This window comes from Sinorhizobium sp. M4_45 (assembly GCF_002885915.1).
GTDB lineage: Bacteria > Pseudomonadota > Alphaproteobacteria > Rhizobiales > Rhizobiaceae > Sinorhizobium > Sinorhizobium meliloti_A.
Genome location: NZ_NWVE01000007.1, coordinates 1 through 55,577, shown reverse-complemented (window position 1 = coordinate 55,577; position 55,577 = coordinate 1). Strand labels below are relative to the sequence as shown.

54 protein-coding genes and 1 pseudogene (1 of these 55 running past the window's edge) are annotated in these 55,577 nt (G+C 63.4%); 25 read left to right on the top strand and 30 right to left on the bottom strand.

The window, feature by feature from the left end; all coding sequences use genetic code 11:
• From CN933_RS19370 to hutF, 4 genes are all read right to left on the bottom strand, one after another.
• Positions 1-666: the 5' portion of a quaternary amine ABC transporter ATP-binding protein gene (locus CN933_RS19370; RefSeq protein WP_018096878.1), read on the bottom strand. Its footprint begins 162 nt before the window's first position; only the first 666 of its 828 coding nucleotides appear in the window; the start codon lies at positions 664-666; the stop codon falls past the left edge of the window.
• Positions 659-1,516 (bottom strand): ABC transporter permease, encoded by an 858-nt coding sequence (locus CN933_RS19365; RefSeq protein ID WP_018096879.1) that lies wholly within the window; start codon positions 1,514-1,516, stop codon positions 659-661. The genes CN933_RS19370 and CN933_RS19365 overlap by 8 nt, the downstream gene beginning before the upstream one ends.
• Positions 1,517-1,653: 137 nt before the next feature.
• On the bottom strand, positions 1,654-2,688 hold the full coding sequence (locus CN933_RS19360) for an ABC transporter substrate-binding protein (RefSeq protein WP_102762208.1): 1,035 nt from the start codon (positions 2,686-2,688) through the stop codon (positions 1,654-1,656).
• A 34-nt stretch (positions 2,689-2,722) separates the two neighbouring features.
• Positions 2,723-4,108 (bottom strand): formimidoylglutamate deiminase, encoded by a 1,386-nt coding sequence (hutF, locus tag CN933_RS19355; RefSeq protein ID WP_018096881.1) that lies wholly within the window; start codon positions 4,106-4,108, stop codon positions 2,723-2,725.
• 128 nt (positions 4,109-4,236) lie between these two features.
• Between hutF and hutC the strand changes: the two genes are divergently transcribed.
• Complete coding sequence (gene hutC / locus CN933_RS19350) at positions 4,237-4,980, top strand: histidine utilization transcriptional repressor HutC (protein ID WP_018096882.1); 744 nt, start codon at positions 4,237-4,239, stop codon at positions 4,978-4,980.
• Between the two features lie 30 nt (positions 4,981-5,010).
• Positions 5,011-7,941, top strand: coding sequence for an aminotransferase (locus CN933_RS19345; protein ID WP_018096883.1), 2,931 nt, complete (start codon positions 5,011-5,013; stop codon positions 7,939-7,941).
• A gap of 96 nt (positions 7,942-8,037) precedes the next feature.
• Here CN933_RS19345 and CN933_RS19340 read toward each other — a convergent pair whose 3' ends face one another.
• Positions 8,038-9,048: an amino acid ABC transporter substrate-binding protein gene (locus CN933_RS19340; RefSeq protein WP_018096884.1), complete on the bottom strand. Its 1,011-nt coding sequence runs from the start codon at positions 9,046-9,048 to the stop codon at positions 8,038-8,040.
• Positions 9,049-9,147: 99 nt separating this feature from the next.
• Complete coding sequence (locus CN933_RS19335; protein WP_102762225.1) at positions 9,148-12,201, bottom strand: aminotransferase class III-fold pyridoxal phosphate-dependent enzyme; 3,054 nt, start codon at positions 12,199-12,201, stop codon at positions 9,148-9,150.
• Positions 12,202-12,244: 43 nt separating this feature from the next.
• Between CN933_RS19335 and CN933_RS19330 the strand changes: the two genes are divergently transcribed.
• Entirely contained in the window at positions 12,245-12,787 is a 543-nt protein-coding gene (locus CN933_RS19330) for an Lrp/AsnC family transcriptional regulator (protein WP_018096886.1), read from the top strand.
• Between the two features lie 52 nt (positions 12,788-12,839).
• Here the strand turns inward: CN933_RS19330 and CN933_RS19325 are convergent, their stop codons facing one another.
• A complete protein-coding gene (locus CN933_RS19325; RefSeq protein ID WP_018096887.1) occupies positions 12,840-13,781 on the bottom strand; it encodes an AraC family transcriptional regulator in 942 nt (313 codons plus the stop codon).
• A 252-nt stretch (positions 13,782-14,033) separates the two neighbouring features.
• Between CN933_RS19325 and CN933_RS19320 the strand changes: the two genes are divergently transcribed.
• On the top strand, positions 14,034-15,077 hold the full coding sequence (locus tag CN933_RS19320; RefSeq protein ID WP_018096888.1) for an NAD(P)-dependent alcohol dehydrogenase: 1,044 nt from the start codon (positions 14,034-14,036) through the stop codon (positions 15,075-15,077).
• A 73-nt stretch (positions 15,078-15,150) separates the two neighbouring features.
• Here CN933_RS19320 and CN933_RS19315 read toward each other — a convergent pair whose 3' ends face one another.
• Both CN933_RS19315 and CN933_RS19310 read right to left on the bottom strand, forming a co-directional pair.
• A complete protein-coding gene (locus tag CN933_RS19315; RefSeq protein WP_010970133.1) occupies positions 15,151-15,615 on the bottom strand; it encodes an Lrp/AsnC ligand binding domain-containing protein in 465 nt (154 codons plus the stop codon).
• Positions 15,616-15,638: 23 nt separating this feature from the next.
• A complete protein-coding gene (locus CN933_RS19310) occupies positions 15,639-16,802 on the bottom strand; it encodes a M20 aminoacylase family protein (protein WP_018096889.1) in 1,164 nt (387 codons plus the stop codon).
• A gap of 249 nt (positions 16,803-17,051) precedes the next feature.
• Between CN933_RS19310 and CN933_RS19305 the strand changes: the two genes are divergently transcribed.
• The 4 genes and pseudogenes from CN933_RS19305 to CN933_RS31885 all read left to right on the top strand — a co-directional run.
• Positions 17,052-18,134 carry a D-alanyl-D-alanine carboxypeptidase family protein gene (locus CN933_RS19305; protein WP_018096890.1) on the top strand — a complete coding sequence of 361 codons (1,083 nt, stop codon included), beginning with the start codon at positions 17,052-17,054 and terminating at the stop codon, positions 18,132-18,134.
• Positions 18,135-18,146: 12 nt separating this feature from the next.
• Positions 18,147-19,292, top strand: a complete 1,146-nt coding sequence (locus CN933_RS19300; protein WP_102762207.1) for a CobW family GTP-binding protein — start codon at positions 18,147-18,149, stop codon at positions 19,290-19,292.
• Between the two features lie 64 nt (positions 19,293-19,356).
• A complete protein-coding gene (vapB, locus tag CN933_RS19295; RefSeq protein ID WP_018096892.1) occupies positions 19,357-19,590 on the top strand; it encodes a type II toxin-antitoxin system VapB family antitoxin in 234 nt (77 codons plus the stop codon).
• A 10-nt stretch (positions 19,591-19,600) separates the two neighbouring features.
• Positions 19,601-19,690: pseudogene (locus tag CN933_RS31885) on the top strand (VapC toxin family PIN domain ribonuclease); the annotation flags it as partial.
• 33 nt (positions 19,691-19,723) lie between these two features.
• Here the strand turns inward: CN933_RS31885 and CN933_RS19285 are convergent.
• The 5 genes from CN933_RS19285 to CN933_RS19265 all read right to left on the bottom strand — a co-directional run bounded on the left by CN933_RS19285 (position 19,724) and on the right by CN933_RS19265 (position 23,735).
• Positions 19,724-19,960 (bottom strand): sulfurtransferase TusA family protein, encoded by a 237-nt coding sequence (locus tag CN933_RS19285; RefSeq protein ID WP_018096893.1) that lies wholly within the window; start codon positions 19,958-19,960, stop codon positions 19,724-19,726.
• The gene (locus CN933_RS19280) at positions 19,960-21,402 is read right to left on the bottom strand and encodes a L,D-transpeptidase family protein (protein WP_018096894.1); all 1,443 of its coding nucleotides are present in this window, start codon (positions 21,400-21,402) and stop codon (positions 19,960-19,962) included. The genes CN933_RS19285 and CN933_RS19280 overlap by 1 nt, the downstream gene beginning before the upstream one ends.
• A 243-nt stretch (positions 21,403-21,645) precedes the next feature.
• The gene (locus tag CN933_RS19275) at positions 21,646-22,599 is read right to left on the bottom strand and encodes an acetyl-CoA carboxylase carboxyltransferase subunit alpha (protein WP_003527479.1); all 954 of its coding nucleotides are present in this window, start codon (positions 22,597-22,599) and stop codon (positions 21,646-21,648) included.
• 63 nt (positions 22,600-22,662) lie between these two features.
• Complete coding sequence (gene xerD, locus CN933_RS19270; RefSeq protein WP_018096895.1) at positions 22,663-23,589, bottom strand: site-specific tyrosine recombinase XerD; 927 nt, start codon at positions 23,587-23,589, stop codon at positions 22,663-22,665.
• Positions 23,586-23,735 (bottom strand): hypothetical protein, encoded by a 150-nt coding sequence (locus tag CN933_RS19265; protein ID WP_018096896.1) that lies wholly within the window; start codon positions 23,733-23,735, stop codon positions 23,586-23,588. The genes xerD and CN933_RS19265 overlap by 4 nt, the downstream gene beginning before the upstream one ends.
• Positions 23,736-23,969: 234 nt before the next feature.
• Between CN933_RS19265 and CN933_RS19260 the strand changes: the two genes are divergently transcribed.
• The 3 genes from CN933_RS19260 to CN933_RS19250 are packed head-to-tail and all read left to right on the top strand — an operon-like array spanning position 23,970 to position 26,987.
• The gene (locus CN933_RS19260; RefSeq protein ID WP_003527461.1) at positions 23,970-24,548 is read left to right on the top strand and encodes a shikimate kinase; all 579 of its coding nucleotides are present in this window, start codon (positions 23,970-23,972) and stop codon (positions 24,546-24,548) included.
• A gap of 4 nt (positions 24,549-24,552) precedes the next feature.
• Positions 24,553-25,686 (top strand): 3-dehydroquinate synthase, encoded by a 1,134-nt coding sequence (aroB, locus tag CN933_RS19255; RefSeq protein WP_018096897.1) that lies wholly within the window; start codon positions 24,553-24,555, stop codon positions 25,684-25,686.
• Entirely contained in the window at positions 25,683-26,987 is a 1,305-nt protein-coding gene (locus CN933_RS19250) for an HlyC/CorC family transporter (protein WP_018096898.1), read from the top strand. Before aroB ends, CN933_RS19250 begins: the two co-directional genes overlap by 4 nt.
• Positions 26,988-27,047: 60 nt before the next feature.
• Here the strand turns inward: CN933_RS19250 and CN933_RS19245 are convergent, their stop codons facing one another.
• The gene (locus CN933_RS19245) at positions 27,048-27,329 is read right to left on the bottom strand and encodes a BolA family protein (protein ID WP_018096899.1); all 282 of its coding nucleotides are present in this window, start codon (positions 27,327-27,329) and stop codon (positions 27,048-27,050) included.
• 139 nt (positions 27,330-27,468) lie between these two features.
• On the opposite strand from CN933_RS19245, the gene CN933_RS19240 reads away from it, so the two are divergent.
• The 4 genes from CN933_RS19240 (at position 27,469) to CN933_RS19225 (ending at position 32,153) form a co-directional block, all read left to right on the top strand.
• The gene (locus CN933_RS19240) at positions 27,469-28,104 is read left to right on the top strand and encodes a J domain-containing protein (RefSeq protein WP_018096900.1); all 636 of its coding nucleotides are present in this window, start codon (positions 27,469-27,471) and stop codon (positions 28,102-28,104) included.
• 75 nt (positions 28,105-28,179) lie between these two features.
• Positions 28,180-29,175 (top strand): cobaltochelatase subunit CobS, encoded by a 996-nt coding sequence (cobS, locus tag CN933_RS19235; RefSeq protein WP_003527456.1) that lies wholly within the window; start codon positions 28,180-28,182, stop codon positions 29,173-29,175.
• Positions 29,176-29,224: 49 nt separating this feature from the next.
• Positions 29,225-31,120, top strand: a complete 1,896-nt coding sequence (gene cobT, locus CN933_RS19230) for a cobaltochelatase subunit CobT (RefSeq protein ID WP_018096901.1) — start codon at positions 29,225-29,227, stop codon at positions 31,118-31,120.
• A gap of 40 nt (positions 31,121-31,160) precedes the next feature.
• Positions 31,161-32,153 carry an esterase-like activity of phytase family protein gene (locus CN933_RS19225; RefSeq protein ID WP_018096902.1) on the top strand — a complete coding sequence of 331 codons (993 nt, stop codon included), beginning with the start codon at positions 31,161-31,163 and terminating at the stop codon, positions 32,151-32,153.
• A 73-nt stretch (positions 32,154-32,226) separates the two neighbouring features.
• On the opposite strand, the gene CN933_RS19220 is transcribed toward CN933_RS19225, so the two are convergent.
• Both CN933_RS19220 and rpmB read right to left on the bottom strand, forming a co-directional pair.
• On the bottom strand, positions 32,227-32,865 hold the full coding sequence (locus tag CN933_RS19220; RefSeq protein ID WP_018096903.1) for a VUT family protein: 639 nt from the start codon (positions 32,863-32,865) through the stop codon (positions 32,227-32,229).
• Positions 32,866-33,000: 135 nt separating this feature from the next.
• On the bottom strand, positions 33,001-33,291 hold the full coding sequence (gene rpmB / locus CN933_RS19215) for a 50S ribosomal protein L28 (protein WP_003527451.1): 291 nt from the start codon (positions 33,289-33,291) through the stop codon (positions 33,001-33,003).
• A 411-nt stretch (positions 33,292-33,702) separates the two neighbouring features.
• On the opposite strand from rpmB, the gene CN933_RS19210 reads away from it, so the two are divergent.
• Both CN933_RS19210 and yddG read left to right on the top strand, forming a co-directional pair.
• A complete protein-coding gene (locus CN933_RS19210) occupies positions 33,703-34,494 on the top strand; it encodes a DUF3108 domain-containing protein (RefSeq protein ID WP_018096904.1) in 792 nt (263 codons plus the stop codon).
• Between the two features lie 215 nt (positions 34,495-34,709).
• Positions 34,710-35,597 (top strand): aromatic amino acid exporter YddG, encoded by an 888-nt coding sequence (gene yddG, locus CN933_RS19205; RefSeq protein ID WP_018096905.1) that lies wholly within the window; start codon positions 34,710-34,712, stop codon positions 35,595-35,597.
• A 3-nt stretch (positions 35,598-35,600) separates the two neighbouring features.
• On the opposite strand, the gene CN933_RS19200 is transcribed toward yddG, so the two are convergent.
• Positions 35,601-36,041 (bottom strand): cupin domain-containing protein, encoded by a 441-nt coding sequence (locus CN933_RS19200; RefSeq protein WP_018096906.1) that lies wholly within the window; start codon positions 36,039-36,041, stop codon positions 35,601-35,603.
• Positions 36,042-36,812 carry a hydroxyacylglutathione hydrolase gene (gloB, locus tag CN933_RS19195; protein WP_018096907.1) on the bottom strand — a complete coding sequence of 257 codons (771 nt, stop codon included), beginning with the start codon at positions 36,810-36,812 and terminating at the stop codon, positions 36,042-36,044. It lies immediately after the preceding gene.
• Between the two features lie 101 nt (positions 36,813-36,913).
• Between gloB and CN933_RS19190 the strand changes: the two genes are divergently transcribed.
• The 3 genes from CN933_RS19190 (at position 36,914) to CN933_RS19180 (ending at position 39,829) form a co-directional block, all read left to right on the top strand.
• Entirely contained in the window at positions 36,914-37,678 is a 765-nt protein-coding gene (locus tag CN933_RS19190) for a class I SAM-dependent methyltransferase (protein ID WP_010970111.1), read from the top strand.
• 121 nt (positions 37,679-37,799) lie between these two features.
• Positions 37,800-38,906 carry a histidinol-phosphate transaminase gene (gene hisC / locus CN933_RS19185; protein ID WP_018096908.1) on the top strand — a complete coding sequence of 369 codons (1,107 nt, stop codon included), beginning with the start codon at positions 37,800-37,802 and terminating at the stop codon, positions 38,904-38,906.
• Positions 38,903-39,829 (top strand): prephenate/arogenate dehydrogenase family protein, encoded by a 927-nt coding sequence (locus CN933_RS19180; RefSeq protein WP_018096909.1) that lies wholly within the window; start codon positions 38,903-38,905, stop codon positions 39,827-39,829. Before hisC ends, CN933_RS19180 begins: the two co-directional genes overlap by 4 nt.
• A gap of 33 nt (positions 39,830-39,862) precedes the next feature.
• On the opposite strand, the gene CN933_RS19175 is transcribed toward CN933_RS19180, so the two are convergent.
• Positions 39,863-40,876 (bottom strand): DUF2125 domain-containing protein, encoded by a 1,014-nt coding sequence (locus CN933_RS19175; protein ID WP_018096910.1) that lies wholly within the window; start codon positions 40,874-40,876, stop codon positions 39,863-39,865.
• 304 nt (positions 40,877-41,180) lie between these two features.
• Between CN933_RS19175 and CN933_RS19170 the strand changes: the two genes are divergently transcribed.
• A complete protein-coding gene (locus tag CN933_RS19170; protein ID WP_018096911.1) occupies positions 41,181-41,735 on the top strand; it encodes a gamma-glutamylcyclotransferase in 555 nt (184 codons plus the stop codon).
• Between the two features lie 7 nt (positions 41,736-41,742).
• Here CN933_RS19170 and CN933_RS19165 read toward each other — a convergent pair whose 3' ends face one another.
• From CN933_RS19165 to ftsE, 4 genes are all read right to left on the bottom strand, one after another.
• Complete coding sequence (locus CN933_RS19165) at positions 41,743-42,525, bottom strand: lysophospholipid acyltransferase family protein (RefSeq protein WP_018096912.1); 783 nt, start codon at positions 42,523-42,525, stop codon at positions 41,743-41,745.
• A gap of 102 nt (positions 42,526-42,627) precedes the next feature.
• Positions 42,628-43,326: a YdcF family protein gene (locus CN933_RS19160; RefSeq protein WP_018096913.1), complete on the bottom strand. Its 699-nt coding sequence runs from the start codon at positions 43,324-43,326 to the stop codon at positions 42,628-42,630.
• Between the two features lie 105 nt (positions 43,327-43,431).
• Entirely contained in the window at positions 43,432-44,448 is a 1,017-nt protein-coding gene (locus CN933_RS19155; protein ID WP_102762206.1) for a cell division protein FtsX, read from the bottom strand.
• Entirely contained in the window at positions 44,441-45,064 is a 624-nt protein-coding gene (gene ftsE / locus CN933_RS19150; protein ID WP_234704940.1) for a cell division ATP-binding protein FtsE, read from the bottom strand. Before ftsE ends, CN933_RS19155 begins: the two co-directional genes overlap by 8 nt.
• A gap of 426 nt (positions 45,065-45,490) precedes the next feature.
• On the opposite strand from ftsE, the gene CN933_RS19145 reads away from it, so the two are divergent.
• The 3 genes from CN933_RS19145 to CN933_RS19135 all read left to right on the top strand — a co-directional run bounded on the left by CN933_RS19145 (position 45,491) and on the right by CN933_RS19135 (position 47,093).
• Positions 45,491-45,901 (top strand): hypothetical protein, encoded by a 411-nt coding sequence (locus CN933_RS19145; protein WP_018096916.1) that lies wholly within the window; start codon positions 45,491-45,493, stop codon positions 45,899-45,901.
• A 63-nt stretch (positions 45,902-45,964) separates the two neighbouring features.
• A complete protein-coding gene (gene hpt, locus CN933_RS19140; protein ID WP_018096917.1) occupies positions 45,965-46,510 on the top strand; it encodes a hypoxanthine phosphoribosyltransferase in 546 nt (181 codons plus the stop codon).
• 223 nt (positions 46,511-46,733) lie between these two features.
• On the top strand, positions 46,734-47,093 hold the full coding sequence (locus CN933_RS19135; RefSeq protein WP_026168803.1) for a response regulator: 360 nt from the start codon (positions 46,734-46,736) through the stop codon (positions 47,091-47,093).
• Positions 47,094-47,173: 80 nt separating this feature from the next.
• Here the strand turns inward: CN933_RS19135 and CN933_RS19130 are convergent, their stop codons facing one another.
• From CN933_RS19130 to argH, 4 genes are all read right to left on the bottom strand, one after another.
• Positions 47,174-49,819 (bottom strand): TIGR02302 family protein, encoded by a 2,646-nt coding sequence (locus tag CN933_RS19130; protein ID WP_018096919.1) that lies wholly within the window; start codon positions 49,817-49,819, stop codon positions 47,174-47,176.
• Between the two features lie 140 nt (positions 49,820-49,959).
• Positions 49,960-51,228, bottom strand: a complete 1,269-nt coding sequence (gene lysA / locus CN933_RS19125) for a diaminopimelate decarboxylase (protein ID WP_018096920.1) — start codon at positions 51,226-51,228, stop codon at positions 49,960-49,962.
• Between the two features lie 14 nt (positions 51,229-51,242).
• Positions 51,243-51,443 (bottom strand): LPS translocon maturation chaperone LptM, encoded by a 201-nt coding sequence (gene lptM, locus CN933_RS19120; protein ID WP_018096921.1) that lies wholly within the window; start codon positions 51,441-51,443, stop codon positions 51,243-51,245.
• A gap of 195 nt (positions 51,444-51,638) precedes the next feature.
• The gene (gene argH, locus CN933_RS19115) at positions 51,639-53,042 is read right to left on the bottom strand and encodes an argininosuccinate lyase (protein ID WP_018096922.1); all 1,404 of its coding nucleotides are present in this window, start codon (positions 53,040-53,042) and stop codon (positions 51,639-51,641) included.
• A gap of 25 nt (positions 53,043-53,067) precedes the next feature.
• Here argH and tlpA point away from each other — a divergent pair, with 25 nt between their 5' ends.
• On the top strand, positions 53,068-53,742 hold the full coding sequence (gene tlpA, locus CN933_RS19110; RefSeq protein ID WP_018096923.1) for a thiol:disulfide interchange protein TlpA: 675 nt from the start codon (positions 53,068-53,070) through the stop codon (positions 53,740-53,742).
• A 37-nt stretch (positions 53,743-53,779) separates the two neighbouring features.
• Here the strand turns inward: tlpA and CN933_RS19105 are convergent, their stop codons facing one another.
• On the bottom strand, positions 53,780-54,652 hold the full coding sequence (locus CN933_RS19105) for a 3-hydroxybutyryl-CoA dehydrogenase (protein ID WP_010970098.1): 873 nt from the start codon (positions 54,650-54,652) through the stop codon (positions 53,780-53,782).
• 143 nt (positions 54,653-54,795) lie between these two features.
• A partial coding sequence (locus CN933_RS19100; protein ID WP_102762205.1) for an electron transfer flavoprotein subunit alpha/FixB family protein occupies positions 54,796-55,577 on the bottom strand: 782 nt, incomplete at its 5' end.

The window sequence follows — 55,577 nt, the reverse complement described above, 5'->3', positions numbered from 1 at the left end:
ATGGGTGATGAAGACGATGGTCTTTGCAAGATTCTGCTGGAGTTGCAGCAATTGGTCCTGCATGTCGCCGCGGATCAGCGGGTCGAGGGCACTGAAAGCCTCGTCCATCAGGATCACATCGGTGTCGGCGGCGAGCGCTCGTGCAAGGCCGACGCGCTGCTTCATGCCGCCCGAGAGCTGATGGGGAAATTTCGCGTCGTAGCCGGACAGGCCGACCGTTTCGATCCATTTTATGCCGATTTCGCGGGCATCGTCCTTCGACACGCCGCGCACGCGCTGTCCGTAGACGACATTCTGGAGCACGGTCCGGTGCGGCATCAGGGCAAAGCTCTGAAAGACCATGCTGACGCGCCGCATGCGGAAGGCACGCAGCGCCTTCGCACCCAGGTCGAGGATGTTGTCGCCGTCGAAAAGGACCTCGCCGCTCGTTGGTTCTATCAGCCGGTTGAGGTGGCGCACCAGCGTCGACTTGCCCGATCCGGAAAGCCCCATGATCACGAAGATCTTTCCGGCGCCGATCTTCAGGCTGACATCGTTGAGGCCCACGCTGCAGCCGGACCTCGCCAGGATATCGGCCTTATCGAGACCGTCCTTGAGCATGGCGAGCGCCTTCTTGGCGTCATGCCCGAATATCTTGTAGACGTTCCGGATCTCTATATCAGCCATTGCGGGCGTCCTCCGTCCGGGGCTTGCCGAAGCCTTGCGTGATGCGGTCGAGCACGATCGCGAGAATGACGATGCCGATGCCGGCCTCGAGGCCCTTGCCGACGTCGAGCGTCTGAATGCCGTTGAGCACCTGTTCGCCGAGGCCGCGCGCGCCGATCATCGAGGCGACGACGACCATCGACAGCGCCATCATGATCGTCTGGTTGAGGCCGGCCATGATCGTCGGCGTCGCAAGGGGCAGTTCGACGCCGAAGAGGATCTGTCGCGGACTGCCGCCGAACGCCGTCGCAGCTTCGACGACTTCCGCGTCGACCTGGCGGATGCCGAGATCGGTGAGCCGGATCAGCGGCGGGACGGCGTAGATGATGGTCGCGAGGATAGCGGGCACCTTGCCGAGCCCGAAGAGCATCAGCGCCGGGATGAGATAGACGAAGCTCGGCATGGTCTGCATGACATCGAGCACCGGCAGAGTGATGTTGCGGACGGTGCGGCTCTTCGCGACGAGAATCCCCATGGGCACGCCGATCACTACCGAGACGATGGTCGCCATCAGCATCAGCGCGAGCGTCTGCATCGTCAGGTCCCAGAGTCCGAGGACGCCGACGGCGACCAGCAACGCGCCCACCGCCAGCGTCAGCGACCAGCGCCGCGAGCTCCGCCAGGCAAGCGCCATGAAGGCGAGAATGACGAGCCACCAGGGCAGGCCGCGCAGGATCCATTCAATGAACAGAACCGCCTTCAGGATGACGGCGCTGATCGCCTTGAAGACCCAGCCGTAATTGGTGACGAGCGCCTGGATGAAATCGTTCACCGGCGCGCGGATCGAGAGATTGAGAGAGTCCGGAAACATCGGATATCGTTCCTTGTTCAGGGCGGCGGCGCGAAGCCAAGACCCTCCTGGCCCGGGGAAGCAGCCCTTTCCCTACCGTCGCAACGCGCCCCGCCTGGTGGCGGGGCGCTGGCGACTGCCGGCCGGAAAGGCCGCTTTTACTTGAGACCGGCTTCGATCTTGCCGCGCGCCTCTTCCGAGACCCACTTGCTCCAGACGTCGCCCTTGGTTTTCAGGAATTCGGCGGCAGCCGCCGTGGCGTCGACCTTGTTGTCGGCCATATAGGCGAGGCTGGCGTTGACCTCCTCGAGCGGGAATGTTGCCTTTTCCAGAATCTCGACGATTTCCGGCGCTTCCGAAGCGAAGGTGCTGTTCACGCCATAGGCCACGTCGACGGAAGGGAAGGCGCAGCCTTCGTCACGTTTGCCGTTGGCGCTGCTCAGTTCTTTCCAGCAGGCTTCGTTATAGGCCGGCTCTTCGAGCTGGATCAGCTTGAATTTCCCCATGATCGCGGTCGGCGACCAGTAATAGAAGAGGATAGGCTCACCCTGGAGATAGGCGGAGGTGATCGCCGCATCCAGCGCCGTTCCCGTCCCCGGCCGGAAGTTCACATAGGCCTCATCGAGCTTGTAGGCCTCGAGCTTGGCGGTGCTCACGCCCTCGCAGGTCCAACCGGAGGGGCAGTTGAGGAACCGGCCTTTGGATGGCTCCTCCGGATCGGCGAAAATCTCGGCGATCTTCGGATCGGTAAGCTGTGATACGCTTTTCAGGTCCGGCGCCTTGGCTTCGATATTGCGAGCGGGATCGCCGTGGACGACATAGTCGGGCACGAACCAGCCTTCGCTGGCACCTACGAAGGGCTTGCCGACGGCCACCACCTTCTTTTCTTCGACCGCCTTGTTCCAGACGTCCGAACGGCCGAGCCATTCCTCGGCGAAAATCTGCACGTCGTTGTTGGCGGTTGCCTGTTCGAGAGTCACGGAATTGCCGGGGATCGAGTCGACCTGGCAGTCGTATCCCTTGGCAAGAATCGTCTTCATGACCTCGGTGATGAAGGCGCCGCTTTCCCAGTCGATGCCGGCGAAGGTCACGGTCTTGCCGTCGCCGCAATAGGAAGCATTGGCGCCGCTGGCGGAAGCCGCCAGCATCAGGCCGGCGGCAGCGAAGGTGAGTCTCATTGTGCTGATCGACATGCGCATTCCCCCATTTTTAATCGCGATTCGATTGCTATTTGAGCTTGTTCAGAACGCACGCGAAGGCGCGATCGATGTCTTCCTCCCGGTCATGCCGTCCGTCGCGGATCTTCCATTCGCCAGCGATCATGACGTCGCGAACCGTATCCCCGCCGAGTGCGAAGAGCCAGCGGTCGAGAATCTGGTTGCCGCTTGCCGCGGCGATATAGGGATTGGATCCGTCGAGAACGACGAAGTCGGCCATCGCGCCGACGCGGATGCCCGGCTCTTCCATTCCGGCGGCATGTCCGGCCGCTTGGGCGCCGCCGGCAAGCGCCGCATCGAAGATTGTCCTGCCGACGGAGGCGCCGGGCGCGGCGAGCCGGTTGCGCCTGCGGTCGCGCAGGCGCTGCCCGTATTCGAGGAGCCGAAGCTCTTCCGCGACGCTCGTCGCGACATGGCTGTCGGTTCCGACCCCGAAACGTCCGCCTGCGGCAAGAAAATCGACCGCGGGAAAAATTCCGTCGCCGAGATTGGCCTCGGTCGCGGGGCAAAGGCCGGCGACCGCGCCCGACCGGGCGAGCCGGTTCGTCTCGTCGGGCGTCATGTGCGTCGCGTGGATCGCGCACCAGCGCTCGTCCACCGGCATGTTGTCGAGAAGCCATTCGACCGGGCGCCGGCCGCTCCAGGCCAGGCAATCCTCCACTTCGCGGGGCTGCTCGGCGACATGGATGTGGATGGGGCCGGTGAGGGGCGATGATTCCAGGATCGCGCGCATTTCCTCCGGCGTCGCCGCCCGCAACGAATGGATCGCATAGCCAAGCCTCGCGCCTGTCGCATTGCAAGCGGGCGAGAGACGATCGAGCAGCGCGAGGAAGCCGTCGGGATCATTGAGGAAGGGACGCTGCCCCGCGCTCGGCGCAGCTCCGCCGAAATTGGCATGGGCGTAGAAGACCGGCAGATGGGTTAGGGCGATACCGCTCGTCTGCGCGGCCCTTAGTATCCGCAGCGACATTTCCGCCGGGTCCGCGTAAGGCGTGCCGTCGAGCTGATGGTGGAGGTAGTGGAATTCGACGACACGGCCGAAGCCGCCTTTCAGCATTTCCACATAGAGCTTGGCGGCGATTGCCTCGAGATCGTCCGGGTCGACCAGGCCGACGGTGCGATACATCTCCTCGCGCCAGGTCCAGAAGCTGTCGTCGCCTGTTCCGGCCACTTCCGCAAGGCCGGCCATCGCACGCTGGAAGGCGTGGGAATGCAGGTTCGCCATCGCCGGCACGACGGGTCCGGACAGATGCTCGTCGCCCGGTGCCTTCGATTGCCCTGCTTCCACCGCGAGAATGCGTCCCGCCGCGTCGACGGAGATCGCGACGTCCTTGGACCAACCGGTCGGCAGCAGCGCCTGTTCGGCAAACAGTCGATGAGCGGACAAAGCTGTCATGAGCGCCGTTCCTGTGCGTGGTTGTATATGGAACTATAGATATTTTCTTGTGGCGCGCAAGCTGGAAATAAAGGAAAACAAGCGCTGATTTGCCGGGCCGGCGGCGCCCGGCCGCAACGGAGCATCGCATGGCGGTATCGGGTCGTAAGAGCGACAGGGCGGTTTTCGACGACGGGCCGGTACCGCGCTATGAAGCGGTCAAGCAGTTCATCCGCAGCCGCATCGAAAGCGGCGATTGGCCGCCGCACCATCGCATACCGTCCGAAAACGATATCGTCGCCGATCTCGGAGTCAGCCGGATGACCGCCAATCGGGCACTTCGCGAACTGGCGAGCGAGGGTGCGATCACGCGGGTCCAGGGGGTAGGGTCCTTCGTGGCTGCCCACAAGGGCAGCACGGCCCTTCTCGAGGTGCGCAATATCGCCGACGAGATTCGCGAGCGCGGCCACAGGCATACCTCGCGGATCACGCTCCTCGAGGAGGAGCAGGCAAGCACCGGGGTCGCAGAGGCGCTCGGGCTTGCGACGAACGCGCGGGTCTTTCACTCGATCATCGTCCACGCGGAGGACGACGTTCCGATCCAGATCGAGGACCGTTTCGTCAATCCTGCAATCTGCCCCAATTACCTGGAACAGGATTTCACCAGCATGACCCCGAACGTCTATCTGACGTTGGTGGCGCCGATCACGCGGACGGAGCAGATAGTCGAAGCCGTTCTGCCGAAGCCGTGGGAATGCAAGCTCCTTTCGATCGGCCGCGGCGAACCGTGCCTGATGATCCGTCGACGGACCTGGTCGGAAGCTGCGAATGTGACGGTCGCGTGGCTCACCTATCCGGGTACGCGCTATCGTCTTGAAGGTGTTTCGCAGTAAGAAGGACACCTTCGCAGAGACGGGAAGGAAATGATGGAAGACGAATTGCTGAAGCGCCGCACGCGGCTTGCGAGACCGGACGTGTCGATCGAAGAGGCGCAGGCGATCCTGGCTCAACATTACGGCCTTTCCGGCTATCTTACGGAACTCGGCAGCCAGCAGGACCGCAACTACCGCGTCGACACAAGCGAGGGACGTTTCGTCCTCAAGATCGCGCGTGCCGAATATGCGCGGGCCGAGATCGAAGCCCAGAATGCCGCTTTGCGGCATGTCGCCACCAGGCCCGATGCTCCCAAAGTGCCCGAAGTGATGTCCGCTTTGAGCGGCGAGGAAATCGTTGCCGCATCCGTTCGCGAGGAAACCTATCAGTTCCGGTTGCTCACCTATCTCGACGGCACGCCTCTGACGCGCCGCAGGCACCTGGCCGTGGAAACCGTGGCGGCACTTGGCGATCTTGCGGGCCGGTTGGCCGTCGCACTCAGGGATTTCGATCACCCGGGGCTCGAGCGGGAGCTGCAATGGGACCTCAGAAGGGCGGGGCCGGTCGCGCTTCACCTGCTTTCGGCCATGAGCGACATCGATCTGCGCCAGCGCATTGCCGAGGCGATGGTCGGCGCCATGCGCAGGGTTCAGCCGCTGATGCCGGAGCTGCGCCTGCAGGCGATCCATCAGGACGTCACCGACGACAATGTCGTGAGCCGCGCGAACAGGAGCGGGCGCCTCATCCCCGACGGCGTCATCGATTTCGGCGACGTGCTGAAAGGATGGGTGGTCGCCGATCTTGCCGTTACCTGCGCATCGCTGCTGCATCACTCGGACGGAGATCCCTTCCATATCCTGCCGGCGGTGAAGGCGTTCCATGCCGTCTGCCCTTTAACGGATGCCGAATTGAAGGCGCTCTGGCCGTTGATCGTCGCGCGTGCCTGCGTTCTCGTGGCGAGCACGGCGCAGCAGCTCGAGGTCGATCCGGAAAATGCCTATGTCGAAGGCAATGCCGCGCATGAGCGGGAAATCTTCGACGTTGCCGTTTCGGTGCCTCTCGAACTCATGGAGCATGCGATCGGAGAGGCCGTGGGGAGGGCTCCGCAGCTTTCTCCGCCCGAGATGGGCGGTCGGCTGCTGCCCGAGCTCGACCTTTCGGAAATAGGCATCGTCGATCTTTCCTCGCTCGGCCCGCACCTTCCTGCCGATCGCTGGCATTACGAGGACACCGAAGCCCTGCTCCTGCAATCGGCGGCGCGTGCGGCCGGTGCCGCGGCGACGCGCTATGGCGAGTACCGGCTGACGGAAACGAGGCTCCTGCAGGCAAGCGCCCCCCGGACATTCGCCCTGCACGTGGATTTATGCCTGCATGGGCAGACTGCCGTGCACGCGCCTTTTGCCGGCCGGCTCCACCAGCGCGGCGGCAAGCTGATCTTCTCGGGCGAAGGTCTCCATCTCCATCTTTACGGCGTGGAGGCAGCCGAACTCGCCGAGGACGCGTTCGAGGCGGGCGCACGGATCGGCGTGGTCCCCGGCGATCCGTCGGCCCTGGGGTTCATGCGCGTCCAGCTTTGCACGACGCCGGAGGTGGACCCGCCCGCCTTCGCTGCGTCACATCAGGCGGAGGCATGGTGCCGGCTTTGCCCGTCGCCCGCACCGATCCTGGGCTTCGATTGCGATGCGGCCTTGCCGGACGCGGCCGGGCTCCTCGAGCGCCGCCGACGGCACTATGCCCGGCCGCAGAAGAACTATTACCGCACGCCGCCGCAGATCGAGCGCGGCTGGAAGGAGCATCTCTTCGACGTCGAAGGGCGCGCTTATCTCGATATGGTCAACAACGTCACGCTCGTCGGCCACGGGCATCCGCGCCTGTCGGCTGCGGTCGGGCGGCAATGGTCGCTGCTCAACACCAATTCGCGGTTCCACTATGCTGCCGTGACGGAGTTTTCCGAGCGGCTTGCGGCGCTCGCGCCGGAAGGTCTCGACACTGTCTTTCTGGTCAACAGCGGATCCGAGGCGAACGATCTCGCCATCCGGCTCGCCTGGGCCCATTCCGGAGCGCGCAACATGATCTCGCTGCTGGAGGCCTATCACGGCTGGACGGTCGCGAGCGACGCCGTTTCCACCTCGATCGCGGACAATCCGCAGGCGCTGACGACGCGTCCCGACTGGGTCCATCCCGTCGTCTCGCCGAACACCTATCGAGGCCCGTTCCGCGGGGAGGGTTCGACGGGCGACTATGTCGACGCCGTGTCTCGAAAGCTCGCGGAACTGGACGAGAAAGGCGGGAAGCTCGCCGGTTTCATCGCAGAACCGGTCTACGGCAATGCCGGCGGCATTCCGTTGCCTTCCGGCTATCTGGAAGCGGTCTACGCCATGGTCCGCGAGAGAAGCGGCGTCTGCATCGCCGACGAGGTGCAGGTCGGCTACGGGCGGCTCGGTCATCATTTCTGGGGTTTCGAGCAACAGGGCGTCGTGCCCGATATCATCACCGTCGCCAAGGGCATGGGCAACGGCCATCCGCTGGGCGCGGTCATCACGCGGCGCGAGATTGCCGATGCGCTGGAGAAGGAAGGCTATTTCTTCTCTTCCGCCGGCGGCAGCCCCGTGAGTTCCGTCGTCGGCTTGACCGTCCTCGACATTCTTCACGACGACGCCCTGCAGGAAAATGCCCGCGCGGTGGGCACCCATCTCAAGAGTCGGCTCGAGGCGCTCGGGGACCGGTTTCCTCTCGTCGGCGCCGTTCACGGCATGGGGCTTTACCTGGGCGTGGAATTCGTCCGCGACCGCGAAACGCTCGAACCGGCCACCGAGGAAACCGCGGCGATCTGCGACCGCCTTCTCGATCTCGGCATCGTCATGCAGCCGACCGGAGACCATCTGAACGTCCTGAAGATCAAACCGCCGCTTTGCCTCGCCCGGGAGAGCGCCGATTTCTTCGCCGATATGCTGGCCAGGGTGCTCGAAGAGGGATGGTAGGAGAAAGGCGCCGCCGGAATTCCCTGCGGCGCCTGCTTTGATCCGCTGCATGTCGTGTCCTTCAATCGGCTGCGATCGAAGGAAACATGCAGAAGGTCAGCGGACCGGCGGCGCGTAGATCAGGCCGCCGTGGTTCCAGAGCCTGTTGAGGCCGCGATCGATCCTGAGCGCGCTCTCCTTGCCGAGGTGACGCTCGAAGATCTCACCGTAGTTGCCGACCGCAGCCACCGTCTGGTAGGCCCATTTCGGATCGAGCCCGAGCGCCTTTCCGGCTTCGTTGTCGATGCCGAGGAAGCGCTTTTGTGCGGCGGTTCCGCTTTCGAGGAGCGAAGCGGCATTGTCCCGGGTGATGCCCAGCTCCTCTGCCTCTATCATCGCGAAGAGCGTCCAGCGAACGACCTTGAACCATTGATCGTCGCCCTGGCGGACGGCAGGGCCGAGCGGCTCCTTGGAAATGACTTCCGGCAGGATGACGAAGCGGTCAGGATCATTGAGCGTCAGCCGCTGCGAATAGAGGGCGGAGGCATCGGTGGAATAGACGTCGCAGCGGCCGGAATTGAAGGCCTGGATCGTCTGGTCCGCCTTTTCGAAGGCGATCACCTGATACTCGATCCTGTTGGCGCTGAAATAGTCCGCCATGTTCTGTTCGGTCGTGGTGCCGGTCTCCGTGCAGACGGAGGCGCCCGAGAGCTCCTTGACGCTCTTCACGCCGATATCGTTGCGCACCATGAAGGCCTGACCGTCATAATAGTTCACGCCGACGAAGCTCATGCCCAGATCCGTGTCGCGCGAAAGCGTCCAGGTGGTCTGGCGCGAAAGCAGGTCGACCTCGCCGGATTGGAGCGCGGTGAAGCGCTCCTTGGTCGAAAGCGGCACATATTTCACCTTCTCCGGACTGCCAAGGGTGGCGGCCGCGACCGCACGGCAGAAATCGATGTCGAAGCCGGACCACTCGCCCTTATCGTCCGGGGCGGAGAAGCCGAGGACGCCCTGACTCACGCCGCAACGCAGCTCGCCGCGCTGCTTGACGACGTCGAGGGTTGCGGCCTGCGCCGTCGTGCCGGCAAGAAACGCCGTCGCAAAGAGTGCCAAAATGCCGGTTTTCATCGTCCTGTCCTCCTCCGTTATAAGACGCAATCATTGAGCTCCAGGACGCGCGTCGCGCCCGGAGTGGTCTGGTTCTTCGGTGATACCGCTACCTCGTAATTATCCGGCTCGCGCCAGCACGGCCTCGAACGTTTCCTCGAGCACGGCGATCAGGTGATCCGCGTCGCGCTTCGAAAAGATCATCGGCGGTCGCATTTTCAGGACGTTGTCATGTGGGCCCTCAGTGCCCATCAGCACGCCGCGCTGGCGGGCTCCGTTCGCGACGGCCCGGGCGATCTCCGTCGCCGGCGCCCTGGTTCTGCGGTCGCTGACGAGCTCGATGCCGAGGAACAGGCCGAGGCCGCGAACGTCGCCGATGACCTCGTAGCGCTCCTGCATGGTCCGGAAGGCGGCGAGAAGATGATTGCCGATATCGAGCGCATTGCGGCGCAGGTCCTCGCCTTCGATGACGTCGAGCACCGCGAGACCGACGGCGCAGGACACCGGGTTGCCGCCGAAGGTGTTGAAATACTCCATGCCGTTGTCGAACGAGGCCGCGATCTCACGCGTCGTGACGACTGCGGCGAGTGGATGACCATTGCCGATCGGCTTGCCCATGGTGACGATATCAGGAACGACGCCTTGCGTCTCGAAGGCCCACCAATGGCTGCCGACCCGGCCGAAGCCGACCTGCACCTCGTCGGCGATGCAGACGCCGCCGGCCTCCCTGATCATGCGGTAGACCTCGTTGAGGTAGCCATCCGGCAGAAACACCTGGCCTGCGACGCTCGGAATGGATTCGGCGAGGAAGAAACCCGGCGCTTCGTCTCGGGCGCGCATCGCCGCGATCAGCTCGGCCACGTCTTCGGCGAAGCGCCTGCCGTGTTCCTCCGGCGGCCAGGCGGCCGGCGCGTGGTAACTGTCCGGAACGGCCGCCACGTGAACATGCGGCTTCTGGCCCTTTCCGCCCTTGCGGCGGAACTTGTATGCGCTGAGATCGATCAGCTCCTGCGTCGTACCGTGATAGGCCCAGTCCAACACGACGGCGTTTTCCTTGCCCGTATGCGCCCGCATCAGGCGCAGGGCGAGACCGTTGGCTTCGGAGCCGCTGTTGGCGAAGGCGGCGACGGCGAGTTCCTTCGGCATCGTGGCCGTCAGCCGCTCGGCATAGGCGACGATGTTGTCGTGCAGGTAGCGCGTGTTGGTGTTGAGCGTCCCTGCCTGCCGGGCCAATGCGTCCACCACGGCCGGATGGGCGTGGCCGATGTGGCAGACATTGTTGAAGCAGTCGAGATAGGCGCGGCCGCGATCGTCGATCAGCCAGACGCCTTCGCCGCGCACGAACTTGATCGGCTTCTCGTAGGAGATCGACAGGTTCGGCAGCAGCAGCTCTTTCCGTTGCCTGATGATGTCCTCGTGGGGGCGGCCGCTCCGGTCGTAGAATTCCGGCGCGATGCCGGCAAATGTGCTCGCGTCGGGGAAGAGCTCCGCCCAGACGTCGAGGTAGCGCTCCTCGCCGACGCCGAGGATGTCCGTCGCTGCGAGACTTGTGTCGGTGGAGATCTGCAGATGCAGATGCGGCGCCCAGCCGCCGTTTTCTTCCGGAGCGCCCATTTCACCGACAAGCGCGCCGGCCTCCAGCCGGTCGCCGGCCTTCAGCCGGCTGACGGCCTCATGGGCAAGATGGCCCCATAGCGTCAGGAAAGGCGGGCAGCCGTCCGGTTCATGGCGCAGAGCGATAAGGCAACCGTATCCGAGCGGATCCTTCTCGATCTCGACGCTCGCGACGGTGGCTGCAAGCGGCGTATGGACCTTGGTGCCCGCCGCCATGAAGAGATCAAGACCCAGATGGCGCGTGCGGCGCGTCTCTTCGATCATGCGGGAGACGAACATCTCGCCCGAATAGACGGTGCGGGCCTCACCCCAGGGGCCGATGCCGAGCTCGACGCCGGCCCTGCGGCATTGCTCTTCCCAGACCGATTGCGCGTCATGCGGCCGGCCGGCCGCCGAACTGACGGTCATCGGATGCGCCGGATCGCCGTAGGGGACGAGAGCGGCCGGATAAGCCGCGGCTGGACGATCGAGAAGCGGCAGGAGGCTCTTGCGATTTCCGACGATCCAGGAGGCGACGGCGCGGGCTCCGGCTACTGTCTCGAAACCGCAGGCCTTTCTCAGGATCGCCGTTGAGAAACGCGGGTTCATCGCATCGAGTTTGCGCAGCAGCGCCCAGGCCGGCCTTTCGCTGATCGCGAGATAAGGGTTGTCGGCGGTGTGCGCCCGGCGTGATGCAGAGATCGTCACCGAGGTGACCAGCCGCATGGCGATCAGGTCGAAGAGGAGATCGACTTCTTCTTCGAGGAGCGGGTATTCGGCATGGTAGCCGTTGGCGATCGCAGCCGCAGCGCCGATCGGATCGGGGTGGTCGAGGCCGGCATAGGCGGCGGCGATCGCGACTTCGGCGATGACGGGCGCGTAGAGGGCGTCGCCAAAGTCGATGATGCCGGAAATGCGGTCGTGGTCGTCTTCGTCGATGAGGACGTTCCAGTCGTTTGCGTCGTTATGGATGACGGCGGAGCGCAGCATCGGGAGCCGCGGGGCGACCCGCTCGTCGAAGCGGTCGAGAAAGCGCTGGAGAAGAGCACGATCCTGGAGATCGGCCACATATGCGAGCCGTCCGGCAGAACGTCCGGCATTGCGGATGTCCCAGTCGAGATCGCGCAGTGCGCCCGGATGCATGAAGCCTTTGAGCGAGGCGTCGAAGCGGCCGAGCATCCGGCCGAGGGAGTGAAGTGCTCCATCGCTCCGATCGGACTGTGCGAGCGGAGTTCCCGGAACCCAGGTGACCAGCCGCAATCGATGGACGGTCCCGCGCCTCGTGGTCGTCGCGAGGTTCTCGCCGGACAGAGTCGGTTGCAAATGCGGAACCGGCAGGTCTCCTGCATTTTCGCCGGCGTGCTTCAGCAGCGCTGTCTGGAAGTCGCTTTCGATTTCCGGTTCGGCGCCGTTGACGATCTTCAGAATGTAGCAGCGGCCATCACGGGTATTGACCTTGAAGTTCTGGTCCCGCTCGCTGTCCAGCGGCTGAAGTGACCCATCCAGGCCGAAGTGCTGCGCGAGGAGGGCTTGCGCTTCCTCGATCGTGAAATCCGGCGTCGTTTTCAGCATGTCGTTCATGGAGACCCCCGCTCTTGTCACGAGAGTTGCACGCCCGTTCGGCATGTGCATCCGGCATTTCGCCGGTTGCACCGGCACTTTGGTTATTATAACCGTCATCTTGCCGGCGCTACTCGACAGCCGCCCGGCAGTCCCTCTGGCCGGCCGCAGGAGGCAGGATATCGACGCGACAGACCGAACGATCCTCAGCATACTGAGCCGCGAGGCGCGTATTCCCATGAAGTCGCTTGCCGGGCGTATCGGATTGTCGCGCAGCGCGACGGCCGAGCGTGTCGCGCGGCTGGAGAAGGCCGGCGTCATTCGCGGCTATCGCGCCGACATCGGCCAGCTGGAGGAGGGGGAGATCGAGGCTTTCCTGCTGGTGACGCTGAAGCGGACGCCCTCGCTCGGCGTGCTCGATCGGCTAGCCGGGTTTTCCTCCGTCAGACGCGTTTTCTCGGTCAGCGGTCAGCTTGATCTCATCGTGGAAGTGAAGGTCGCTTCGATCAACGCGCTGAACGAGCTGCGCAACGAAGTCGCGCAGCTCGACAATGTCGAGGATCTGACGACCTCGATCGTGCTGCGCCGCGATATCGAACGAAGCTGAGCGGCTACGCTCTCCGGGCGGAAAACCGTCCGACACATTTCCTGGAAGTGTCCTAACCCTCGCTCAGCATCTCAACCTCGCCGATCGTACGCCCGATGAGGCTTCGGCGGACGCGGCCGACGTCGCGCATCGGCGGCTCGCCGAAATGGCGGGCATATTCGCGGCTGAACTGGGACTGGCTCTCATACCCGACCTTGTGGCCGGCATCGCCGGCATCGAGACGCTCCTCGAGCATCAGCCGCCTTGCCTCCTGCAGGCGCAGTTGCTTCTGGTACTGCAGCGGGCTCATCGCCGTGATCGCCTTGAAATGGTGATGAAGCGAGGAGACGCTCATGCTGACGCGGCTTGCGAGGTCGTCGATGCGCAAGGGGCGGGAATAATGTTCCTTCAGCCAGGACACCGCGCGGCCGATCTGGTGCGGCTGGCTCTCCGTGGTCGCCATCTGGCGGAGCCTGGCGCCGTGCGGTCCGAGCAGCAGGCGATAAAGCAGTTCCTGCTCGATCAGCGGCAGCAGCACCGCGATGTCATCCGGTCTGTCGAGGAGCCGCAGCAGCCGAAGCGCCGTGTCCTCAAGATCGGGTGTGAGCTTGCTGACCGTCATGCCGCGCGGCGAACCCGGAGCTTTCGCCGCCTCCGGGCCGATTGCGTCGAGGAGCGCCGGAAGCCTCGTCGTATCGATCTGGAAGGCCATGCTGAGATAGGGCTCCTCGGGCGAGGCGAGCGATATCTGAGAGAGAACCGGCAGGTCGATGGAGGTCAAAAGGTAGTCCGAGGCGCCGTAGACGAGGGTTTCTTCGCCGAGCACGACGCGTTTGGCCCCCTGGACGATGATCGCCAGGCTCGGCTTGTAGGCGGCGCAATTCGGCTTCGCGGAGACGGAATGCCGGTGAACGCTCAGCCCTGGTATAATCGTTGGGTAATCGCCGTCCTCTCCGGCGATCCGGGCAATGATGTCGATCATTTCCTGACGCGGCATGCGCTGTGATTCTGTCATCTTCGGTGGACTTTCCAATAGCTTAGATCCGTGCGGAGACAGGGGGTCAGATAGGTTGTCGGTGCTATCCCGCCAGCTGCCTTCGGCGATTCTCGCAGAATCGTGCAAAAGTTTTGCAGGATCGCACTAACGCAATGGCCTTGTGAGGCAGCATAGTCCGCCCTGCCGCCTGCGGTCCATAGGCCGATGGGCGCGCTACTCCCAGACATGCCACTCACAGACATGCCACTCCCAGACATGAAGGACAGACCCATGGCCATTGCAAGAGGATATGCGGCGACCGACGCGTCGAAGCCGCTCGCACCCTTCACCTTCGAGCGTCGCGAACCGCGCGACGACGACGTGGTGATCGACATCAAATATTGCGGCGTCTGCCATTCCGATATCCACCAGGCGCGCGACGAATGGGGCAATTCGACCTTCCCCATGGTACCCGGCCACGAAATCGTCGGCATCGTCAGGGCGGTCGGCTCCAAGGTCACCAGGTTCAAGATCGGCGATCGGGTGGGCGTCGGCTGCTTCGTCGACTCCTGCACGACCTGCGCCAAGCGCGACCTCGATCTGGAGCAATATCTGCCCGGCCTGGTGGTGACCTACAACGGCGTCGAGGCAGATGGAACACCGACCCAAGGCGGCTATTCCGACCATATCGTCGTCAAGGAAGGCTATGTACTCTCCATCCCGGACAACCTTCCGCTCGACGCTGCCGCACCGCTGCTTTGCGCCGGCATCACGCTCTACTCGCCGCTGCGTCACTGGAAGGCCGGCCCCGGCAAGAAGGTGGCGATCGTCGGCTTGGGCGGTCTCGGCCATATGGGCGTGAAGCTCGCCCATGCGATGGGCGCGGAGGTTACGGTGCTCAGCCAGACGCTTTCGAAGAAAGAGGACGGGCTTAAGCTCGGGGCGGATCACTACTACGCGACGAAGGATCCGGAGACATTCACAAAGCTCGCCGGCAGCTTCGACCTGATCATCTGCACGGTCGCGGCCGAAATCGACTGGAACGCCTATCTCAACCTCCTGAAGGTCGATGGCGATCTGGTGCTCGTCGGCATTCCGGAGAATCCGGTGCCGGTCCATGCCTTCTCGCTGGTGCCGGCACGGCGCAGCATTTCCGGCTCCATGATCGGTTCTATCAAGGAGACGCAGGAAATGCTCGATTTCTGCGGCGAGCACGGCATCGTTTCGGAGATCGAGACGATCCGCATGGAGCAGATCAACGAGGCCTATGAGCGGGTGGTGAGAAGCGACGTGCGCTACCGCTTCGTGATCGACATGGAATCGATCAAGGCGTGATCGATTCCGATAGGTGATTGCGGGCGGAAACCGCACACTTCTTAATCCCGCTCTGACGGGCCGCTGCCGCTACTCAAAGCAGCGGCAGCGGCCCGTCATTCTTGATCTCTTCCATCACCGCATAGGTCCGGGTTTCCTTGACGCCCGGGAGCGTCCAAAGCACCTGGCCGAGGAAGTTGCGGTAGGCGGCCATGTCCTCGAAGCGGGTCTTGACGAGATAGTCGAAGCCGCCCGCGACCATGTGGCATTCGAGCACAGCGGGCGCCTGCTTTATGGCGGCCGCGAACTGGTCGAAGACTTCCGGCGTCGTCTTGTCGAGCATCACTTCGATGAAGACCAACAGCCCGAAGCCGAGCTTGTGCGGGTCGAGACGCGCACCGAAGCCGGAGACGTAACCTTCCTTCAGCAGCCGCCTCAGGCGTTCGCTGGTCGCCGTCGGGGAAAGCCCGATCCGGTCCGCCAGCTCCAGATTGGTAATCCGCCCGTCCGCCTGCAGGATATTGAGGATTCTCCGGTCCGTCTTGTCGATCTGGTGCATGGTCGCCTCCCGCTTTCCGTGCCTCAGGCGGCAAGCCGTGTTTCGGCGAGCTTCACCCAATAGGAAATTCCGTGCGGAATGGCTTCGTCGTTGAAGTCGTAAGCCGGGTGATGCAGTCCCGCCGTATCGCCATTGCCGATGAAGACGAAGGCGCCCGGCCGGGCCAGCAGCATGTAGGAAAAGTCCTCGCCGCCCATCATCGGGTCGAGCGCTGCGTTGACGTTGCCTTCGCCGGCGACGGTGGCGGCGACTGCGAGCGCGTGACCGGTCTCGGCGGCGTGGTTTACGGTCACGGGATAGTTGCGGCCGTACCAGACGTCGACGGTGGCGCCGTAGGCACCGGCGATGTTGTCGGCGATCTGGCGGATCCGGGCTTCGCCGGTGTCGCGCACTTCCGGCGTCAGCGCGCGCACGGTGCCGGCGAGTACGGCCTGTTCGGGGATGACATTGTGGGCGAAGCCGGCATTGAACTTGGTGACGGAGACGACGATGGAGGCAAGCGGATCGACGGTGCGCGAGGCGATCGTCTGCAGCGCGTTGACGATCTGGGCGCCGATGGCGATCGGGTCGATCGTCTTGTGCGGCTGAGCGGCGTGGCCGCCGCGGCCCTTGACGGTAATGGTGAACTCGTCGGTCGAGGCCATGATCGGGCCGGCGCGGCTGCCGAAGTGGCCGACCGGCATCCCCGGCATGTTGTGCATGCCGTAGACCTCTTCGATCGCGAAGCGCTCCATCATGCCGTCCTTCACCATCTCGTTGCCGCCGCCGCCGCCTTCCTCCGCCGGCTGGAAGATCACCGCGACATTGCCGGCGAAGTTACGCGTTTCGGCAAGATACTTCGCCGCGCCGAGCAGCATGGCCGTATGGCCGTCATGGCCGCAGGCATGCATCTTGCCGGGGGCCGTCGAGGACCAGGACCTGCCGCTTGCTTCGGTGATCGGCAGGGCGTCCATGTCGGCCCTGAGCCCGACGGTGCGGCCCGGGCCGCGATTGCCGCGGATGAGGCCGACGACCCCGGTCCGGCCGAGGCCGGTCACGATTTCGTCAACGCCGAAATCCCTCAGTTTTCTTTCGACGAAGGCTGCCGTATTTTCCACCGCGAACAGGAGCTCCGGGTTCTGGTGCAGATGGCGCCGCCATTCGGTCACTTCGTTCTTGAGCTCGGCGGCACGGTTTAGAATCGGCATTGTTCGTTCCTGTCGGTCTGTTCGTTCACTTCGGTTCGACACGCGAGTCCCGACGCTTCAGCGTCGGCTGGAGTCTCGCCGCTGGAGTGTCCGGGCGGTGGATTGGCGCGAAGCCCGATGAATGGGCTTTGCCATCTCCTTGCCATATAGGCTAAATAGCGGGACGATACGAGGCAACTCCGGAATTTCGAGGTTTGGATTGTGGCAATAGCACGATTCCCGTTGGGCGACAGATTGGGCAGGATAGGCATGCTTGCGGGAGCTTGCGCGGTCGTCCTGGCTGCGGCGCTGCCTGCATCGGCCAATCCGCGGCTGGTAATCGACGTCGATACGCTCAAGGTCTACGAGCATCAGGACATCTTCCAGAAATGGTATCCGGCGTCGCTGACCAAGCTCATGACGGCCTATACCACGTTCCGTGCCATCCAGGCGGGGCAGCTGACGTTGGAAAGCCCGGTGGTCATGACGAAGAACGCCGCTTCGGAGCCGCCGAGCAAGATGTTCTACAAGCCCGGCCAGAAGATGACGCTCGACAGCGCGTTGAAGATGATGCTGATCAAGTCGGCGAACGACGTCGCCGTCGCGATCGCCGAGACGGTCGGCGGATCCGAACAGGCCTTCATCGAGAAGATGAACGCCGAGGCGCGCCGCATCGGCATGACCTCGTCGCATTTCATCAATCCCAACGGCCTGCCTGGCAAAGGGCAATATACGACCGCTCGGGACCTTGCGGTGCTCGCGCTTACGCTGAAGCGCGAATTCCCGCAATATGCTTCCTATTTCGCGCTGGAAGGCTTCACCACCGGCAAGAAGGACTATCCCAATTACAACATGCTGATAGGCCGTTTCGATGGCGCGGACGGCATGAAGACGGGGTTCATTTGCGCCTCGGGCTTCAACCAGGTCTCCTCGGCGAGCCGCGGCGGCCGCAGGGTGGTTTCGGTCGTGCTCGGCGAAGACAGCCTTGCAGCGCGTGCCGACGAGTCGGCCAGGCTCCTGCAGATGGCTTTTACCACGGTGGGCACGGGCAAGCCCTCGCTTGCGGAGATCGTGCCGTATGGCGAAACCCGCGAGGTGGTTGCCGATATCAGCAAGGAAATCTGCTCGAAGCAGGCGGCGAAGGTGCGCAGCGAGGGGCGTGACGAGGCTGGCCGGCAGAAGCTGCTTTCACCCTATATCCACGAGATCGACCGCCCGCTGAAACTTGCCTTCGCCGGCCTCATACCCGGCAGCGACGACAAGACGGCAAAAGCCGGCAGCGATGCCACGGCACAGGGCGATGCGGTCGAGATCGCCAATGTGCCGATCCCGGTCCCGCGCCCGAGCTTCTGAACGGAGTCTTTCATGAACGGTCCAATGCCGGTGGTGCCGGTCTCGATCCTCACCGGCTTTCTCGGCGCGGGCAAGACGACCCTTCTGAACCGGGTGCTCAAGGATCCGGCGCTTGTCGACACGGCCGTTATCATCAACGAATTCGGCGATGTCTCCATCGACCACCTCCTGGTCGAGGCTTCGAGTGACGGCGTCATCGAGCTTTCCGACGGCTGCCTGTGCTGCACCGTGCGCGGCGAGCTCGTCGATACGCTGGCCGATCTCATGGACCGGATGCAGACCGGCCGCATCAAGCCGCTGAAGCGCGTCGTCATCGAGACCACCGGTCTTGCCGATCCGGCACCGGTGCTTCAATCCGTCCTCGGCAATCCCGTGATTGCCCAGAATTTCCGGCTGGACGGAGTCGTCACCGTCGTCGATGCGGTCAATGGCGAGCAGACGATCGCCAATCATGTGGAGGCCATGAAGCAGATCGCGGTGGCCGACCGGCTGGTGATCAGCAAGAGCGGGCTCGCCAAAGATGATGGGATCGGCAGGCTCGAGGCGCAGCTCAGGGATCTCAACCCGCGCGCGCCGATCATCGACGGCGACACGGAAAAGGCGGGCCGGGCCGATCTCTTCGCCTGCGGTCTTTACGACGCCTCGACCAAGGTCGCCGATGTCGGGCGCTGGCTTCAGGACGAGGCCCATGCGGACGACCACCACCACCACCACCACCATGACCACCACCACGAAGATGGCCACGGCCATGGGAACCACCATCACGACGTCAATCGTCATGGTTCGGACATCCGCTCATTCAGCATCGTGCATGACCGGCCGATCGAACCGATGGCGCTAGAGATGTTCATCGACCTCCTGCGCTCGGCCCATGGAGAAAAGCTGCTGCGCATGAAGGCGATCGTTTCCGTCGCGGACAATCCGGAGAGGCCGGTGGTGCTGCACGGCGTGCAGACGGTCTTTCACGCGCCGGAACGGCTTGCCGCCTGGCCCGACCCGGCCGATCGCCGGACGCGAATGGTGCTGATCACCAAAGGCCTGGAGGAAGCATTCGTGCGCGACCTCTTCGACGCCTTCACCGGCAAGCCGCGCGTCGACCGACCGGATGCGCAGGCGCTCGCGGACAACCCCCTGGCGGTGCCGGGGATGAAGTTCTGACGGCTCCGGCCGGACTTTCTTCATCAGCACCCGCTCGCCGGTGGGCTTGAGAAAGGAATGGGTCTTGGACAGTTCGACCGTGTTCATCAGTAACCGTAGCCAGGCGGTGCGGCTGCCAAAGGCCGTCGCCTTTCCCGAGAGCGTGCATCAGGTCGATATTCTCAAGATCGGCCGCAGCCGCGTGATCGTGCCCCAGGGCAAAAGATGGGACGATCTGTTCCCCAGCGGGCCGCGCCTCAGCGAGGATTTCATGAGCGAGCGTAAGCAGCCGGTGGCGGAAACGCGCGGATCGTTCTGATGCTCACCCAAATGCGCGCAGCGAAGGGCTGATTGTCGTGACCAACAATATACGCGAGATCGTCCGCATGCCGGGTGTAAGGGTCGAGAACTGGCTGTGACAGATCCGAAGGCGCGATGCGCCGCCAATTTAGTTAGCACCGCTTGCGAATGAGGAAACGATGTCCGTCTGCGAGCGGCTCAGCCTGCTCCAGCCGGTGCCCGTCCTCGTTGCAGAAATGCGGGATGTCTATCACGGCCAGCGGGTCGGTCGTTTCGATCTCGATGAGCGCGCCGGGCGGCAGGTTTTCCATTCGCTTGCGCGTCTTCAAAACGGGAAGGGGACATTTCAGCCCCCTCAGATCGTAGCGTAGCCTCGCTTCCTCGGGCATCAGTTGCCCCAGAGTTTCCAGAACGGGCGCTTCTTCGGCTGCTCGGCGGGCTGCTGTTCTGGTGCTTGCGCTTGCGCATTCCCGGCGGGAGCGGCGGCCACCTGAGCATTGTCCTGCGCCGGCGGTGCTGCCTGCTGCCCGCCGGCGGCGGCTGGCGGCTGGCCCGGTGCGGGCTGTTGAGCGGTTGGCTGGCCTGCGGCCTGCTGCGCGGGAGTCCCGGCGGCGGGTGCGGCTGGCGCGGCCGCCGGCTCGTTGCGAGAGAACAGGCCCCAGAGCGACTTCCTCGGGGGCTCGGCCTGTACCGCTGCCTGCTCCACGGGGCGCTCGAGCGGGTTGGCCTGCGGCACCGGCGGGCCCTTGCCTTCGCGGGCCGCCTTTTCCAGCGCTTCCTTCTGGATCAAGGTTGCCTGCTTGGCTTCCTCGGCCTCTTTCTGTTCGGCAAGCTTCTTTTCGAGATCGCTTACCTTGAGCAGCTTGCCCGCATCGAGCGAGGTGCCGGTCGGCGCATAGGCAAGCTCGCGGCCCTTGCGCTGATCGGCGACGACCGCCTTGCGTTCGGCCTCGGTCGGCTCGTACCAGACCATGCCCTCAAATTTCTTCAAGGCCTTCTCGTAGTCGCGCCGATAGTCCTTGTCGTAGCTCGCCATCGCCATCTGCAGCGCCGGCGGCGTCGTCATGGCAGGGCACTGGCCGGCCGCACTGAACTGCCCCTCAGCCTGCTGATTGAAGACGTATTTCCTCTCGCAGACATTCACTGCCGGCGGGCGCTTGGTCACTTCGAACTGGTCGTAGCCGACCTTCAGCATCTTCCAGAATTCGATGTTCGGATTGTCGCGGTGGCGCGCCATGTTTTCCGCCGTCATGCGGAAGGGAAAGGCTTGAAGCTGCACGCTTTCCTGGCCGCCCTTGAACGCGTCGCGGGCGAGCGCGAAGATCTCGATGATCTGCTCGTTCGTCATCGAATAGCAGCCGGCCGAAGAGCAGGCACCGTGGATCATCAGATGGGTGCCGGTGCGGCCGTTGGCCTTGTCATATGTGTTCGGATAGCCCGTATTGATCGCCAGGTAGTAGCTCGAATTCGGGTTCATCTGGTGCGGATAGAGCGGGTAAAATCCCTCCGGCGCCTGCCGGTCTCCCTCCTTCATCTTAGGCCCGAGCTTGCCCGACCATGCGCAGATCTTGTAGCTCTTCAGAAGCTGGAACCGGTTCGCCGTGTTCGCCTTCCAGACTTCGAGCGTCCCTTCTTCCTTGAAGATGCGCAACAGGATCGGGGACGTCTTCTGCATGCCCAGCTCGCGCATCTTGCTGACCATCTTGCCCGAAAGCTGATACTCGGTCTTGTTCTTGACGGACGACAGGTTGACCGAATCGAGCGTCTCGTTGGTGCAGCCCGCAAGAGCGGCTGCGACAGCGGCGGTGAGGACAAGGTTCCTGAAACGCATCGGCAAAAGCCCGTTCTAGCCACATTCTATCCGTGCACGCCTGTTCCACGAAGGGCAGGCGTCAACGAATCAGTACGTTATTATTCTTCACGAAATCTTAACCGTGCAGGCGCCCCCTGCGAATGGCCACCTCTCATGACCTGATGAATATGGCCAAGATTTGGCCACAGTCCGATTTACGGTTGCCGACCGCCTGGAATAATCGCAATGGTTCGGATTGGAACGGCTCGGACGGAGCCGTAATCAGAGGTTACGGCCGATATTCAGATATTTCTGCCGCCGGTCGGCCCGCAATTCGTCGCCATTGCGTGCGGAAAGCTCCTTGAGAGCGTCGCCGATCACGGTTTCCGTGCGGCTGATGACCGCGTCCGGGTCGCGGTGGGCTCCACCGACAGGCTCCGGGATTATTCCGTCGATGACGCCGAGCGACTTCAGGTCTTCGGCGGTGATCTTCATGTTGCTGGCGGCTTCCTTGGCGCGCGTCGAGTCGCGCCAGAGGATCGAGGCCGCACCTTCCGGGGAGATCACGCTGTAGATCGCGTGCTCCAGCATGTAGACGCGGTTGCCGGTCGCAATCGCGATCGCGCCGCCCGAGCCGCCTTCGCCGATCACCACGGTGACGATCGGCACCTTGACGTTGAGGCACATTTCGGTCGAGCGGGCGATCGCCTCGGCCTGGCCCCGCTCCTCGGCGTTGACGCCCGGATAGGCGCCTGCCGTGTCGACCAGCGTTATCAGCGGCAGGCCGAAACGGTCGGCCATCTCCATTATGCGCGTCGCCTTGCGATAGCCCTCGGGGCGGGGGCTGCCGAAATTGTGCTTGATACGCGACTTGGTGTCGTTGCCCTTCTCCTGACCGATGACGGCGACGGGCGTGCCGTGAAAGCGGGCAAGCCCCGCCTGGATCGCGTCGTCATTGGCGAAATTCCGGTCGCCGGCAAGCGGCGTAAACTCGGTGAAGAGGCGCGAGGCATAGTCCAGGAAATGCGGGCGCGAGGGGTGGCGAGCGACCTGGGTCTTCTGCCAGGGGGACAATTTCGAATAGATCTCGACCATCGCATCGCGGACGCGCCCTTCCAATCGGGCGATCTCGTCTGATGTGTTAACGCTCTCGTCTTCGCTGGCGAGCTTCTTCAGTTCGAGAATCTTGCCTTCGAGATCAGAGATGGGTTTTTCGAAGTCGAGATAATTGTGCATCAGACGCGTTTCCGATCGTTTTTCGACAAGGGCCGCCCTGCCAAGTCATTCCATCAGGCGGACCTAATCCTGTTTTTTCGCCTGTTTGGCAAGGGGGTGATGGTTCTGCACGAGGTCGTGAAGCCGTTCTTCCAGCACATGCGTATAGATTTGTGTCGTGGAAATGTCTGAATGGCCGAGCAGTTCCTGCACGGCGCGAAGGTCGGCGCCGTTGGCGAGCAGATGACTGGCGAAGGCATGGCGCAGCACGTGCGGCGAAATCGCCGCCACCCGGATGCCTGCCCGCGCTGCGAGGCTCTTGAGGTCGCGGGCAAAGACCTGCCGCGGCAGATGGCCGGCCTTGCCGTTGGAGGGGAACAGCCAGGGGCTGTCCGCACCGTCTTCCTGCAGTTGTTCGCCATAGGCGCGCATGGCGCGGATCGCCGCCTGCGACAGCGGTACGAGCCTTTCCTTGTTACCCTTGCCGCGAATTATGAGAAAACGCCCGTTCTGCGCAAGCACGCTTGCCGGAAGCGAAACGAGTTCGCTGACGCGCATGCCTGTCGCATAAAGGAGCTCGATCAGCGCGTGCATGCGCATCGCATCGCCCTTGCCGGATTTCGCCTCCGCTTCCGCCTGGCCGATCAGCCGGGTGACGTGTTCGATGCTCAGCGTCTTGGGGAGTGTGCGGGCTTTCTTCGGCGCGTCGAGGATGCCCGTCGGGTCGTCCGTGCGCAGCCCCTCAGCATAGAGGAACTTGTAAAATTGCCGGAGCGCCGAGAGCCGCCGCGCTTGCGATGACGATTTGAAGCCCTGGCCTGCGAGATGGGAGAGATAGCTTCTGAGATCGTCGGCCGAGGCGTCGGTGAGCCCGGTGCCGCGCGTGCGCAGGAAGGAACGCGCGTCCTCGAGGTCGCGCTCGTAGGATTGCAGCGTGTTTACCGCCGCTCCACGCTCGGCGCTCATCATTTCCAGGAAGGATTCGACGTAGGCTGCGGACATATCCGTCATTGCGGCTTGTTGACCCGTTCCGAGGGAATGCGCACGGTTACGTCCCGCTCAACCGGGTCGACGAAAGTGACGAGCGCCACCATCGCGCCATAGACCATGCCGGCTCCGACGGCGCAGATGAACAGGAAGCGGAAGAGGGTGGGCATTCAAGTCTCCTCTGCATGGCGCCGGAAAGGAACGGTACGGCATCGGATCATGCCGTCTGTTCGAAGCGTTACCACGATCGCTGCAGTCGAGCAGGGCGTTTCGCTGGCGCGGATGCGTGATCTATATGAACGGGCCCGCCCTGAAGTTCAAGAAGCCGGCGCGACACCAAGCGACGGCTTGACGCTCCCCCCCGTTTTGTCGATACCGGAGAGGAATGGGGAATTTGAAGCGCAATGAACGATGTGACCGAACCGGTTTCCGCGACGCTGGCCGAAAGGGCGAAGCGCACTCTCGGTAAGCGTAATCTCGTTTTCATCGGCCTGATGGGGGCGGGTAAATCGGCAATCGGTCGGCTGACCGCCCAGGCGCTTGGCGTTCCTTTCGTCGATTCCGACCACGAGATCGAGCGGGTCTCGCGCATGACGGTCAGCGATCTCTTCGCAACCTACGGCGAGGAAGAGTTCCGGGCGCTGGAAGCCCGCGTGCTGAAGCGCCTGCTCAGGTCCGGCCCGCGGGTGGTGTCGACCGGCGGCGGCGCCTATATCAACGAGCGCTCGCGGCGGCATATCAAGAAGGGCGGCCTGACCATATGGCTCAACGCCGAGCTGGACGTGCTATGGGAGCGGGTGAACAAGCGCGACACCCGGCCGCTTCTGAAGACCGAGAATCCGAAGCAGACGCTCGAGAACCTGATGCGCGCGCGCTACCCGATCTATGCCGAGGCGGACCTGACCGTTCTCTCGCGCGATGTGAAAAAGGAAGCGATGGTCGAGGAGGTTCTCGCCGCCATCGCCGATCATCAGAAGGCCTGAAGCCATGACCAGCCATGTAATGCCAACCGCCGAGCGCAGGGTCCGCGTCGATCTCGCAGAGCGTTCCTACGATATTCTCATCGGCCCCGGTCTGATCGCCGCGGCAGGCCGGGAGGTCGCTTCCCGGCTCAAGGGCCGGAAGATGGCGGTCATCACCGACGAGAACGTCGCGCCCCGCTACCTCGAACCGCTTATAGCGAGCCTCGGGGAAAGCGGCATCGAGGCTGTCTCCCTGATCCTGCCGGCAGGCGAGAAGACCAAGAGCTTCGAGCATCTGATCCCGGTTTGCGAGGCCGTCCTCGGCGCCAGAATCGAGCGCAACGACGCGGTGATCGCGCTCGGCGGCGGCGTGATCGGCGATCTTACCGGCTTTGCCGCCGGTATCGTCCGCCGCGGTTCGCGCTTCATCCAGATCCCGACATCGCTGCTGGCGCAGGTCGATTCCTCCGTCGGGGGCAAGACAGGGATCAATTCGCCGCACGGCAAGAACCTGATCGGCGTCTTCCATCAGCCGGACCTCGTCCTCGCCGATACCGCCGCGCTCGACACGCTGAGCCCGCGCGAGTTCCGCGCAGGCTATGCCGAGGTCGCGAAATACGGGCTGATCGACAAGCCGGAGTTCTTCGAATGGCTCGAGAAAAACTGGCAGGCGGTTTTTGCAGGCGGACCCGCCCGGATCGAAGCGATTGCCGTCAGCTGCCAGGCAAAGGCTGACGTCGTTGCCGCGGACGAGCGCGAAAACGGACGTCGCGCGCTCCTCAATCTCGGCCATACCTTCGGCCATGCGCTGGAGGCCGCCACCGATTACGACAGCAAGCGGCTGGTGCACGGGGAGGGCGTTGCGATCGGCATGGTTCTGGCGCATGAGTTCTCAGCCCGGATGAATCTCGCGAGCCCTGACGATGCGCGGCGCGTGGAGGCCCATCTGAAAATCGTCGGCCTGCCGACGCGCCTGGCCGACATTCCCGGGGCATTGCCGCCGGCCGATCGGCTGATGGAGGCGATCGCCCAGGACAAGAAGGTGAAGGGAGGCAAGCTCACCTTCATCCTTACGAGGGGCATCGGCCAGTCCTTCGTGGCGGACGACGTGCCCTCCTCGGAGGTGTTGAGCTTTCTTACGGAAAAGCACCCGCGATGACCGATGTGCTACTGGGCTTTCTGACGGAATATTGGCTGTCGCTGCTTTCCGTTATTTCCCTTCTCGTTATTTCCGCCTTTTTCTCCGGCTCGGAGACGGCGCTGACCGCGGCCTCGCGCTCGCGGATGCATACGCTGGAGAACAACGGCGATGAGCGGGCGGGTATGGTCACCCGGCTGATCGAGCGCCGCGACCGTCTGATCGGGACGCTGCTCATCGGCAACAACCTCGTCAACATTCTGGCCTCGTCGCTGACGACGAGCCTGCTGATCGGCCTCTTCGGCGATTCGGGCGTGGCGATCGCCACCGTCGCCATGACGGTACTGCTCGTCATCTTCTCCGAGGTCCTGCCGAAGAGCTGGGCGATCGCGTCGCCGGACCGGTTTGCGCTGGCGGTTGCGCCTTTGGTCCGCCCCTTCGTTGTCGTCGTGGGTCCGGTATCCTCCCTCGTCAACGCAATCGTCCGGCGCATCCTGCATCTCTTCGGCATCAATCTTTCTTCCGACTTGCCGATGCTCACCGCGCATGAGGAACTGCGCGGCGCGGTCAATCTGCTCCACCGCGAAGGGTCGGTCATCAAGGCTGACCGCGACCGGCTCGGCGGGGTGCTCGATCTCGGCGAACTCGAGGTTTCCGACGTCATGATCCACCGGACAGGCATGCGGGCGATCAATGCCGATGACCCGCCCCAGACCTGCGTGCGCGAGATCCTCGAAAGTCCGTTTACACGCCTGCCGTTGTGGCGCGGCTCGGCCGACAACATCATCGGCGTCGTCCATTCCAAGGACCTGCTCCGGGCGCTCGCCGAGCCGAATGTGGAGCCCGAGACGCTCGACATCGTCAAGATTGCGCAGAAACCCTGGTTCGTTCCGGACTCGACCAATCTCAAAGACCAGCTCAATGCCTTCCTGCGCCGCAAGCTGCATCTTGCCATCGTGGTCGACGAATACGGCCAGGTGCAGGGGCTCGTCACGCTGGAGGATATTCTCGAAGAGATCGTCGGCGACATTGCCGACGAACACGACATCGACATCCAGGGCGTACGTCAGGAGGCCGACGGTTCGATCGTCGTCGATGGTTCCGTGCCGATCCGCGACCTCAACCGGGCGCTGGACTGGTCGTTGCCGGACGAGGAGGCGACGACAGTTGCCGGCCTCGTGATCCATGAATCGAAGAGCATTCCGGAGGAGCGGCAGGCTTTCACGTTCTATGGGAAGCGTTTCACCGTGATGAAGCGCGTGAAGAACCGGATCACCAAGCTGCGCATCCGCGCGGCCGAAGACGAGGGGCAGGTGGGTTAGGGCACTTCAAAGACAAGTCCGCAACGGCGGCTCAGCGACGCACCCTCTGCCTTTTGCACTTCACCACCGCGTCGGTTCCCCCGGCGCTGCGGGTTCCACCGCCAAAGCATGGAGGCCGGCATCGAGTTCCGGCTTCAGCAGATCGTTTATCGCGCGGTGGCGGGCCACACGGCTCATGCCGGTAAAGGCGCTCGAAACGATGCGGACGCGCATATGCGTTTCGCCGCCGCCGTCGAATTCCGGCTGGTGACCGGCATGCTGACCGCTCTCGTTGATCACCATCAGCCGCTCGGGATGGAAGGCTTCCATGAGCTTCTCTTCGATGCGGCGTTGCAGCGACATATTTTCAGTCCCATTTCCCTGTTTTGCTGCGGGCGCTGGAGCCAGGCGGCAGCATCATCCGCGCAATGCAAAATGCCCGCACAAAGCCAGCAACATTCCGTTTTGTCAATTCTTGTTGTGACCCTCCGCAAACCCCATAATGTGCGTCATGAAGCTCGATTCAAAATATTTCGACCGCATCCGAACGCGCCCCCGGGGTCAAGCGCGCGTGGAGCCGTCCGCGCCGGTGTGCCAATGGGATGGCTGCGACAAGACGGCGGTCCATCGGGCTCCCGTCGGGCGCAATGCCGAGGGCGAGTATTTCATGTTCTGCTTCGAGCATGTGAAGGAATACAACAAGGGCTACAATTACTTTTCCGGCCTCTCCGACACCGAGATCGCCCGTTACCAGAAGGAAGCGGTGACCGGCCATCGTCCGACCTGGACGGTCGGCGTCAACAAGAGCGCCCGCAACGGCCCGACACAGTCGCAGATGCGCTCCGGCACCGCCGGCGCACAGGCGCGCATGCGAGATCCTTTCGGATTTTTCAACGAGGCGCGCGCCCGACAGGCGCGGCACGAGCCGCGCCTGCGCAAGCTGAAGACGCTCGAGGCGAAGGCCTTCGAGACGCTGGGTCTTGCGGCCTCGGCGACGACCGCCGACATCAAGGCGGCATACAAGGAGCTCGTCAAGAAGCACCACCCCGACGCAAATGGCGGAGACAGGGGATCGGAAGACCGCTTCCGGGCGGTTATTCAAGCCTACCAATTGTTAAAACAGGGTGGTTTCTGCTAACAACCCGGATTATGACAGAAGCACTATCTGCAGGCGAATGCGCGGGTGCCGGCGGGCGTCCGCTCTGGAGTTATGATGAGCAAGATTGACCTCGACATTTCCAACCTCCCCGACACGACGGTCTCTGTCCGGGAGGCTTTCGGCATCGACACGGATTTGCGCGTTCCGGCCTATTCGAAGGGCGATGCCTATGTGCCCGAAATCGACCCGGACTACCTCTTCGATCGTGAGACGACGCTCGCCATTCTCGCCGGCTTCGCCCACAACCGGCGCGTGATGGTTTCCGGATATCACGGCACCGGCAAGTCGACCCATATCGAGCAGGTCGCGGCGCGGCTCAACTGGCCATGCGTGCGCGTCAACCTCGACAGCCATGTCAGCCGCATCGATCTCGTCGGCAAGGACGCGATCGTCGTCAAGGACGGGCTTCAGGTGACCGAGTTCAAGGACGGCATTCTGCCCTGGGCCTATCAGCACAATGTCGCGCTCGTCTTCGACGAATACGATGCCGGCCGGCCCGACGTCATGTTCGTGATCCAGCGCGTGCTGGAATCCTCCGGCCGCCTGACGCTGCTCGACCAGAGCCGCGTCATCCGCCCGCATCCGGCCTTCCGATTGTTTGCGACGGCGAACACCGTCGGTCTCGGCGACACGACCGGCCTCTATCACGGTACGCAGCAGATCAACCAGGCCCAGATGGACCGCTGGTCGATCGTGACGGCGCTCAATTACCTGCCGCACGACAAGGAAGTCGATATCGTTTCCGCCAAGGTGAAGGGTTTCGTCGCCGACAAGGGCCGCGAAACGGTCTCCAAGATGGTTCGCGTCGCCGACCTGACCCGTGCCGCCTTCATCAACGGCGACCTGTCGACCGTCATGAGCCCGCGTACAGTCATCACCTGGGCCGAGAACGCCTATATCTTCGGCGACATCGCCTTTGCGTTCCGCGTGACCTTCCTCAACAAGTGCGACGAGCTGGAGCGGGCGCTGGTCGCCGAGCATTATCAGCGCGCCTTCGGCGTCGAACTCAAGGAGAGCGCTGCCAACATCGTGCTGGAAGCGACCGCCTGAAAATCGATGTGCTCGCATAACGGCCGATCCGGTTGAAGAAGGAATTGTCGTGAGTTCGAATTCCAAGGCGAAACCGACTACGAGGGAAAACGCCGCCGAACCGTTCAAGCGGGCGCTTTCCGGCTGCATCCGGTCGATCGCCGGCGATGCGGAGCTGGAGGTCGCTTTCGCCAATGAGCGGCCCGGAATGACAGCCGAACGCATCCGGCTGCCGGAGCTCTCCAAGCGCCCGACCCGCCAGGAACTGGCGGTGGCGCGCGGCCTCGGCGATTCCATGGCGCTGCGCAAGGCCTGCCACGATGCTCGGGTCCATGCGACGATGTCGCCGCAAGGGGCGGACGCGCGGGCGATCTTCGATGCGGTCGAGCAGGCGCGCGTCGAGGCGATCGGCGCACTCAGGATGCCGGGCGTGGCGGGCAACCTCTCCTCCATGCTCGAGGAGAAATACAGCAAGGCGAATTTCGCTGCCATCGACGTTCAAGCGGACGCGCCGCTCGAAGAGGCGGTGGCACTGCTCGTGCGCGAGAAATTGACCGGGGAGAAGCCGCCGGAGTCGGCTGGTCAGGTCCTCGACCTTTGGCGCGACTTCATCGAGCAGAAGGCCGGTCCCGACATGCGCAATCTGGCGGGTACGATCAACGACCAGCAGGCTTTCGCCCGCGTCGTGCGCGACATGCTGTCTTCGATGGATGTCGCCGAGAAATACGGCGAGGACGATAACGAGCCGGACGAGCAGGAGAGCGAGACCGACGAGGACCAGCCGCGCAGCCAGGAGCAGGACGAAAACGCCAGCGACGAGGAAGAAGGCTCCGACGCCGCGCCCGCCGACGAAAACCAGTCTGCCGAGGAGCAGATGGAAGAAGGCGAGATGGATGGCGCGGAAATTTCCGACGACGATCTCCAGGACGAGAGCGACGAGGACAGCGAAACGCCCGGCGAGGTGAAGCGGCCGAACCATCCCTTCGCGGATTTCAACGAGAAGGTCGATTATTCCGTCTATACCCGGGAGTTCGACGAAACCATCGCCTCCGAGGAGCTTTGCGACGAGGCGGAACTCGATCGGTTGCGCGCCTTTCTCGACAAGCAGCTCGCCCATCTCCAGGGCGCGGTCGGACGCCTCGCAAACCGCCTGCAGCGCCGCCTGATGGCACAGCAGAACCGCTCCTGGGAGTTCGATCTCGAAGAGGGCTATCTCGACTCCGCCCGCCTGCAGCGCATCATCATCGATCCGATGCAGCCGCTCTCCTTCAAACGCGAGAAGGACACGAACTTCCGCGACACGGTCGTCACGCTCCTGATCGACAATTCCGGTTCGATGCGCGGCCGCCCGATCACCGTCGCCGCGACCTGCGCCGATATTCTTGCGCGCACGCTGGAGCGCTGCGGCGTGAAAGTCGAAATCCTGGGTTTCACGACCAAGGCGTGGAAGGGCGGACAATCGCGCGAGAAATGGCTTGCCGGCGGCAAGCCTCAATCGCCGGGCCGCCTCAACGACCTGCGTCACATCATCTACAAGTCCGCCGACGCGCCCTGGCGTCGCGCGCGCCGCAATCTCGGCCTGATGATGCGCGAGGGACTGCTCAAGGAGAACATCGACGGCGAGGCGCTGATGTGGGCGCATGATCGTCTCCTGGCGCGGTCCGAACAGCGACGCATCCTGATGATGATCTCGGACGGAGCGCCGGTCGACGATTCCACCCTGTCGGTCAACCCCGGAAATTACCTCGAGCGGCATCTGCGCGCCGTTATCGAGCAGATCGAGACGCGCTCGCCGGTCGAGCTGCTTGCGATCGGCATCGGCCATGACGTCACGCGCTACTATCGCCGCGCCGTGACCATCGTCGATGCGGACGAACTGGCAGGGGCGATGACGGATCAGCTTGCGGCGCTCTTCGAGGACGAGAGTATGCGCCGCCGCCCGGGCGGAGCACGTCGCGCCGGTTAACGGATTTCCGGCCGCGGCCACCCGTAAGGTCATTCTCCAGATGTTCTGCCGAAACTTTGCCGTGCTTTTCCTGCTGATTTCGGCTGCTGTCGCGCGCGCGGAGCCGGCGCGCGAGATCGTTCCGGTCAAGAGCCGGCAGATATCCCAGTTCAAGGTCGGCTCCGATCAAAGGGTCTTCGGCGCGCTCGAGTTCATGGGCGGCATCGAGATGACGTCGGCCAACCCTTTGTTCGGTGCGCTGTCGGCGATCCGGTTCCTGCCGGACGGCCAGTCCTTCGTCGCGGTGATGGACACCGGCCATTGGGTCGAGGGGGCCGTCATCCGCGACGATGCCGGCGGGCTCGAAGGGCTGACCGATCTCAAGGTCACGCCGATGACCGACGCGACGGGCGAAGCGCAGCTCGAGAAATGGCGGGTCGATTCCGAAGGGCTGGCCCTGCGCGAAGGTCAGGCGATCGTCAGCTTCGAACAGTCGCCACGCATCGAAATCTATCCTTTTCCCGGCTTCGCCGAGGCGCGTCCCCTGGGGCAGATGACCCTGCCGTTCTCCGTCGAAGAGCTGCGCAGCAATGGCGGCATCGAGACGATCGCGATCGCGCCGAAGAACGGCCCGCTTCGCGGCGCGGCCGTGGTCGTCTCCGAGCGCAGCGTCGACAAGGCGGACAATCTTTTTGCGGGGATATTGGAGGGGCCGATGAAAGGCGCCTTCACGGTCGTGCGCGCGGATCCCTATTCGGTAACCGACGGCGCCTTTCTGCCGGATGGCGACCTGCTTCTCCTCGAGCGGCGATTCAATTTCGCCTCCGGTCTCGGCATGCGTGTTCGCCGTATCGCCGCGGGGAAAATCCGACCTGGCGCCGTGGTCGACGGCGACGTCATGCTCGAAGCGGACATGAGCTATCAGATCGACAATATGGAGGCGCTCGACGTCATCTCGTGGCCTGACGGCGAGATCCGGCTGATCCTGGTCTCGGATGACAACCACTCGATCCTCGAGCGAAACCTGATGCTCGAGTTCCGGCTGATCAAGTGAAACGGGGCCGAATGCCCCGCCGCTCCAATGCTTTGAACCACGCACTTCCGCATGCGGAAGTGCTCTGAGGGTTTCAGGCGGTTGCTTTTGCCGCCGGCATGGGTTTGACGACGCTCATCAGTGCGCCATAGGGAAGCAGCAGGACGATACCGCAGAGGATCTTCACCGCGAGATCGCCGAGCGCCCAGGAAATCCAGCGGGGGGCGTCGACGCTGAGCAGGCCGAGAACGGGCGCGGTTTCCAGCGCAAAGCCGTCATTCGCACCCAAGAACACGAAGAACGGGGCGAAGGCGAAAGAGAAGAACATCGCCGTATCGAGGGCCGAACCGATCAGCGAGCCCGCGAGCGGCGCCTGCCACCAGGTCTGGCGCCTGAGCCGGTTGAAGATCGAGATATCCAGAAGCTGGCCGAGCAGGAAGGCTGAACCGGAGGCGATCGCGATGCGCGGCGTCGCGGCAAGAACGGAGAGCATGACGGCGACGGCGAAGCCGGCAACGACGACGCGGCGCGCGATTCGCGGCCCGAACTGGCGATTGGTCAGGTCTGTGACGAGGAAGGCGAAGGGATAGCTGAAGGCGCCCCAGGTCAGGAGGTCGCCCAGTTGCATCCCGGCGATCGAACCGGGGAGCGGATACTGGACGAGGAAGTTCGACGCCACGACCACGAAGGTCATCAGCGCCACATAAAGGTAGAACGTACGGTTGATCAGCATTTTTTTATCCTGGGTTATGCCACCAGTTGACGGATGCGCAGGCAGGTGCTTGCGCGGCGATGGACGACACGAGAAAAAGGCTTGCCGGGCAAACCCGCAAGCCTCTTCAAGATCTCGGCAGAAGTACCGGCGCTATCAGGCGGCTTCGGCAGCCTTCTTGACGATCTGACGACGCAGCAGGCGGGCGCGCATGCTGAGCTCGTTTTCGTCGGCCTTCAGCAGGAAGGCGTCGAGACCGCCGCGGTGTTCGACCGAACGGAGAGCCGCAGCGGAAACGCGCAGGCGGAAGCGCTGGCCGAGAGCATCGGAAATCAGCGTGACGTTGCACAGGTTCGGCAGGAACTTGCGCTTGGTCTTGTTGTTGGCATGGCTGACATTGTTGCCCGACTGGACGCCCTTGCCGGTCAATTCGCAACTACGGGACATGGTACACCTATTCTCTTATCGCCGCCGGACAATGCGGTAGCGGGCCTAGAGCCCAGGCCGCGTTCCTGTTGGCCATTATTGGAAAGTCGCGGTTCTATAGTCACAGGTGGCCCGCCAGTCAAGTCAAACCTTTGCATTCCCGAGCGATCGGGGCGATTTGGCCTGTTCTGCACTCATAAGGACGGCCGTTCCGGCGCGCAAGACGCATTCCAAGAGAGCGGCCGATGCGCTATCTTTTCCATGAGGACTGCGCCAGATTTCGAGCGGGCGCATTTATGCCGCAAACCGCCTGCATTCCGGGGGATTGCGACATAAATGCGCCGGCTGTCTTCGGATCGGCAAGTCGCTGCAACACTGTGAACCGCTGCATGGAGTTTGAGCCGGTCCGGTATCAGGGCCATGCAGGAGAGAATGGGGCTTTCGGGCATGAAGTTGTGCATTGGTTTTCGCGCGCCGGCACTCCTGGCCGCCATGATGTTTTCCACAGCCTCGCTTGCTGCGGAAGTCTCGCACCAGACGGACTACAGCATCGCGCTCGCCGGCCTGCCTTTGGCGCGCGCATCGTTCCACACCGAGGTCGAAAAGAATCGCTACACGATTTCGGGAACCCTGAATTCGGCGGGCCTCGTGGATATCATCAGCCGCACCACGGGGCAGACGCGCGTCTCCGGAGTAATCGACCGCGACCATCTCCGGGCAAGCGAATATTCCATGTCCTACCGCAGCGGCCGGAAGGGCCGCGCCATCAATGTGAGCTTCCGAAACGGCAATGTCGTGCGCGCAAGCATGGTTCCGAAGCGTAATCCACTGCCGAAGAACTGGGTACCGGTCACGAGCCGGGACATGCGCAATGTGCTGGACCCGCTTTCCGGTCTGCTCATTCCGGCAAAAGCCCGGGTCTGCCCCAACACGCTGCCGATCTTCGACGGGGAATCCCGGCTCGACATAAGACTGTCTCCGAAGGGAACGCGAAACTTCAAAACCAGGGGATTCGAGGGCGAGGTGATCGTCTGCGGCATCCGCTTCGTACCGAAGGCGGGATACCGGAAGGGCCGCGAGGACGTCGAATATCTGCGCCGCCTGGGAACGATGGAGATCTGGTACGCGAAGGCGAACGGAGTGGACGTCTATGCTCCGGTCTATGCCCGCATACCGACGAAGATCGGAGCGGTCACGGTTTCGGCGACGCGCTTCGGCGATTGAGCCCGCTGGCGGGATTCTCAGGGCCCATTCCTGACAGGGCTCCGAGAATCGCACTCCCTCTTTCCGGAATCACCTAAGCGCGATAGATCAGTGGGATTCGGGTGGGGTGCTGGCCGCGTCCGCCGAAGTATACACGTTGATCTGCTGCATGTTTTTGTCCTTTGATCGGCTACGATCAAAGGACAAAAACATGCAGCAGGGCCGCGGAGGGGGGAATGAAGTTCAAGGCAACGCTGATCGGTTTCACCGCGATCCTCATGTGGTCGCTGCTGGCGCTCTTTACTGCCGCATCCGGCAAGATGCCGCCGTTCCAACTCTCCGCCGTCTGCTTTCTCATAGGCAGCCTGCCCGGCATCGCCGTCCTGGCGTCGAAGCCCGAGCGATTCGCACTTCTGAAGCAGCCGGCAAGGGTGTGGATCATCGGCATTGCCGGTCTCTTCGGCTACCACTTTCTTTATTTCACGGCGCTTCGCAATGCGCCGGCCGTGGAGGCGGGGCTCATCGCCTATCTCTGGCCGCTCTTCATCGTTGTCGGCTCGGCGCTGCTGCCGGGCGAGAAGCTTCGCTGGCATCATGTTGCAGGCGCCCTTGCGGGGCTCGTCGGAACGATCCTGATCGTTGCGCGCAACGGCATCGCCTTCGATGACGCCTATGCACTCGGTTACGGCGCAGCATTCCTCTGCGCCTTTACCTGGTCCGGCTATTCGCTGATCACGCGCCGCTTCGACGCGGTATCCACCGATGTCGTGACCGGTTTCTGCCTTGCGACGTCCGCCCTGTCCTTCCTCTGCCATCTCGGACTCGAAACGACGGTCTGGCCTGAAACCACCTTCGAGTGGCTCGCCGTGGCGGGGCTCGGCCTGTTGCCGGTCGGTGCCGCATTCTATGCCTGGGACTACGGCGTGAAGAACGGCGACATCCAATTCCTGGGCGTCGCAAGCTATGCGGCGCCGGTGCTTTCGACCCTGATCCTCATTCTGTTCGGCTTTGCCGAGCCGTCCTGGCGGATCGTGGCTGCCTGCCTGCTGGTGACGGGCGGCGCCGTGCTTGCGGCAAAGGACATGATCTTCCGAAAGGGCAGGGTCACGTTACCGGCGGAGTAGAACTCACTCCTCGGCCGGCCGCCAATCGGGGTGAGCCATCTCGAAGGCGGCGAAGTCGAAGCCGGGTGCGACGGTGCAACCGACGAGCGTCCACTCCCCAAGCGAAGTGGCGGATTGCCACCAGCCGGCGGGCACGACCTGTTGCGGCCTTTCCCCGCCGAGCAGGTCGGGACCGAGCCGGGTCTGCGAAGCGGGCCTGCCCGGCTCGGCGATGCTGAGCGCGAGCGGCGCGCCGGCGTAGTAGTGCCAGACCTCGGCGGCATCGTGGACCCGGTGCCAATGCGACCGGTCGCCCCGTTCGAGAAGGTAGTAGATGGCCGTCGAGTGGCCACGCGCGCCACCATTGGCATCGCGGAACGTCTCCCCGTACCAGCCGCCTTCCGGATGCCGGGCGAGACCCAGCGTTTCAATGATAGCCGCCGCCGTCATTTCCCGAGTCGCCATTTAGAAATTGTCCTTGCGCTTTCGTATTTCCGCGAAGACGGCGGCATCGCTCGCCTTTTCCATGCCGAGCAGCGCGCGGATCTTCGGATCGCCGGCGCGCAGGAACGGGTTTGTCCGCTTTTCGAGGCCCATCGTCGTCGGCGCGGTGAAGCCGCCATCTGAGCGGGTCTCCTCGATCTCGGCCGCACGCTCCTTCAAGGCCGTATTTTCCGGATCGACCGTGACGGCGAAATGGGCGTTGGCAAGGGTGTATTCATGGCCGAAATAGATGGCCGTGTCGTCGGGAAGCGCCATCAGCCGGCTCAGCGATTGCCACATCGTTTCGGCCGTTCCCTCGAAGAGACGGCCGCATCCGAGCGCGAAAAGCGTATCGGCGGCGAAAAGCAGCCTGTCCTCGGGCAAATGGTAGCAGACGTGGCCGGACGTGTGCCCCGGCGTTTCGATTACATCGACCGGATGGCCGGCGAAGTCGAAGCGTTCGCCATGTCCCACGGATCTGTCTATGCCGGGGATCTTCGACGCTTCGTTCTTCGGCCCGATGATGGTGAGGCCGAAGCGTTCCTTCAGGCTGGCATTCGCAGCCACATGGTCACCGTGGTGATGCGTGGTGAGGATATGCGTCAACTGCCATCCGCGCCGTTCGAGCGCGTCGAGGATCGGCCGCTCCTCCGGTGCATCGATCGATGCCGTAGCGCCGCTAATCCGGTCGTGGAGGAGCACACCGTAATTGTCGGTGCGGCAGAGGAAGAGATCGAGTTCGAGCGCGGCCATGTTTTGGTCCTCCGATCGGTGTGGGGCATCGGAAAGCGGCGAGTCCCGCTCGGTTCGAATGTAGCGAGGCTCGCCTTGAAGTCTACCGCTTGGAGTCTAACATGTTGCCCATGCACACTGATATCGTCGATCTCCGCCAATTCTATCACTCCGAGCTCGGCCGCATGGCGGAACAGTCGGTGAGCTCAGCCCTTGCTTCCATCTGGGCACGCCTGCCCGAGGAAAGGCTCCTTGGGCTCGGCTATGCGGTGCCCTATCTCGAGCGCTTCCGTGCCGATACGGAGCGGACATTCGCCTTCATGCCGGCCGGGCAGGGTGCGGTGAACTGGCCGGTCGCAGACCTGTCCTCGACGGCACTGGTCTTCGACGAGGAATTGCCGCTGCCGGATGCCTCGATCGATCGCGTATTGATGGTCCATTCCCTGGAATTTGCCGAAAGCCCGCGCGAAACGATGAAGGAGATCTGGCGCGTGCTGGCGCCCGGCGGACGTCTGATCATCGTGGTACCGAATCGCCGCGGCGTCTGGGCACAGATGGAGCACACGCCTTTCGGCTCGGGGCGGCCCTATTCCCGCGGGCAGCTGACGGCGCTCTTGCGCGAGACCAACTTCACGCCCGGCGCCACGACGGAGGCGCTCTTCTTTCCGCCCTCGAAGCGCAAGCTTGCCCTTCGGCTGCGCCACGGTCTGGAACGGTTCGGGCGATCGCTCTGGCCGGTCTTTTCGGGGGTGATCATCGTCGAGGCGCAGAAGCGGCTTTATCAGGGCCTGCCGGTGGCCGCACGCGCCTCGCGCCGCGTCTTCGTCCCGGTGCTGGCTCCGCGGGGCGTGCCCAGCACGCGCAGTCGGGCAACGAAAGCGCCGTAGGTCGCAGTCTGCTGCCCGTCACCCCTTTGCCTCCTGCCGCACCGGCCGTCACGTCGCACTCGACAAATATCACCGTCCCCGGTATTGGCTGGACCGCATTCTTCCCGTGAAAGCTGGTCCGATGAATCTTGCCCTGAAAAGCCCTGCGCCGCGTTCCGGCATCCTGGACATCGCCGCCTATGTGCCTGGCAAGGAACATGCGCCCGGCGCCGCAAAGGTTCACAAGCTGTCGTCGAACGAAACGCCGCTCGGCGCGAGCCCTCGCGCGATCGAAGCTTTCCAGAAGGCGGCTTTCAATCTCGAACGCTACCCGGACGGTCAGGCGAATGCGCTCAAGGAAGCGATCGCGGCGGTTCACGGGCTCAACCCCGCGAACATCCTTTGCGGCAACGGGTCGGACGAACTGCTCGGTCTTCTCTGCCATACCTATCTCGGCCCCGGCGACGAGGGGATCGTCACCGAACACGGTTTTCTCGTCTACAGGATCCAGATCACCGCGTCGGGCGGGATACCCGTCACGGTCAAGGAGAGGGAGGAGCGCGTCGATGTCGATGCGATACTCGCGGCCGTGACCGAGCGGACGAAGATCGTCTTCATCGCCAATCCGGCAAATCCGACCGGCACCTATATCCCCGTCGAGGAGGTCCGGCGTCTGCATGCGGGCCTGCCCGCCGGCGTCCTGCTGGTGCTCGATGCGGCCTATGCGGAATATGTACGGCGCAACGACTACGAGGCGGGACTGGAGCTCGTTTCGTCCAACCGCAACGTGGTGATGACCCGAACCTTTTCGAAGATCTACGGCCTTGCCGGTCTGCGCATCGGCTGGATGTACGCGCCGCGCGGCGTGGTGGAGGCATTGGACCGCGTCCGCGGTCCCTTCAATCTCAACGCGCCCGCGATCGCCGCCGGTGCCGCGGCGATCCGCGATCAGGCCTTCGTTGCCGCGGCGGCTGACCACAATCACACCTGCCTGGCAAAGGTCGGTCAGGCACTGACGGATATCGGCCTGCGCGTCACCCCCTCGGTCACCAATTTCGTGCTGATTCACTTCCCTGAGGAAGCGGGCATGTCGGCCAGCGACGCGGATGCCTATCTGACGAGCCGCGGCTTCATCCTGCGCGCCGTCGGCGCCTACGGTTTCCCCAATGCGCTGAGAATGACGATCGGCTCGGAAGAAGCGAATGAGGGCGTGGTCGCGGCACTGACTGAATTCATGGGACGGAAATGATGGCTCAGCAGTTCGAAACCATCGCCCTCATCGGCATCGGCCTGATCGGATCGTCCATCGCCCGGGACATTCGCGAGAAGCAGCTCGCCGGTACGATCGTGGTCACGACGCGCAGCGAAGCGACGCTGAAGCGCGCCGGCGAGCTGGGCCTCGGCGACCGCTACACGCTTTCGGCGGCCGAGGCTGTCGAGGGCGCGGATCTCGTCATCGTGTCGGTGCCTGTGGGGGCATCCGGCGCAGTCGCCGCCGAGATCGCAGCCCATCTGAAACCCGGTGCGATCGTCACCGATGTCGGTTCGACCAAAGGATCGGTCATCGCGCAGATGGCGCCGCACCTGTCCAAGGACGTCCATTTCGTGCCCGGTCACCCGATTGCGGGTACCGAGCATTCCGGCCCGGATGCCGGCTTTGCGGGCCTCTTCCGCGGGCGCTGGTGCATTCTGACGCCGCCGGCCGGCACGGACGAAGACGCGGTCGCCAGGCTCAGGCTGTTCTGGGAAACGCTCGGATCGATGGTCGACGAGATGGATCCGGAACATCATGACAAGGTGCTGGCGATCGTTTCGCATCTCCCGCATATCATCGCCTACAACATTGTCGGCACCGCGGACGATCTGGAAACGGTGACCGAGTCCGAAGTGATCAAATACTCGGCCTCGGGGTTCCGTGACTTCACCCGCCTTGCCGCTTCGGACCCGACTATGTGGCGCGACGTCTGCCTGCACAACAAGGACGCGATCCTGGAAATGCTCGCCCGCTTCTCCGAGGATCTCGCCTCTCTGCAACGCGCGATCCGCTGGGGCGACGGCGACAAGCTCTTCGATCTCTTCACCCGCACGCGGGCGATACGCCGATCGATCGTTCAGGCCGGTCAGGACACCGCCATGCCCGATTTCGGCCGGCACGCGATGGATCAGAAGTAGGCTGCGGGGGAAGTCGGCTGCGAAGACCGTCGCTCACAGAGCCGGCAGCATACCGATCGGAACGAAGGCGAGAAAGGCGGTCCCGTCACGGACGTTCAGTTTGACCGTCGCTTCGTTCTTGCCGCCGGCAAGCGCCTTCAACATGTTGGCGACGTTGTCGATCAGGTCGGTTTCGTCCGGAGCGATCTTCACGAAGTTTTCCCGCCAGGCGTCGATATTCGCAAGCGTGAGAGAGAATTCCCCCGAAATCAGCCCCTGATCATTCACCGAAAAGGGCCCGGTGAGTTTTGCGCTCATTCCGGAGCCGGCATCGAGTGTTAATTGCCGCAACTCGCCTCTGGTGCCGCGGAGCATATGGGGCGGCAAAGCGCCCGCCTGAAGCCATTCTGCCTTGTCCATAACGGTCAGGGCGATTGCGACATCGGCCGGTGCGGCAAGACTGGGTCCCTGGTCCGGACGCAGGTCGAGCTTTTCGATGCTGAGTGCCGCGTCCAGGTTACCGTCGTTCTGGCGCAGATGGAGCTCGCCATGGCTGGCGCCGAAGCCGAGGCCTTCGCCCGTCAGGGGAGAGCGCGCGGTGCCGGTCAGATTGTCGTAGGCCACCGAGGTCCGGTCGATGCCGGAGAGGGTCGCCGCGACACTCGCTCGGAGCAGCGTCCAGTCGGCGGAAACGGTGACGCCGGGAGAAACACGGATTTCGGCGGGGCCGTCGAGCTCGAGGACCGCACGCCCGGGTTGATAGACCTGCGCCGCCGTTCGCAGGGCGCCGAAGGACGCGGAGGCGCCGCGGCGCGTATCGTCGAGGCGAACCTTGTCGCAGAACAAACCGAGGCGGAAGGGAAAGCCACGAACCTCCATCTCGGCGCATTCGCCGCTGAAGCCGATCGCCTGCCCCTTCGTCAGATAGGCGGTCAGCCGCCTTTGGATCTGGTCGGCGGCGAGAAACCAACCGGCGGAATAAAGGCCGATCACGAACACGATACCTGCTGCCAGCCACAAGAACTTCCTGCCGGTAGGCGATGGCTTGGCGACGGCGGTCACAGTCATGTTGTCGGGTACTCCACACTAGATCACGACGGTTTCAGGTCGGGTCGACCTGAACCTCATCTCGCTCTTGCCGCCGGGAGCCTCCTTTCGGGTGGCCGACTCCCATGCGGCGAACTAACCTTCATCCGCAATCGCGACACGGGCTATCGGCGCGACCAGATCGATTGCAAGAGAATTGCTGCACAATTTTGTCCTTCGACCGGTACGGTCCCAGGAATTATGCAATAAAAATTTCGGTACGCCGCAGGAGCGTCGAACACTGATTCGGTAGACTGATTCGGTGGCCGGCCGGCGGCATGATTGAATGGCAGCGGATATGGACGAATTTTGGGTCTTTGGCTACGGGTCGTTGATGTGGAATCCGGGCTTTCGCTTCGAGGAGAAGCTGACGGCGCGCGCTTTCGGCTACCGCCGATCCCTCTGCGTGCGCTCCTGGGTTCACCGCGGGACCGAACGGCACCCCGGCCTGGTGCTCGGGCTCGACTATGGCGGCTCCTGCATCGGGACGGCATTCCGCGTGGCGCCTGCGCAAAAGGCGGAGGTGATCGACTACCTGCGTGAACGCGAGCTGGTCACGCATGTCTACAAGGAAAGGATCATGCCGGTGCAACTTTCCAGCGGACACCGCGTGCCCGCGCTGACCTATGTGATCGACCGCTGCCATGTCCAGTATGCCGGTGCGCTGAGCGCGGAGGAGGCGGCCGCGACGGTCGCCGTCGCCGCCGGCAAGTCCGGGCCGAACAGCGAATACGTTCTCAATACGCTCGAACATCTTCGCGAAATGGGGATCCGCGACCATTGGCTGGAGGAAGTTGCCGCGAAGTTGACGGCCGGCGGAGCTGCGTCCGTCCGGGCCTGAAGGGAGGCTACCGTGCCCCGAGTTCGCTGAGCCGCTGTTCAGCGGTGGGCGGCAACGGCAGGTGCGGATTGGCCCGCACGGTTTCGATGAGGAGGTCGTCGCTCGCAGCCTCGGTAACTTCCACCAGCTTCGCCAGGAATGCGTCCGGATCCAGCCCGGCCTCGATCGGCGGGAGGACACGCACCTTGAAGTGGCCAGGGAAACGGAGGAACTTGCGCCGCGGCCAGAACAGCCCCGGATGCATCGCGACGGGAACCACCGGCACCTGGAGATCCCGATAGAGCCGGGCAATGCCGTATTTGTACTCCGGCGGTGCGCCTGGCGGGCGGCGCGTCCCCTCGGGATAGATGATCAACTGACGCCCGGTCGCCATCTCGTTTTTCGTGCGGTCCATGACCTCTGTCATCGCCTTGCCGCGCGCGGCGCGGTTCACCGGAACCATGCGCTGCTTGACGATGTACCAGCCGAACAGAGGTATCCAGGTGAGTTCCCGCTTGAGAATATAGAAGGGATCGTCGAGCCAGGGCAGAAGCGCATAGGCATCCCAGAAGGACTGATGCTTCGGCGCGAAGATGTAGGCGCCCTTCGGAATGTTCTCGAGGCCCTCGATCTCGAAGGTCGTACCGACGATCTTCGCGAGCAGCCAATGGTTGCTGCGCGCCCAGTTCTTGGGCACGAACCAGGCCGTCTTGCGCGGCACAAGGAAATAGAACGGCGTCAGCACGATCATCTGCACGATCAGGTTAACGTAGAAGACCAGATTGAAGAGGATCGAACGCAGGATGATCATCAGGCAGACTCTCGGGTGCGGGTGCGGGTGCGCCACGCTGCCTACACGAATATGCGGCGGAGGAAAACAGCCTCGCGACGGGAGCGCCTTTCTCCGGCGGCGCTATTGCCCGGCCGGCGCAACAGGCAAGGGCTCCGTCCTGAGGCCGTTCGTCCAGCGGGCGCCCATCACATCGCGCAGCGAGGCGACGGAGTATTTTCCGTATTCGAGCAGAATGGCCTTCAGCACCAGCGGATTGCGCAGCCAGTTGGTCGTCTTGAGATCCGAATTGACGACCGGGTAGGCAATGAATTCGGTTTCGGGCCTGGCGCGGCGCAGTTCGAGCAGGCTGCGCGGCATGTGGTAATTGTTCGTCACCACGAGGATCGTCCGATAACCTCGGTTGCGGATCCACTGCGAGGTTTCGGTGGCGTTGCCGATCGTATCGATCGCCGCACGACCGATATCGACGCAGCATTTGAACAGGTCGGCGGAACTCTGCGTATTGCGCCGGATCTGGCTTCGTGTCGTCGACGGATGAACACCGGAAATCAAGAGCCGCTTGCCGGCGCCGAGTTTCAGGAGATCGACAGCCTGGTCTATTCGCTGGAAGCCGCCGGTCAGCACGACGATCGCATCCGCTTTCGGAGTGGCAGGCGGCTGCAGCGAAGCGACGGTGTCGGCGAATTGCAGGAAGCCGGCGATGAATATGGTGAGAAAGGCGAGCAGCACGAAGAAGCCGCGGCGCAGCACTTTGCGCAACAGGCTGCGGGACTGGCGACGGCGCGCGGCCCTCTCCAGCCATTTGCCCCTTTCGGCCATCCCGCTCCCGCGTAGTTCTCCCGCCTTCATGATTCCCATCACATAGCCGCAGATTGCGGCAGGGAATAGATCGATTGCGGGCAATTCATGGTCTTCCGGCCGATTTCAACCCTGAAAGGTGTCGGTCCGGCCCGGATCGGATCGGATAAGGTCGATTTCGTAGATGGTCCGCATGACTGTAAGGCGCGCCGTCAAGGTCGTCAGCAGGGCAATCACGACGATAATGGCGAAGATGCCGAGATAGCCGGTGTAACCGATGGCGAAGGTACCGAACAGAGCGGTCGCCTGATCCGTTTCAGGGGTTGCAAGCGTCTGCGACTGCCAGAAGCTCGCCAGCGCAAAGGAGAACGCAGCGAGAAGGCCGCCGGCGCCGGCGCCCTTAAGACTGATTCGGAGAAAGTGCTTCTGGAATTCGGCGGCGACGAAACTCGCTTCCGCCCCGACGAAATGCAGGACCTCGACGATATGACGGTTGCCGGAAAGGGCGCCGCGGGTGGCGAAAACCACCGTCAGCACCATTGCGGAGAAGACCAGTACCAGGACGCCGGTGCCGATCATCGTGGTCGTGCTCGCCATCGCAACCAGGCGATCGACCCAGGTGCGGTGATCATCGAGAAAGGCCTGCGGGATCGTTTCGGTGAGCGCCTTTCGCATCGCGGCGAAATCGGGGGGATTGCTCTCGTCGATCGTGATGACGACGAGCCGCGGCACGGGCAGTTCGTTCAGGTCGAGTCCACCACCGAGCCACGGTTCCAGGAGGCGCGCGGTCGCAGCGCGGTCGATGATCGTGCCGCCTGTAGTGCCGTTGAAGGTCAGGGCCAGATCACGGGCGTCGGCGAGAGCCCTCTCCATGTCGAGGTTGTCGTCCGGCTTGATCTGGATGGTGATCTCGCGGGAGATCTGCGATTGCCAGCTCTGGGCGGTCGCGCGCACCATGCTGACGCCGCCGAGGGTCAGGCAGGCCAGAAAGGACATGATGGCGATGACGCACATGAGCGCGTGGCCGGAAACGTTGGCCGAAGGCACGATCGGCCCCGTCGGGCGCACGCGCATCTCGCTGCGACGCTGCTGTTGTTGCGGCGGAGGGGTAGGCTCGCGGCGGGCAACGCGGTTCTCATTCATAGATGTCGAGCCGTCCCTGTGACAGGATCATGCGCCGGGCCTCGACCTGATCCATCAAGGACAGGTCGTGCGTGGCGATCACCACCGCGGTCCCGAGCCGATTGAGTTCCATGAAGAGATTGAGCAATCGGCGCGCCATAGGCGGATCGACGTTGCCGGTCGGCTCGTCGGCAAGCAGGATCTCCGGCCGGTCGATCAGCGCCCGTGCGATGGCGGCGCGCTGCTTCTCGCCGCCGGAGAGCACGGGCGGCAGCACATTGATGCGCTCGCCGAGTCCGACCCATTTAAGGAGTTCGAGCACGTCGGAACGGTAGCTCGACTCCTCCTTGCCGCGGACCCGGAGCGGCAGGGCGACGTTTTCATAGGTCGTCAGGTGGTCGAGCAGGCGAAAGTCCTGGAAGACGATGCCGACCCGACGGCGCAGCATCGGAAACTCCTCACGGGGAATGGAGGAGATGTTGCGGTCGAACATGCGGATGAGGCCGCGCGTCGGCTTGAGCGACAGGAAGAGGAGGCGGAGCAGCGTCGTCTTGCCGGCGCCTGACGGACCGGTGAGGAATTGGAAGGAACGGCGCGGGATATCGAATGTCAGGTCCCGGAGGATCTCCGGTCCCATGCCATAGCGCAAGCCGACGTTTTCAAAATGAATCAATGGGACAGCCCAGTCTCTCGTCACGACCCTCGCCAAATCCGCCGAAGGCCGGATTATCGCAGCTCCACCCGTCTATCAGATGCGCGACGGGCGGTGAAGCACTTGAAGCACCGCATGTCTGCCTGCACCGGCTCCGAATTCAGGAACATGCAGTAGGACTGCGCTTCTGCCAAGGCAAAACCGTGCGTGACACCATGGTTAAGCAAGGGTTAACGTTCCATGAAAAGACGCCGCTTTCGCGGCCTCGTTTTCAAAAGATTAACCATTTCGGTTTACGTCTCGTCAGGATTCGAAGCAATGCCTTGCATCCATCGCGGATGGCATGTGCATCGAGCGAAGACGTACGGCGCTGCAGGCAAGACGTCCGGCGCCGCGTTCGGGGGAGCGCCCATGCAGGCATTTCGCGCAAAGACCGCGGGCATCGACCTCATTCCACCGGAGCGCGCCTCGCGTTCGAGCGCCGCTCAGCCGAGGCGCCTCGACTATATCGATGTCGAGTTCGAAACGGTTGCGCCGACCGCACGGCGCAGCCCGTATCCGGTGTTCAACGACAACCGCCGGGCCGGCGCCCGGCCGAAGGCCGGCGCGGCGACCGCTCCGGGAATGCGGAGTGCAGCACGGCGGATCCTGGTCGCGGCCGGGACCAGGATCGATGCGATGTCGCCCCGGCGCTTTGCCGGCCTGGCCGCCTTTCTCGGACTTACGGTTTTCCTGCTGATCGCCGGTTTCGGCGGCGACGGACGGGCCGACATGCACCCGCTGCCGATGGAGGGCGGAAAAGGCGGTGCTTCCGATCGCTGAATGTGCTAAGCGCGGCTGAAGAAGGGAAGGCCGGTGTTCTTCCTTGCGAATGGAGATACCCGTATGCCCGTCGTCCGCGGCAAGAATATCGAAGTCCTCTACAGCGCCGAAACCATTGCGGCGAGAAATCAGGAAATGGCCGGCGATATCGTTCGCGGGCCGCACAAGGATCTCCTGGTCATCTCGATCCTGAAGGGCTCCTTCATCTTCGCGGCCGATCTGATCCGCGCCATGCATGCGGCAGGCCTTGCTCCGGAGGTCGAGTTCATCACGCTTTCGAGCTACGGAACCGGGACCGAATCCAAGGGCGTCAAGATCACCAAGGATATCGACAGCGACGTGCGTGATCGCGACGTACTCCTCATCGACGACATTCTGGAGTCCGGCCGCACCCTTCGTTTCGCCAAGGACCTGCTCCTGGAGCGCGGCGCACGAAACGTCACGATCGCGGTATTGCTCGACAAGCGGGTGAAGCGCCGCGTCGATCTCGAAGCGGACTATGTCGGCTTCGAATGCCCGGATCATTTCGTGGTCGGCTACGGAATGGATGTGGCCTACGCGTTCCGCGAACTGCCGTTCGTCGGGGTTGTGACCGGCGACGCAACGTAACCGGGCGCGCCGTTTCTGTCGTGGCCCCATCACGGGGGATCGTTCCGGCGCGCTGAATGATTAAAATGCCTCCTATCGCGTTTACCGGAATCAAACGAAAAGCTGTTTGTTTGAAAGACGTATCGCGGTCGCATGAGGCGGCGGACGATACGCAGATCCAATGGAGCGTCAATGGCATCCAATCGCCGCGCCGCTCCCCGCAGAAATAATACGGGAGGCCATGATGGCGAAAATCCTGATCACCGAGGATGAAGACGGCCTGCGCTCGTTCGTGGCGCGCGCGTTGCGGCTCGACGGGCACGAAACGGTTGAAGCCGGGGACGGAGCCGATGGGCTTGCCTGCCTTCGCGATCAGCCGTTCGACCTCTTGCTATCCGATATCCGGATGCCGGTCATGGACGGCATCGAGCTTGCGCATCAGGCGTCCGCTGCCTTTCCGGCATTGAAAATCCTGTTGATGACCGGCTACGCCGAGCAACGCGAGCGTGCCGACGACCTCTCCGGCAAGGTCGTCGACGTCATCGAGAAGCCATTTTCACTGCCCGACATTCGCAAGGCCGTCGCGCTCGCGCTGGCCGCCTGACGCCGTTCGTAAACTTTTGATGCGGGACGCGGGAAGAGGGGCTTCGGAGAGGCCGCGCGACCCCACGTCCCGCAGACCCATTATCGCATGTCGAGCAGCCGCTCGAGATACTGCCGCTCCAGTTCCGGCGACAGGCTGTCACCCAACTTGCGACGGATCTCTTCGAGAATCTGGCGGGCGCGCTGCGTGTCGATTTCGTCGGGCACCTTGACCTGATCGCCGAAATCGGGACCGGCGTTCTGCTGTCGGCGGCCGAGGGGGTCACGTCCGTTCTGACCATATTGCGGAACGCCTTGTCCGGGACCTTGTCCCTGTCCCTGGGCTTGCATCTGGTTCATCATGTCCTGCGCTCCCTCGCGCAGGGCCTGCAGGGCCCGGCCCTGGCTGCCGACCGCCTGCTCGCCCTGGCCCTTCCCGAGAGCGCCGGCGGCACCTTCCATCTCGCGCTGCGCCTGACCGAAGCCCTTGCCGGGTTTGATGCCCAAATTCTCGAGACCCTTCTGCAGGTCGCCGAGTTGCTTGCCAAGCGATTCCTGCTGCTCTCTCAATTGCTTGAGAGCTTCCCTCAATTGCTCGGCGGTCATATCGTCCATGGGGTTGGGTTGGCCGTTGGGGTCACTCCGCTGCCCCGGATCCTGCGGCATGTCCTGTCCGAAGAGTTCCTCGTCCTCGCCTTCGAGCGGATCGCCGCGCTGCATCCGGTCGCGTAGTGCCTGGTCCAGTTTGAAAGTTTCGTCCATCAGCTGCTGCTGCCGCTGCATAAGCTCGCCGAGCTTGTCCATCTGCTGCCGCATGGCGTTGTTCTGCTCGCCCATCTGCTGCATGCGTCCGGCCTGGAGATTGTTCATCATTCTCTGCAGTTCGGAAAGCATCTGCCGCGCCTGATCGCGCGCGCCGGAGCGGGCCAGATTTTCGATCTGGTCCATCATCTTCTGCAGATCCTGCTGGCGCAGCACGTTGTTCATCTCAGGATTGGCGGCGACGGCGGGGTTCTTCGCGGCCTGCTCGGCGAGCGCCCGCATATATTCCTGCATCGCCTGGCGAAGCTCGTCCATCAGCCGGGCGATTTCCTCGTCCGAGGCGTTACGTTCGAGCGCGTCCGACAGCGCCTGCTGCGCGTCGCGCAGCCGCCGGTCAGCGAGCGACAGGTCACCGTCCTCGATGCCGAGCGCGATTTCCCACAGGTGGTCGGCGGCGTCGCGAAGCATGTCGTCGTTCCGGGCGAGCTGCATGCGCGTGCGTGCCGATTTCAGCAGCAGGAAGTGGGTGGCATTGGGAATCGTCTCCTCGGGATAAAGCGTCAGCGCATCGTTGAGATCGATCGCGCGCGGCAACTGGTTGGCGTCGAGCGCGAAGACCTGGCGCTGTTCTGCGACGGCAGCGGCGAGGGGTTCGAAGAATCGGCGGGCCGGCAGAACGATCTCCTGCGGCACGCTTCGTCCCTCCTGGCCGGCTGCATCACGAGCGACGAGCGTGATGCTCACGCGCTTTCCGGCAAGCGGATGCTCACTCAGATTGCGGCTCGTGGTACCCTTTGCTTCACGGGCATTGCGCCGCGGCAGATCGAGGCGATATTCGGGAGGGCCGTAGAGCGGATGGGCGTCCTTCGCGGGCTCCTCGATGGGCTTTATCTCGGCCCAGGCCTGCGCGATGCCGTAGTCGTCATGGGCGAGGTAGCTGATGTCGAGCGCTGCATTGACCGTTGGACGCGGTTCGCCGTCGAAAGCGATGTCGGGCACGCTGTCGGGCGTGATCTTGAAGCTCCAGCTCTGGCCGCCGACGGAGAGCGTTCCGTCCTTGGCGATCTTGTAAACATGATTGCGGACCGCATTGGGAGTTGCCTGGGGCGTTTCCGGTTTGGCTTTTTCCGGCCCGGATGTCGTCTCCGCCTTGGCGTCCGACTGAGGGATAACCAAGGGTTCGTCGCCCGCGGCTGCGTAGCTGACCGGTTCCTCGGCCCCGGCGCCGGTTATCCGGACCGTAAGATCGCTGAACTGAGGTATCGTGATCTGAGGCTTCTCCTGCGGATCCTGCTCCTTGTCCTCGGCCGGGGCCGTCGCGTCCTGTCGACCCGTAAGAAAGATCGGCGCGCGGCCGGTATAGGCGGGCGGTGTCACCCATGCATCGATACGGATGTCGGCCGTCGCTGCCTCTTGCTCGGGCAGGCGGAAGGCATCCGAAACCAGTCCGGCGCGATTCGAATAGGAATAGGCGAAGGCGACGCAGGCAAGGAGGACGGGGACCGCCCTCAGCGCCCACGGGTCATGCCGTGCGATATCGGGGCGCGGCAGACCCGTGTCGAGTTCCCTGACCATACGCGCCATACGCGCCTGATGTTCGCGCCAGAGTGCGGCGCCGAACGCGCCCTCCGTCGCGGGTGCATCTTCCTGAACGCGGATCGCCTGATGCGGCAGCCGGTTGCGCTCCTCCAGCATCCGGTCCGCCTCGGGCGTTTCGGGCCAGCGAATGCGGGTCAGCGGCAACAGGGAGATGAACAGCCCTATGACGAAAGCGAGAAGAAGGGCGACATGCAGCCAGAACGGCGCAGCCCGAAAGAGGCCGACCCAGCCGGCGGAGAGAAACAGAAGAACGAGCGAGGCGGGGACGAGCATGCGTGGCAGCAGCTCTTCGGCCAGAAGAACAAAACGGGCGAGGAATCGCTTCGCCGCCAGCATCCTGGCGAACGACTGCGGTTTTGGCGTTTCATCCTGCCGGAATTGCGTCATCCGCCGAAACTTCCTTTCGATCCTTCGACCGCAGGGGGTCAACGGTCAGGATAACATTGTTTGTGGCGAAGACGAGGGCGGCCCGTAAAACAATGCGTGATCGCCGCCGGCGACCCCAATCGTGAAAGCGTCGCTGGAGGTCAGTCGAGCCAGTCCGGCACCGAGTCGAGGCCGATCAGCTCGTCGTAGCCCCGGCGCGGGCGGATCACGTGGAAACGATCGCCGTTGACGAGCACCTCGGGCACCAGCAGGCGGCTGTTATAGGTTCCCGCCTGTACGGCACCGTAGGCGCCCGCCGAGCCGATCGCGAAAAGGTCGCCGGGCTTCGGCATCGCCATCTCCCGGTCGAGCGCCAGATAGTCGCCGGTCTCGCAGACCGGCCCGACGACATCGGCCTTGATGCGCGGTGCGCTGGCCGCGGAAATCCTCACCGGGCGTAACTCGTGATAGGCCTCGTAGAGCGTCGGGCGGATGAGATCGTTCATCGCTCCATCGACGATGACAAAGGTCTTGTCGCCGCCGTCCTTCACATAGACCACTTCGGTCACGAGAATGCCGGCATTGCCGACGATCAGCCGGCCCGGTTCGGTGACGATCTTGCAGTCGAGGCCCTTGAGCTGGTTCTTGACGATATCGGCATAGGCATCCGGCAAGGGCGGCGGGTTGTTGTCTTCACGGTAGGGAATGCCGAGACCGCCGCCGATATCGACGTGCTCGATGACATGCCCGTCGGATCGCAGCGTATCGACCAGTTCGCGCAACAGCTTGAAGGCGTCGTCGAAAGGCTGCAGCTCGGTGATCTGGCTGCCGATATGCATGTCGATCCCGGTCACTTCGATGCCGGGAAGCTCGGCGGCGTGAGCATAGACGCTACGGGCCCGCTCCCAGGAAATGCCGAACTTGTTTTCCTTCTTCCCGGTCGAGATCTTCGCATGTGTGCGGGCATCGACGTCGGGATTGATGCGGAAGGAAACCGGCGCTCGTCTGCCGGCGCGTACGGCCCTCTGGTTCAGGACCTCCAATTCCGGCTCGGATTCGACATTGAAGCAATAGATGCCTGCCTCGAGAGCAAAATCCATCTCGCGCGCGGTCTTGCCGACGCCCGAGAACATGATCCGGCTTGCCGGAATGCCCGCTGCAAGGGCGCGGCGCAGTTCACCCTCGGACACCACGTCCACGCCTGCGCCGAGACGGCCGAGCGTTTTCAGCACGGCCTGGTTCGAATTGGCCTTCATCGCATAGCAGACCATGGCGTCCACATCGGCAAAGGCTTGCGAAAAGACCCTGTAATGGCGCTCCAGCGTGGCGGTGGAATAACAGTAGAACGGCGTGCCGACGGCGCGCGCGATCTCCGTCAGGGGCACGTCTTCGGCGTAAAGAATTCCGTCGCGGTATTGGAAATGATTCACGGTCTTTCCTCGGCTCAGAGGAGGGGGTCAAGCAGGAATGGGCGGTCGTCGACGGTTTGCTTCGGCGCGACAGTACCGGCGGGCGCTTTCGTATTGATCGGTGCGGTGGCCCCCGGCCGGTCGAGGTCGCCCTTACGCCCGCAGCCGGCGAGAACCAGCCCCGGGATTGCCAGAAGAAGCGCGATTCGGGCGGCCTTCCTGAATGTCATCGTCATTTCCCTTTGCCGAAGCTGAGAGCCGATTGATCTTGGGAGCGCGGGGGCGGCAGGAACATGTTCCTGCGCCGCTCCGGTGCGATGTCTTACCGATTTTTCAGCGCCTTGTGCACCCTGTTTCTGCGCAGGAGAGAGCAGCATTGGAGCCGACGCATTCTGCAACGGAAAACCGTTACACACTTTTCCTGAAGCGCTCTAGTTGCGCGCCCGCCACCAGGCGATCTGCTTGCGGACTTCGGAGGGCGCAGTGCCGCCGAAACTCGTGCGGCTTGCCACGGAGGCCTCGACCGTCAGGACGCCGTAGACCTTGTCCGTTATGGCGGAATTGATCGCCTGCAGCTCGGCGAGCGGGAGGTCGGCGAGGTCGCATCCTTTCTGTTCCGCAAGCGCGACGACGCGGCCGGTCACATGGTGGGCGTCGCGGAAGGGTAGGCCTGCCTCGCGCACCAGCCAGTCGGCGAGATCGGTGGCGGTCGAGTAGCCGGAGCCGGCTGCGGCCTTCATCCGGTCGGCGCGTATCGTCACGTCGCGGATCATGCCGGTCATGGCCGCGATTGCGAGTTCGAGGCTCTCGGCCGCATCGAAGACCTGTTCCTTGTCTTCCTGCATGTCCTTGGAATAGGCGAGGGGAAGACCCTTCATCACGGTCAGCAGCGCAACCAGCGAGCCGTTGACGCGCCCGGTCTTGGCGCGCACGAGCTCGGCCGCATCGGGATTCTTTTTCTGCGGCATGATCGACGAACCGGTCGAAAAGGCGTCCGACAGGCGGATGAAGCCGAATTGCGGCGTGGACCAGATGACGATTTCTTCCGCGAGCCGCGACAGGTGGGTCGCCGCGATCGCGGCGATCGACAGGAATTCGAGCGCGAAGTCGCGATCGGAGACAGTATCGATGGAATTGCGCGTCGGCTCGCGGAAGCCTAACGCCTTGGCGGTCATGTGCCGATCGATGGGGAAGCCGGTGCCGGCAAGCGCGGCTGCGCCGATCGGGCTTTCGTCCATGTGCTCGATCGCGTGGCGAACGCGCGCGCGGTCGCGGCCGAACATTTCCACATAGGCCATGCAGTGATGTCCGAAGGTGACCGGCTGCGCCGTTTGCAAATGGGTGAAGCCGGGCATCACCGTGTCGGCATGCTCTTCGGCGCGGTCGAGAAAGGCAGCGATGAGACCGGTCAGCGCCTTCTCGGTCTTCTGCAGCTCCTCTTTCACCCACAGGCGGAAATCGAGCGCCACCTGGTCGTTGCGCGAGCGCGCCGTATGGAGGCGCCCGGCGGCCGGGCCGATCAGCGCCGCCAGCCGCGCCTCGATGTTCATGTGGATGTCTTCCAGGCGGCGCGAGAATTCGAATGCGCCGCTGTCGATCTCTGACAGGATCGTGTCGAGGCCGTGAACGATCTTGTCTTTGTCTTCGGCGGAAATGATGCCTTGATGCGCCAGCATCGTCGCATGCGCTATTGAGCCGCGGATGTCCTGCGCATAGAGCTTCTTGTCGAAGCCGATCGAGGCATTTATCTCCTCCATGATCGCGTCCGGGCCCGAGGCGAAGCGACCGCCCCACATCTGGTTGGAGGATTTCGTCTCGGAACTGCCGTCAGCCATCAGGATGCCCGCCTTGGAGAATGAAATGCCAGACCAGAAGAAACGCCCTCCGGCCCTTAAATTGTTCGCGCTCGCCGCCCTTCTGGGCGTGATCGCCGGTGCGGCTGCGGTATACGTGAAGGAGACGGGGTCTGGCAATGGCGGCGTCGCGCCGACGGCGGATGCGAGCTGCCCGCTGGCCGGGCAAAAGGTGGCTTCGCTCACCCCGCTGATGCGCGGCCAGGTGGCGGCGATGACGCCGGCGGACAAGGCGCGCCCGATCGGCGACCTCGATTTCGCAGGTCCCGATGGCAAGCCGCTGACGCTTGCCGCCTTTGCCGGCAAGACAGTCCTCGTCAACCTCTGGGCCACCTGGTGCGTGCCTTGCCGGGAGGAGATGCCGGCGCTCAACGCCCTGCAACAGGCGCTCGGCGGCGACCGCTTCGAGGTGGTCGCAATCAACATCGACACCGGTGCCGACGACAAGCCGAAGGCGTTCCTCGACGAGGTCGGCGTTCATGCGCTCGGCTACTACCGCGATGCCTCGATGGGAGTTTTCAACACGCTCAAGAAGGAGGGGCTCGCCTTCGGCCTTCCCGCTACCTTGCTTCTCGACGAAAAGGGCTGCCTTCTGGGGTCGATGAACGGACCGGCCGTATGGGACAGCGATGACGCGAAGAACCTCATCGAAGCGGCGCTGGCTCCGCCTGCGGGAAGTTGAGGGGTCGCCGCAGGAGCCTTCCGCCTGATCTGAAAGGTCAGCGCGTCGGTACGGGCACCTCGCCCCGGTAGTCGTAGAAGCCGCGGCCGGACTTGCGGCCGAGCCAACCGGCCTCGACATATTTCACCAGCAGCGGGCAGGGGCGATACTTCGAATCCGCCAGGCCGTCATGCAGCACCTGCATGATCGACAGACAGGTGTCGAGGCCGATGAAATCGGCGAGCTGCAAGGGGCCCATCGGATGGTTGGCGCCGAGCTTCATGGCCGTGTCGATGGCATCGACGGTGCCGACGCCTTCATAGAGCGTGTAGATAGCCTCGTTGATCATCGGCAACAGGATGCGATTGACGATGAAGGCGGGAAAATCTTCGGCGACGGTGACGGTCTTGTCGAGATGCGCGACGAATTCCTTTGCCGCCTTGAAGGTCTCTTCCTCCGTGGCGATACCGCGTACGAGCTCCACCAGCTTCATGACCGGGACCGGATTCATGAAGTGGATGCCCATGAACCGTTCGGGACGATCGGTCGCGGAGGCGAGCCGGGTGATGGACAGGGACGATGTGTTGGTCGCCAGGATGGCATCCGGTCTCATGACCGGGCAGACCTGACCGTAGATCTTGCGCTTGACGGTTTCGTCTTCGGTGACCGCCTCGATGACGAGATCGGCCTGCGCAAGGTCGTTGATGTCGCCTGAGCCCTTGATCAGGGAAAGCGCCCGCTTTCGGTCCTCGTCGCTCATCTTGCCGGAGGAGACCTGCCGGGCAAGATTGCCGTTGATGGTGGCAAGCCCCGCCTCGATGCGGTCCGCGGCGATATCGTAGAGCTGAACCTTATATCCGGCGGCTGCCGAAACATGGGCAATGCCGCAGCCCATCTGTCCTGCGCCGATAATTCCCACCGTCTTGATCATTGAAGCGAACACCCATGTTCAACAGGTTGCGGCAATGACGCTGCCGCAAATGCAAAATTACCGGGCCGGCAGGGCCGGCCCGGTATGATTGTTAATGCCATGTCGGCGCTTTTTCCAGCTTTTTCGTGCCGGTGCCCGGTGCGTCAAAGCGCCTTTTCGAGTTCCGGCAGGACGTCGAAGAGATCGGCGACGAGGCCGTAGTCGGCGACCTGGAAGATCGGCGCTTCCTCGTCCTTGTTGATGGCGACGATCACCTTGCTGTCCTTCATGCCGGCGAGGTGCTGGATCGCACCGGAAATGCCGCAGGCGATGTAGAGGTCGGGGGCGACCACCTTGCCGGTCTGGCCGACCTGCCAGTCGTTCGGCGCATAGCCGGCATCGACGGCGGCGCGTGAGGCGCCGACGGCGGCGCCGAGCTTGTCGGCAACCGGGAGGATGACTTCCTTGAACTTCTCCGAGGAGCCGAGCGCCCGGCCGCCGGAGATGATGATCTTCGCCGAGGTCAGCTCCGGCCGGTCGGAGGACGACAGCGCATCGGAAACATGGGCGGAAAGGCCGGGATTTGCCGCGGCGGCAACCGTCTCGACAGGGGCCGAGCCGCCTTCTTGAGCAGCGGCAAAGGAGGCGGTGCGCACGGTGATCACCTTCTTCGGCTCGCTCGTCTGCACCGTCTGGATGGCGTTGCCGGCATAGATCGGCCGTTTGAAGGTATCGGGCGAGACGACCTCGATGATCTCCGAAACCTGGGCGACGTCGAGAAGGGCGGCGACCCGCGGCATGACGTTCTTGCCGACCGAGGTGGCGGCGGCAACGACGGTGTCGTAATTGCCGGCGAGCGAAACGATCAGCGCGGCCAGCGGCTCGGCGAGATTGTTGGCGAGCGAGGCGTCCTCGGCGACCAGCACCTTGGCGACGCCCGAAAGCT

What these genes read in the sequence shown, in the direction of transcription:
- CN933_RS19365 (WP_018096879.1), bottom strand. Translation starts at nt 1,516, where the DNA reads ATGTTTCCGGACTCTCTCAATCTCTCGATCCGCGCGCCGGTGAACGAT.
- CN933_RS19360 (WP_102762208.1), bottom strand. Translation starts at nt 2,688, where the DNA reads ATGTCGATCAGCACAATGAGACTCACCTTCGCTGCCGCCGGCCTGATG.
- hutF (WP_018096881.1), bottom strand. Translation starts at nt 4,108, where the DNA reads ATGACAGCTTTGTCCGCTCATCGACTGTTTGCCGAACAGGCGCTGCTG.
- hutC (WP_018096882.1), top strand. Translation starts at nt 4,237, where the DNA reads ATGGCGGTATCGGGTCGTAAGAGCGACAGGGCGGTTTTCGACGACGGG.
- CN933_RS19345 (WP_018096883.1), top strand. Translation starts at nt 5,011, where the DNA reads ATGATGGAAGACGAATTGCTGAAGCGCCGCACGCGGCTTGCGAGACCG.
- CN933_RS19340 (WP_018096884.1), bottom strand. Translation starts at nt 9,048, where the DNA reads ATGAAAACCGGCATTTTGGCACTCTTTGCGACGGCGTTTCTTGCCGGC.
- CN933_RS19335 (WP_102762225.1), bottom strand. Translation starts at nt 12,201, where the DNA reads ATGAACGACATGCTGAAAACGACGCCGGATTTCACGATCGAGGAAGCG.
- CN933_RS19330 (WP_018096886.1), top strand. Translation starts at nt 12,245, where the DNA reads ATGTGCATCCGGCATTTCGCCGGTTGCACCGGCACTTTGGTTATTATA.
- CN933_RS19325 (WP_018096887.1), bottom strand. Translation starts at nt 13,781, where the DNA reads ATGACAGAATCACAGCGCATGCCGCGTCAGGAAATGATCGACATCATT.
- CN933_RS19320 (WP_018096888.1), top strand. Translation starts at nt 14,034, where the DNA reads ATGGCCATTGCAAGAGGATATGCGGCGACCGACGCGTCGAAGCCGCTC.
- CN933_RS19315 (WP_010970133.1), bottom strand. Translation starts at nt 15,615, where the DNA reads ATGCACCAGATCGACAAGACGGACCGGAGAATCCTCAATATCCTGCAG.
- CN933_RS19310 (WP_018096889.1), bottom strand. Translation starts at nt 16,802, where the DNA reads ATGCCGATTCTAAACCGTGCCGCCGAGCTCAAGAACGAAGTGACCGAA.
- CN933_RS19305 (WP_018096890.1), top strand. Translation starts at nt 17,052, where the DNA reads ATGCTTGCGGGAGCTTGCGCGGTCGTCCTGGCTGCGGCGCTGCCTGCA.
- CN933_RS19300 (WP_102762207.1), top strand. Translation starts at nt 18,147, where the DNA reads ATGAACGGTCCAATGCCGGTGGTGCCGGTCTCGATCCTCACCGGCTTT.
- CN933_RS19285 (WP_018096893.1), bottom strand. Translation starts at nt 19,960, where the DNA reads ATGCCCGAGGAAGCGAGGCTACGCTACGATCTGAGGGGGCTGAAATGT.
- CN933_RS19280 (WP_018096894.1), bottom strand. Translation starts at nt 21,402, where the DNA reads ATGCGTTTCAGGAACCTTGTCCTCACCGCCGCTGTCGCAGCCGCTCTT.
- CN933_RS19275 (WP_003527479.1), bottom strand. Translation starts at nt 22,599, where the DNA reads ATGCACAATTATCTCGACTTCGAAAAACCCATCTCTGATCTCGAAGGC.
- xerD (WP_018096895.1), bottom strand. Translation starts at nt 23,589, where the DNA reads ATGACGGATATGTCCGCAGCCTACGTCGAATCCTTCCTGGAAATGATG.
- CN933_RS19265 (WP_018096896.1), bottom strand. Translation starts at nt 23,735, where the DNA reads ATGCCCACCCTCTTCCGCTTCCTGTTCATCTGCGCCGTCGGAGCCGGC.
- CN933_RS19260 (WP_003527461.1), top strand. Translation starts at nt 23,970, where the DNA reads ATGAACGATGTGACCGAACCGGTTTCCGCGACGCTGGCCGAAAGGGCG.
- aroB (WP_018096897.1), top strand. Translation starts at nt 24,553, where the DNA reads ATGACCAGCCATGTAATGCCAACCGCCGAGCGCAGGGTCCGCGTCGAT.
- CN933_RS19250 (WP_018096898.1), top strand. Translation starts at nt 25,683, where the DNA reads ATGACCGATGTGCTACTGGGCTTTCTGACGGAATATTGGCTGTCGCTG.
- CN933_RS19245 (WP_018096899.1), bottom strand. Translation starts at nt 27,329, where the DNA reads ATGTCGCTGCAACGCCGCATCGAAGAGAAGCTCATGGAAGCCTTCCAT.
- CN933_RS19240 (WP_018096900.1), top strand. Translation starts at nt 27,469, where the DNA reads ATGTGCGTCATGAAGCTCGATTCAAAATATTTCGACCGCATCCGAACG.
- cobS (WP_003527456.1), top strand. Translation starts at nt 28,180, where the DNA reads ATGAGCAAGATTGACCTCGACATTTCCAACCTCCCCGACACGACGGTC.
- CN933_RS19225 (WP_018096902.1), top strand. Translation starts at nt 31,161, where the DNA reads ATGTTCTGCCGAAACTTTGCCGTGCTTTTCCTGCTGATTTCGGCTGCT.
- CN933_RS19220 (WP_018096903.1), bottom strand. Translation starts at nt 32,865, where the DNA reads ATGCTGATCAACCGTACGTTCTACCTTTATGTGGCGCTGATGACCTTC.
- rpmB (WP_003527451.1), bottom strand. Translation starts at nt 33,291, where the DNA reads ATGTCCCGTAGTTGCGAATTGACCGGCAAGGGCGTCCAGTCGGGCAAC.
- CN933_RS19210 (WP_018096904.1), top strand. Translation starts at nt 33,703, where the DNA reads ATGGGGCTTTCGGGCATGAAGTTGTGCATTGGTTTTCGCGCGCCGGCA.
- yddG (WP_018096905.1), top strand. Translation starts at nt 34,710, where the DNA reads ATGAAGTTCAAGGCAACGCTGATCGGTTTCACCGCGATCCTCATGTGG.
- CN933_RS19200 (WP_018096906.1), bottom strand. Translation starts at nt 36,041, where the DNA reads ATGGCGACTCGGGAAATGACGGCGGCGGCTATCATTGAAACGCTGGGT.
- gloB (WP_018096907.1), bottom strand. Translation starts at nt 36,812, where the DNA reads ATGGCCGCGCTCGAACTCGATCTCTTCCTCTGCCGCACCGACAATTAC.
- CN933_RS19190 (WP_010970111.1), top strand. Translation starts at nt 36,914, where the DNA reads ATGTTGCCCATGCACACTGATATCGTCGATCTCCGCCAATTCTATCAC.
- hisC (WP_018096908.1), top strand. Translation starts at nt 37,800, where the DNA reads ATGAATCTTGCCCTGAAAAGCCCTGCGCCGCGTTCCGGCATCCTGGAC.
- CN933_RS19180 (WP_018096909.1), top strand. Translation starts at nt 38,903, where the DNA reads ATGATGGCTCAGCAGTTCGAAACCATCGCCCTCATCGGCATCGGCCTG.
- CN933_RS19175 (WP_018096910.1), bottom strand. Translation starts at nt 40,876, where the DNA reads ATGACTGTGACCGCCGTCGCCAAGCCATCGCCTACCGGCAGGAAGTTC.
- CN933_RS19170 (WP_018096911.1), top strand. Translation starts at nt 41,181, where the DNA reads ATGGCAGCGGATATGGACGAATTTTGGGTCTTTGGCTACGGGTCGTTG.
- CN933_RS19165 (WP_018096912.1), bottom strand. Translation starts at nt 42,525, where the DNA reads ATGATCATCCTGCGTTCGATCCTCTTCAATCTGGTCTTCTACGTTAAC.
- CN933_RS19160 (WP_018096913.1), bottom strand. Translation starts at nt 43,326, where the DNA reads ATGGCCGAAAGGGGCAAATGGCTGGAGAGGGCCGCGCGCCGTCGCCAG.
- CN933_RS19155 (WP_102762206.1), bottom strand. Translation starts at nt 44,448, where the DNA reads ATGAATGAGAACCGCGTTGCCCGCCGCGAGCCTACCCCTCCGCCGCAA.
- ftsE (WP_234704940.1), bottom strand. Translation starts at nt 45,064, where the DNA reads ATGGGACCGGAGATCCTCCGGGACCTGACATTCGATATCCCGCGCCGT.
- CN933_RS19145 (WP_018096916.1), top strand. Translation starts at nt 45,491, where the DNA reads ATGCAGGCATTTCGCGCAAAGACCGCGGGCATCGACCTCATTCCACCG.
- hpt (WP_018096917.1), top strand. Translation starts at nt 45,965, where the DNA reads ATGCCCGTCGTCCGCGGCAAGAATATCGAAGTCCTCTACAGCGCCGAA.
- CN933_RS19135 (WP_026168803.1), top strand. Translation starts at nt 46,734, where the DNA reads ATGGCGAAAATCCTGATCACCGAGGATGAAGACGGCCTGCGCTCGTTC.
- CN933_RS19130 (WP_018096919.1), bottom strand. Translation starts at nt 49,819, where the DNA reads ATGACGCAATTCCGGCAGGATGAAACGCCAAAACCGCAGTCGTTCGCC.
- lptM (WP_018096921.1), bottom strand. Translation starts at nt 51,443, where the DNA reads ATGACGATGACATTCAGGAAGGCCGCCCGAATCGCGCTTCTTCTGGCA.
- argH (WP_018096922.1), bottom strand. Translation starts at nt 53,042, where the DNA reads ATGGCTGACGGCAGTTCCGAGACGAAATCCTCCAACCAGATGTGGGGC.
- tlpA (WP_018096923.1), top strand. Translation starts at nt 53,068, where the DNA reads ATGCCAGACCAGAAGAAACGCCCTCCGGCCCTTAAATTGTTCGCGCTC.
- CN933_RS19105 (WP_010970098.1), bottom strand. Translation starts at nt 54,652, where the DNA reads ATGATCAAGACGGTGGGAATTATCGGCGCAGGACAGATGGGCTGCGGC.